The organism is Microbacterium sp. Y-01 (assembly GCF_003856715.1).
GTDB lineage: Bacteria > Actinomycetota > Actinomycetes > Actinomycetales > Microbacteriaceae > Microbacterium > Microbacterium algeriense.
In genome coordinates this window covers 227,116-282,202 of the sequence record NZ_CP024170.1, presented here as the reverse complement: position 1 = coordinate 282,202, position 55,087 = coordinate 227,116, and the positions used below count along the sequence as shown (strand labels likewise).

59 protein-coding genes (2 of these 59 running past the window's edge) are annotated in these 55,087 nt (G+C 68.6%); 33 read left to right on the top strand and 26 right to left on the bottom strand.

Translation table 11 applies throughout. The annotated features are described in order from the left end of the window. The 4 genes from CSX12_RS01335 to CSX12_RS01320 all read left to right on the top strand — a co-directional run. On the top strand, positions 1-853 hold the 3' end of the coding sequence (locus CSX12_RS01335; RefSeq protein WP_124894594.1) for a DUF2075 domain-containing protein. Its footprint begins 899 nt before the window's first position; 853 of the gene's 1,752 nt are visible here — the last part of the coding sequence; its start codon lies off the left edge, out of view; the stop codon is at positions 851-853. Between the two features lie 132 nt (positions 854-985). Further along, positions 986-1,528 carry a hypothetical protein gene (locus tag CSX12_RS01330; RefSeq protein ID WP_124894593.1) on the top strand — a complete coding sequence of 181 codons (543 nt, stop codon included), beginning with the start codon at positions 986-988 and terminating at the stop codon, positions 1,526-1,528. A gap of 392 nt (positions 1,529-1,920) precedes the next feature. Further along, positions 1,921-2,124: a hypothetical protein gene (locus CSX12_RS01325; protein ID WP_124894592.1), complete on the top strand. Its 204-nt coding sequence runs from the start codon at positions 1,921-1,923 to the stop codon at positions 2,122-2,124. A gap of 681 nt (positions 2,125-2,805) precedes the next feature. Then, a complete protein-coding gene (locus CSX12_RS01320) occupies positions 2,806-3,798 on the top strand; it encodes a hypothetical protein (RefSeq protein WP_206427117.1) in 993 nt (330 codons plus the stop codon). A gap of 227 nt (positions 3,799-4,025) precedes the next feature. On the opposite strand, the gene CSX12_RS01315 is transcribed toward CSX12_RS01320, so the two are convergent. Continuing rightward, entirely contained in the window at positions 4,026-4,640 is a 615-nt protein-coding gene (locus CSX12_RS01315) for a MerR family transcriptional regulator (protein ID WP_124894590.1), read from the bottom strand. Between the two features lie 70 nt (positions 4,641-4,710). Between CSX12_RS01315 and CSX12_RS01310 the strand changes: the two genes are divergently transcribed. Further along, entirely contained in the window at positions 4,711-5,220 is a 510-nt protein-coding gene (locus CSX12_RS01310; protein WP_124894589.1) for a DUF4188 domain-containing protein, read from the top strand. 69 nt (positions 5,221-5,289) lie between these two features. On the opposite strand, the gene CSX12_RS01305 is transcribed toward CSX12_RS01310, so the two are convergent. Both CSX12_RS01305 and CSX12_RS01300 read right to left on the bottom strand, forming a co-directional pair. After that, positions 5,290-5,685 carry a hypothetical protein gene (locus CSX12_RS01305; protein ID WP_124894588.1) on the bottom strand — a complete coding sequence of 132 codons (396 nt, stop codon included), beginning with the start codon at positions 5,683-5,685 and terminating at the stop codon, positions 5,290-5,292. A gap of 14 nt (positions 5,686-5,699) precedes the next feature. Continuing rightward, positions 5,700-6,611: a hypothetical protein gene (locus CSX12_RS01300; RefSeq protein ID WP_124894587.1), complete on the bottom strand. Its 912-nt coding sequence runs from the start codon at positions 6,609-6,611 to the stop codon at positions 5,700-5,702. A 372-nt stretch (positions 6,612-6,983) separates the two neighbouring features. On the opposite strand from CSX12_RS01300, the gene CSX12_RS01290 reads away from it, so the two are divergent. The 3 genes from CSX12_RS01290 to CSX12_RS01280 all read left to right on the top strand — a co-directional run bounded on the left by CSX12_RS01290 (position 6,984) and on the right by CSX12_RS01280 (position 9,166). Further along, the gene (locus tag CSX12_RS01290) at positions 6,984-7,325 is read left to right on the top strand and encodes a YciI family protein (protein WP_124894586.1); all 342 of its coding nucleotides are present in this window, start codon (positions 6,984-6,986) and stop codon (positions 7,323-7,325) included. Further along, positions 7,322-8,623, top strand: a complete 1,302-nt coding sequence (locus tag CSX12_RS01285) for a DUF6596 domain-containing protein (RefSeq protein ID WP_124894585.1) — start codon at positions 7,322-7,324, stop codon at positions 8,621-8,623. The genes CSX12_RS01290 and CSX12_RS01285 overlap by 4 nt, the downstream gene beginning before the upstream one ends. A gap of 96 nt (positions 8,624-8,719) precedes the next feature. After that, the gene (locus tag CSX12_RS01280; RefSeq protein ID WP_124894584.1) at positions 8,720-9,166 is read left to right on the top strand and encodes a GNAT family N-acetyltransferase; all 447 of its coding nucleotides are present in this window, start codon (positions 8,720-8,722) and stop codon (positions 9,164-9,166) included. Here CSX12_RS01280 and CSX12_RS18790 read toward each other — a convergent pair whose 3' ends face one another. From CSX12_RS18790 to CSX12_RS01265, 3 genes are all read right to left on the bottom strand, one after another. Next, entirely contained in the window at positions 9,167-9,295 is a 129-nt protein-coding gene (locus tag CSX12_RS18790; RefSeq protein WP_277425108.1) for a hypothetical protein, read from the bottom strand. A gap of 273 nt (positions 9,296-9,568) precedes the next feature. Next, positions 9,569-9,766: a hypothetical protein gene (locus CSX12_RS01270; RefSeq protein ID WP_124894583.1), complete on the bottom strand. Its 198-nt coding sequence runs from the start codon at positions 9,764-9,766 to the stop codon at positions 9,569-9,571. Positions 9,767-10,383: 617 nt separating this feature from the next. Beyond that, positions 10,384-10,953, bottom strand: a complete 570-nt coding sequence (locus CSX12_RS01265) for a TetR/AcrR family transcriptional regulator (RefSeq protein ID WP_241160529.1) — start codon at positions 10,951-10,953, stop codon at positions 10,384-10,386. 75 nt (positions 10,954-11,028) lie between these two features. Between CSX12_RS01265 and CSX12_RS01260 the strand changes: the two genes are divergently transcribed. Then, positions 11,029-12,030 (top strand): SDR family NAD(P)-dependent oxidoreductase, encoded by a 1,002-nt coding sequence (locus CSX12_RS01260; RefSeq protein ID WP_124894582.1) that lies wholly within the window; start codon positions 11,029-11,031, stop codon positions 12,028-12,030. 94 nt (positions 12,031-12,124) lie between these two features. Then, the gene (locus CSX12_RS01255) at positions 12,125-13,450 is read left to right on the top strand and encodes a HEPN domain-containing protein (protein WP_124894581.1); all 1,326 of its coding nucleotides are present in this window, start codon (positions 12,125-12,127) and stop codon (positions 13,448-13,450) included. Positions 13,451-13,471: 21 nt separating this feature from the next. Here CSX12_RS01255 and CSX12_RS01250 read toward each other — a convergent pair whose 3' ends face one another. After that, on the bottom strand, positions 13,472-14,338 hold the full coding sequence (locus CSX12_RS01250) for an NAD(P)H-binding protein (RefSeq protein ID WP_124894580.1): 867 nt from the start codon (positions 14,336-14,338) through the stop codon (positions 13,472-13,474). A 73-nt stretch (positions 14,339-14,411) separates the two neighbouring features. Here CSX12_RS01250 and CSX12_RS01245 point away from each other — a divergent pair, with 73 nt between their 5' ends. Next, positions 14,412-15,137, top strand: a complete 726-nt coding sequence (locus tag CSX12_RS01245) for a WYL domain-containing protein (protein ID WP_124894579.1) — start codon at positions 14,412-14,414, stop codon at positions 15,135-15,137. Positions 15,138-15,162: 25 nt separating this feature from the next. Here the strand turns inward: CSX12_RS01245 and CSX12_RS01240 are convergent, their stop codons facing one another. Continuing rightward, positions 15,163-15,522 (bottom strand): hypothetical protein, encoded by a 360-nt coding sequence (locus tag CSX12_RS01240; RefSeq protein ID WP_124894578.1) that lies wholly within the window; start codon positions 15,520-15,522, stop codon positions 15,163-15,165. A 158-nt stretch (positions 15,523-15,680) separates the two neighbouring features. Here CSX12_RS01240 and CSX12_RS01235 point away from each other — a divergent pair, with 158 nt between their 5' ends. Beyond that, on the top strand, positions 15,681-16,061 hold the full coding sequence (locus CSX12_RS01235; protein WP_124894577.1) for a VOC family protein: 381 nt from the start codon (positions 15,681-15,683) through the stop codon (positions 16,059-16,061). A 10-nt stretch (positions 16,062-16,071) separates the two neighbouring features. On the opposite strand, the gene CSX12_RS18420 is transcribed toward CSX12_RS01235, so the two are convergent. The 4 genes from CSX12_RS18420 to CSX12_RS01220 form a co-directional block, all read right to left on the bottom strand. Then, a complete protein-coding gene (locus CSX12_RS18420) occupies positions 16,072-16,230 on the bottom strand; it encodes a hypothetical protein (protein ID WP_164479514.1) in 159 nt (52 codons plus the stop codon). A gap of 35 nt (positions 16,231-16,265) precedes the next feature. Then, positions 16,266-17,027 (bottom strand): 3-keto-5-aminohexanoate cleavage protein, encoded by a 762-nt coding sequence (locus CSX12_RS01230; RefSeq protein ID WP_241160528.1) that lies wholly within the window; start codon positions 17,025-17,027, stop codon positions 16,266-16,268. Between the two features lie 5 nt (positions 17,028-17,032). Then, entirely contained in the window at positions 17,033-17,260 is a 228-nt protein-coding gene (locus CSX12_RS01225) for a DUF2188 domain-containing protein (RefSeq protein WP_124894576.1), read from the bottom strand. A gap of 93 nt (positions 17,261-17,353) precedes the next feature. Continuing rightward, complete coding sequence (locus CSX12_RS01220; RefSeq protein WP_124894575.1) at positions 17,354-18,535, bottom strand: aminotransferase class I/II-fold pyridoxal phosphate-dependent enzyme; 1,182 nt, start codon at positions 18,533-18,535, stop codon at positions 17,354-17,356. Between the two features lie 151 nt (positions 18,536-18,686). On the opposite strand from CSX12_RS01220, the gene CSX12_RS01215 reads away from it, so the two are divergent. From CSX12_RS01215 to CSX12_RS01175, 9 genes are all read left to right on the top strand, one after another. Further along, positions 18,687-19,709: a LacI family DNA-binding transcriptional regulator gene (locus CSX12_RS01215; protein WP_124894574.1), complete on the top strand. Its 1,023-nt coding sequence runs from the start codon at positions 18,687-18,689 to the stop codon at positions 19,707-19,709. Positions 19,710-20,032: 323 nt separating this feature from the next. Continuing rightward, entirely contained in the window at positions 20,033-21,148 is a 1,116-nt protein-coding gene (locus CSX12_RS01210; RefSeq protein ID WP_124894573.1) for an ROK family protein, read from the top strand. Beyond that, positions 21,145-22,983 (top strand): class I mannose-6-phosphate isomerase, encoded by a 1,839-nt coding sequence (locus CSX12_RS01205; RefSeq protein WP_124894572.1) that lies wholly within the window; start codon positions 21,145-21,147, stop codon positions 22,981-22,983. Before CSX12_RS01210 ends, CSX12_RS01205 begins: the two co-directional genes overlap by 4 nt. A gap of 134 nt (positions 22,984-23,117) precedes the next feature. Beyond that, positions 23,118-24,386 (top strand): ABC transporter substrate-binding protein, encoded by a 1,269-nt coding sequence (locus CSX12_RS01200; RefSeq protein ID WP_124894571.1) that lies wholly within the window; start codon positions 23,118-23,120, stop codon positions 24,384-24,386. 8 nt (positions 24,387-24,394) lie between these two features. Further along, positions 24,395-25,270 carry a sugar ABC transporter permease gene (locus CSX12_RS01195; RefSeq protein ID WP_124894570.1) on the top strand — a complete coding sequence of 292 codons (876 nt, stop codon included), beginning with the start codon at positions 24,395-24,397 and terminating at the stop codon, positions 25,268-25,270. Then, positions 25,270-26,082, top strand: a complete 813-nt coding sequence (locus tag CSX12_RS01190; RefSeq protein ID WP_124894569.1) for a carbohydrate ABC transporter permease — start codon at positions 25,270-25,272, stop codon at positions 26,080-26,082. Before CSX12_RS01195 ends, CSX12_RS01190 begins: the two co-directional genes overlap by 1 nt. A gap of 36 nt (positions 26,083-26,118) precedes the next feature. Next, positions 26,119-28,254: a hypothetical protein gene (locus CSX12_RS01185; RefSeq protein WP_206427116.1), complete on the top strand. Its 2,136-nt coding sequence runs from the start codon at positions 26,119-26,121 to the stop codon at positions 28,252-28,254. Positions 28,255-28,298: 44 nt separating this feature from the next. After that, entirely contained in the window at positions 28,299-29,474 is a 1,176-nt protein-coding gene (locus CSX12_RS01180; protein ID WP_164479513.1) for a DUF4185 domain-containing protein, read from the top strand. Then, positions 29,471-30,199 carry an SGNH/GDSL hydrolase family protein gene (locus CSX12_RS01175; protein WP_124894567.1) on the top strand — a complete coding sequence of 243 codons (729 nt, stop codon included), beginning with the start codon at positions 29,471-29,473 and terminating at the stop codon, positions 30,197-30,199. The genes CSX12_RS01180 and CSX12_RS01175 overlap by 4 nt, the downstream gene beginning before the upstream one ends. Before the next feature lie 312 nt (positions 30,200-30,511). Here CSX12_RS01175 and CSX12_RS01170 read toward each other — a convergent pair whose 3' ends face one another. Continuing rightward, positions 30,512-30,967, bottom strand: coding sequence for a VOC family protein (locus tag CSX12_RS01170; protein ID WP_124894566.1), 456 nt, complete (start codon positions 30,965-30,967; stop codon positions 30,512-30,514). 103 nt (positions 30,968-31,070) lie between these two features. Here CSX12_RS01170 and CSX12_RS01165 point away from each other — a divergent pair, with 103 nt between their 5' ends. Further along, on the top strand, positions 31,071-32,024 hold the full coding sequence (locus CSX12_RS01165; RefSeq protein ID WP_124894565.1) for a YafY family protein: 954 nt from the start codon (positions 31,071-31,073) through the stop codon (positions 32,022-32,024). Between the two features lie 20 nt (positions 32,025-32,044). Here CSX12_RS01165 and CSX12_RS01160 read toward each other — a convergent pair whose 3' ends face one another. After that, positions 32,045-32,977, bottom strand: a complete 933-nt coding sequence (locus tag CSX12_RS01160) for a hypothetical protein (RefSeq protein WP_124894564.1) — start codon at positions 32,975-32,977, stop codon at positions 32,045-32,047. Positions 32,978-33,297: 320 nt separating this feature from the next. On the opposite strand from CSX12_RS01160, the gene purL reads away from it, so the two are divergent. The 3 genes from purL to CSX12_RS01150 all read left to right on the top strand — a co-directional run bounded on the left by purL (position 33,298) and on the right by CSX12_RS01150 (position 36,997). Beyond that, positions 33,298-35,625, top strand: coding sequence for a phosphoribosylformylglycinamidine synthase subunit PurL (gene purL, locus CSX12_RS01155; RefSeq protein WP_124894563.1), 2,328 nt, complete (start codon positions 33,298-33,300; stop codon positions 35,623-35,625). Then, positions 35,625-35,768: a hypothetical protein gene (locus CSX12_RS18415; protein WP_017202962.1), complete on the top strand. Its 144-nt coding sequence runs from the start codon at positions 35,625-35,627 to the stop codon at positions 35,766-35,768. Before purL ends, CSX12_RS18415 begins: the two co-directional genes overlap by 1 nt. A gap of 503 nt (positions 35,769-36,271) precedes the next feature. After that, complete coding sequence (locus tag CSX12_RS01150) at positions 36,272-36,997, top strand: DUF2786 domain-containing protein (RefSeq protein WP_164479512.1); 726 nt, start codon at positions 36,272-36,274, stop codon at positions 36,995-36,997. 60 nt (positions 36,998-37,057) lie between these two features. On the opposite strand, the gene CSX12_RS01145 is transcribed toward CSX12_RS01150, so the two are convergent. Continuing rightward, the gene (locus CSX12_RS01145; RefSeq protein ID WP_124894561.1) at positions 37,058-37,630 is read right to left on the bottom strand and encodes a TetR/AcrR family transcriptional regulator; all 573 of its coding nucleotides are present in this window, start codon (positions 37,628-37,630) and stop codon (positions 37,058-37,060) included. A gap of 68 nt (positions 37,631-37,698) precedes the next feature. Here CSX12_RS01145 and CSX12_RS01140 point away from each other — a divergent pair, with 68 nt between their 5' ends. The 3 genes from CSX12_RS01140 (at position 37,699) to CSX12_RS01130 (ending at position 41,130) form a co-directional block, all read left to right on the top strand. Beyond that, positions 37,699-40,254 carry an MMPL family transporter gene (locus CSX12_RS01140; protein ID WP_124894560.1) on the top strand — a complete coding sequence of 852 codons (2,556 nt, stop codon included), beginning with the start codon at positions 37,699-37,701 and terminating at the stop codon, positions 40,252-40,254. Positions 40,255-40,315: 61 nt separating this feature from the next. Then, a complete protein-coding gene (locus tag CSX12_RS01135) occupies positions 40,316-40,666 on the top strand; it encodes a TraR/DksA C4-type zinc finger protein (RefSeq protein WP_124894559.1) in 351 nt (116 codons plus the stop codon). A 26-nt stretch (positions 40,667-40,692) separates the two neighbouring features. Then, positions 40,693-41,130, top strand: a complete 438-nt coding sequence (locus CSX12_RS01130; RefSeq protein ID WP_017202967.1) for a VOC family protein — start codon at positions 40,693-40,695, stop codon at positions 41,128-41,130. A gap of 16 nt (positions 41,131-41,146) precedes the next feature. On the opposite strand, the gene CSX12_RS01125 is transcribed toward CSX12_RS01130, so the two are convergent. The 6 genes from CSX12_RS01125 to CSX12_RS01100 form a co-directional block, all read right to left on the bottom strand. Next, positions 41,147-41,773, bottom strand: a complete 627-nt coding sequence (locus tag CSX12_RS01125; RefSeq protein WP_124894558.1) for a TetR/AcrR family transcriptional regulator — start codon at positions 41,771-41,773, stop codon at positions 41,147-41,149. Beyond that, positions 41,770-42,537 carry a tyrosine-protein phosphatase gene (locus CSX12_RS01120; RefSeq protein ID WP_124894557.1) on the bottom strand — a complete coding sequence of 256 codons (768 nt, stop codon included), beginning with the start codon at positions 42,535-42,537 and terminating at the stop codon, positions 41,770-41,772. The genes CSX12_RS01125 and CSX12_RS01120 overlap by 4 nt, the downstream gene beginning before the upstream one ends. Next, positions 42,534-43,376, bottom strand: a complete 843-nt coding sequence (phnE, locus tag CSX12_RS01115; RefSeq protein ID WP_124894556.1) for a phosphonate ABC transporter, permease protein PhnE — start codon at positions 43,374-43,376, stop codon at positions 42,534-42,536. The genes CSX12_RS01120 and phnE overlap by 4 nt, the downstream gene beginning before the upstream one ends. Beyond that, entirely contained in the window at positions 43,360-44,202 is an 843-nt protein-coding gene (locus CSX12_RS01110) for a phosphonate ABC transporter ATP-binding protein (protein WP_017202971.1), read from the bottom strand. Before CSX12_RS01110 ends, phnE begins: the two co-directional genes overlap by 17 nt. Continuing rightward, positions 44,199-45,101 (bottom strand): phosphate/phosphite/phosphonate ABC transporter substrate-binding protein, encoded by a 903-nt coding sequence (phnD, locus tag CSX12_RS01105; RefSeq protein ID WP_124894555.1) that lies wholly within the window; start codon positions 45,099-45,101, stop codon positions 44,199-44,201. Before phnD ends, CSX12_RS01110 begins: the two co-directional genes overlap by 4 nt. A 122-nt stretch (positions 45,102-45,223) precedes the next feature. Next, positions 45,224-46,087, bottom strand: coding sequence for a Gfo/Idh/MocA family oxidoreductase (locus CSX12_RS01100; RefSeq protein ID WP_124894554.1), 864 nt, complete (start codon positions 46,085-46,087; stop codon positions 45,224-45,226). An 81-nt stretch (positions 46,088-46,168) separates the two neighbouring features. Between CSX12_RS01100 and CSX12_RS01095 the strand changes: the two genes are divergently transcribed. After that, positions 46,169-47,008, top strand: coding sequence for a hypothetical protein (locus CSX12_RS01095; protein WP_017202974.1), 840 nt, complete (start codon positions 46,169-46,171; stop codon positions 47,006-47,008). Continuing rightward, positions 47,005-47,853 carry an SMP-30/gluconolactonase/LRE family protein gene (locus CSX12_RS01090; RefSeq protein ID WP_017202975.1) on the top strand — a complete coding sequence of 283 codons (849 nt, stop codon included), beginning with the start codon at positions 47,005-47,007 and terminating at the stop codon, positions 47,851-47,853. Before CSX12_RS01095 ends, CSX12_RS01090 begins: the two co-directional genes overlap by 4 nt. 414 nt (positions 47,854-48,267) lie before the next feature. Here CSX12_RS01090 and CSX12_RS01085 read toward each other — a convergent pair whose 3' ends face one another. Next, a complete protein-coding gene (locus CSX12_RS01085) occupies positions 48,268-49,122 on the bottom strand; it encodes a fumarylacetoacetate hydrolase family protein (protein ID WP_124894553.1) in 855 nt (284 codons plus the stop codon). Between the two features lie 14 nt (positions 49,123-49,136). Beyond that, positions 49,137-50,108 (bottom strand): C-terminal binding protein, encoded by a 972-nt coding sequence (locus tag CSX12_RS01080; protein WP_124894552.1) that lies wholly within the window; start codon positions 50,106-50,108, stop codon positions 49,137-49,139. Positions 50,109-50,185: 77 nt separating this feature from the next. Between CSX12_RS01080 and CSX12_RS01075 the strand changes: the two genes are divergently transcribed. Further along, a complete protein-coding gene (locus CSX12_RS01075) occupies positions 50,186-50,935 on the top strand; it encodes an SDR family oxidoreductase (protein ID WP_124894551.1) in 750 nt (249 codons plus the stop codon). Then, positions 50,928-51,278 (top strand): nuclear transport factor 2 family protein, encoded by a 351-nt coding sequence (locus tag CSX12_RS01070; protein WP_124894550.1) that lies wholly within the window; start codon positions 50,928-50,930, stop codon positions 51,276-51,278. The genes CSX12_RS01075 and CSX12_RS01070 overlap by 8 nt, the downstream gene beginning before the upstream one ends. 81 nt (positions 51,279-51,359) lie before the next feature. On the opposite strand, the gene dinB is transcribed toward CSX12_RS01070, so the two are convergent. Beyond that, entirely contained in the window at positions 51,360-52,556 is a 1,197-nt protein-coding gene (gene dinB, locus CSX12_RS01065) for a DNA polymerase IV (RefSeq protein WP_124894549.1), read from the bottom strand. Between the two features lie 103 nt (positions 52,557-52,659). Here dinB and CSX12_RS01060 point away from each other — a divergent pair, with 103 nt between their 5' ends. After that, a complete protein-coding gene (locus CSX12_RS01060; RefSeq protein WP_124894548.1) occupies positions 52,660-53,490 on the top strand; it encodes a hypothetical protein in 831 nt (276 codons plus the stop codon). Positions 53,491-53,496: 6 nt separating this feature from the next. Here the strand turns inward: CSX12_RS01060 and CSX12_RS01055 are convergent, their stop codons facing one another. Continuing rightward, positions 53,497-54,288, bottom strand: coding sequence for an SDR family oxidoreductase (locus CSX12_RS01055; protein ID WP_124894547.1), 792 nt, complete (start codon positions 54,286-54,288; stop codon positions 53,497-53,499). A 1-nt stretch (position 54,289) separates the two neighbouring features. After that, positions 54,290-55,087 carry the 3' portion of an enolase C-terminal domain-like protein gene (locus CSX12_RS01050; protein WP_124894546.1) on the bottom strand. The gene runs 279 nt beyond the window's last position, so the window shows 798 of its 1,077 coding nt (coding positions 280-1,077); its start codon lies beyond the right edge, outside the window; it ends in the stop codon at positions 54,290-54,292.

Here is a 55,087-nt window from a genome sequence, read left to right as displayed (position 1 = left end):
GCGAGCCAATCAGGCGTCGGGGGTGCAGAACAAGAAGTTCCGCGAGATCAACAAGGCTCTGTTCGGAAGCGATGATCCTCGCTACACCCAGCTCGACTGGATCAAGGCTCGGAGCAAGCATCAACTCCTGCTCGTCGATGGGGAGCAGAGTGTGCGACCTCATGATCTTTCTCCGGCGACACTTAATACAGAGATCGTCGGAGCGAAGGACGCTCACCGCTTTTTCCGGCTGACGACCCAGATGCGCGTGCATGCCGGCGCAAACTATGTCGAGTTCGTGCGCGCCGTCCTGCGGGATGAAGCGCCGTCGCTCCCTGACCTCGGCGAGTATGAGCTCCGCCTCTTCGACAACCTCGGAGAGATGCGCGACGCCATCCGGCGGAAGGATGCTGAGGTCGGTCTTTCGCGCCTCGTCGCAGGCTATGCGTGGGATTGGGTGTCGAAGAAGGACCCGGATGCCTTCGACATCGAACTCGATGGCGAGCGGATGCGATGGAACCGCACCGACAAGGACTGGATCAACTCGAAAGGGTCACTCGAAGAGGTTGGCTCCATCCACACCGTTCAGGGGTACGACCTGAACTATGCCGGTGTCATCATCGGGCCGGACCTCCGCCTCGACCCGGCGACGGGGCGGGTCGTCGCGGATCGCGAGAGCTATCGGGACAAGAAGGGCAAGGAGAACACCGGGCACCTGAAGGATGCGTTCGGAGACGATGACCTGCTGACGTTCATCCGGAACATCTACGGAGTGCTCTTGACGCGCGGAATGCGCGGAACGTACGTCTACGTGTGTGACGCGCCGCTTCGCGTGCGCCTGCGGGGCCTCATGTCGCGCTCAACCCACAGATGAGAGACTCGAAGCGCGAGGACGAGAAGGTCCGAGGCTAGGCCTAGGCTGGTGTCGTCGGCGGGGTGCGTCATCACCGCATCCCAGCCCAGCCATCGGGTCAGCGTCGAACAGGCCGGAGATGTGGAGGTAACCATGCCTAGCAAGTTCGAAATCGACGACGCCATTGTGCTATTGCTTGGGGCTCCGGTCCCTGGGGCGAAGCCCGGAGAAATCCGCGGCGTGACACGCCTAGAGAAACTAATCTTCTTGTTAGAAAGAGAAACGCGAGCTAAAAAGGATTGGCTCAGCGAGGACGCGAATTTCGAAGCTTACAACTTCGGACCATTTTCGCAAAAGGTATATCAATCCGTAGATATGCTGGCCGCCGCTGGAATCGTTCTCGACTCAGATTCACCAGCAGAAGATGACGCCGACACCTGGGAGAGACGTAACAACATTAGCGACGTCAGAGACCCGTACACCACTCGCGACTTTCAACTAACGGAACGCGGTTGGCGATATTATGAAGCGCTCAAATCGGAACTCGCTCCCTCTGCACTCCAAGAGATAGCTACTTTCAAGCGTCAGTTTGCGTTTATACCCCTGAGGCAGCTTATTCGCTACGTTTACACACGATATGAGTCATTCACCACCAAGTCGAAGATTAGAGATGACGTACTTGGACCGAAGTCGTGAATTATATGGCGGCCAGTCCAGCAAGCACACCGGACCCCGCATGGGGCGCACTCGGAGCCGTGGTTTTCGCACTGTCGATTCCGATGCTTTGGGCCGGACTGCACATTCGGGGAAAGACCTACTCTCGCTTAAAGGCATCGGTCGACCTCGCACATGAGGGCCTCGCTGAACGTATTCTTGAAGCACTCCGAACTCTCCGTGTAGAGATCGACTTGATACTTCCGAGCGGCAGGTTCGACCCATACTCCGTTATTGCGGACCCAAGCACAGTTGGGCCACCCGCACGTCGATCCATCAAGATTATGACGGAGCGCCACCGACTACGATCGCGGTTCCAACGTCTCCTGCGCGTGTGCAGCGTACTAAAGTATTCGTGTATCACATTTACTGTAATGACGTCAGCCTCACTGTTCGCCTACTTCTTCTTCAATCCGAATATTGGATTGTGGCAACTTCTTTCTTGGGCGACGCTCGCAGTCGCCCTCTTTGGTGTGGTTCTGATCTCGGCGTATGCCGTGCTCGATGCCAAGATACAGTCAGCGATCGAACATTCAAGTGAAGGCGTGGTGACAACAGATGATGCAGTTTCAGGCTGATCACGCAGATTTCGCTGGCCCAGGGGAAGCTCGGATGATCCCGATCGTCGTCGACTGGCTCTACGGGCGTCGATGGCTCAGACAAGACTCCAAGATCGTTCGCGAGTTCCCGCTACATGGCCGTCGCGTGGACCTCGTTACGAGTACTCGATCAGGATCAACGTCCGCGTACGAGTTTAAGATCGGCTCGTTCGGTCGGGTACTCGAGCAAGCGGTGTATAACAGAGGCCACTTCGATAGGTCCTGGATCGTTATCAATGCGCGTCCTCGGCCCGCAAATATCACCGAAGCTCGACGGTTCGGGGTCGGTGTTATCGTGCTCACGGGGGGCTCCCCTGAAATAATCGTGAAACCTGAACTAGTTGCGGCAAGCAGTCGCGTCACAGCGAGGCGCATCCAACATCGCCTCAATGAGTTCGAGTTACTCCCGGCTTAGAACGGAACGGTATGCCCGGCCCATTTCAGCACTACGTCAGTTACGGTTCTACTGATCAGGCGACAATGCGAGAGCTCGCTACGCATTTCGACGGCTTAGTGGTTCCCGGAACTATTGCGGCATTCCAAGCCGATGGGACGCGGGGTTTTGTGCTCACACTGTCCGCTCGAGCCGAGCCTTATGTGATCGATTCGCGATTTCCCTTGTTCCAGAATCTGCTGTCACAGCCGAAGAAGTCTCACTATATGCTTGCGGACCTTCTGGGATCACCATCGTTAATACGATCCGATCGAGCGCCCGCCCCCAGCGACTTCGACGATGATTTGGTTGAACGGATCGCTCAACGATGGATTGAATTCAACGTTGGTTTTGACGATGTGAAAACAAAAACCTTTGACAAATATGCGTCGCGGTTGAACGAGACTATCTTCTCGGATGATCGCCAGAAGCCGGCGTTTATCATGCCACCCTATACGATCGCGTCCGCACCAGGCGATGGTTGGTTTGACGTTTCGGAACGCTTGTGGGCTGCCTCTAAAGCACACGCAAGTTCGGTTGATACTGATGTCTCGCTTCGCCGCGTCTTGGCAACTTCAAGTGCGACATTGTGGAGGCAGCTAGCTCCGCGGATCGACGAGACTCAGATCGTTGCCTGGGTCAGCGGGCTTGACGAACTCAACCAATCCTCAGAGTCGGACCTGCTAACGTATGGCTTAGCCATTTCTGAATCTTCCGACAGAGGCCAATCAGTGTTCGCTCTCTACGGGGGGTTCTTCTCCGTCCTCCTCGGCAGTTACGGCCTGGCTGGGTCCTCGCACGGAATCGGATTTGGCGAGTCTCGCGACTGGGTTGAGCTGCCTTCCTCCGGCGCCCCGCCCGCTCGGTACTACGTTCCGCGACTGCACCGTTACGTCGCCGTTGATCTTGCTGAAATAATCTGGTCCCAGTTCCCGGATCTGATCGTATGCGACTGTCGCGAGTGCGGCGAGAACTCGCCAGCGGCACTCGATTATCACGCGTTGATGAAACACTCGGTGCTGGTTCGTGATCGCGAGATCCGCGAGTGGGGTGGGCTGAGCGCCGATGAAACCATCGCCCGGCTGACTGCAGACGCTCAGGAGTTTCGCGAGAGCCTCTCTTCCTTGGTCGCGCCCGAACGCATTGTCCGCCGCGCTTCCGAACTCTACGGACACCTCTTCATGTGGGCACGCGTGATCTCGGAGCTGCCACAGCGGTAGATTCTGAGGACGATTGACTGGTCTGGATTGTACGTAGCGTGCGCTGCGAGGCCAGAACCGGCCTCCCCACCACGAGTACTCTCAGAGCTCAAGAGCGCGACCAGCGCCGAATCCCGGCGACCATCCTGGCGTTTGGACACCAGCACGGGCGCCTTTGTCTCCACGCGAGCAAGCGTCCGGGTGCGTGGTGGCTCCATCGCCGGATGAACGTGAACAGGCTGTCGCACCTATGCGCGTTGTCGGCCAAACCGCTCCCCCGAGCTCACCTGCTGAGCCACCCGCCGCAACGCCAACAACAACGGCTCCACCAGCACCGACCCCAGCACCACGTACCGCACCGCCGCTTCCGCTGACTCCCCCGGCACCCCCGCGATCTCCGCATCTGCGATCCGCCGCGCACTCGCGAGGTACTCCACCATCGCCGTATCCGGCACGGTGAACCCGACGCGCTCCAACCCCTGCATCGCTCGTGCGACCGCATACAGCACCGCCTCGTCGCACATCCCCGGCTTCCACCCGAGCTCCGCGACAAGCGCCTCAGCGTCCGCCAAATCCAAGGACTCATCCACCGCCGGAGTGATCGCCGCATGCGCCGCCCCCAGCAGCTCGTGCGCACTCGCCGGCGGATCATCCAGCGCCCCGAGCACCCGCCGCGTCTCGGCGATGCTCACGCCCGCGTCAAGCAGCGCCCGGATCACGCGCAGCCGCTCCACGTGCTTCTCGCCGTACGCGGCCTGAGTCGCGGCCGTCCGCTCGCCCTCGGGCAGCAACCCCTCGCGCAAGTAGTACTTGATCGTCGGCACGGACACGCCGGTCTGGGCTGACAGTTCGGAAATTCTCATGGCCACCTCTTGACTTCGATAGTAGCGCTATCCAATATGGATAGTGAGACTATCCAACCGAGGAGTCACCATGTCGAAAGTCATCACGGGCCGCATGACCCACCACCATGAGGGCGAACTCGTCGTGTTCCACATCGGGATGCAGATCAACCGCTGGTGGCGCCCCGACCTGTGGATGCCGGCCTTCCTCGCCATGCCGGGGATGCTGCGCGAGCTCAGCACCGACCCCGACTCGGGCATGCTCGGCTACCACCTGCTCTTCGGCTCGGGCGGCCCGTACGTCGTGCAGTACTGGTCGTCCGTCGACAAGCTCTACGCCTACGCATCCAGCCCGAACCAGCAACACCGCCCCGCCTGGACCGCCTTCAACCGCGCAGCCCGCAAGGCTCCGGGAGCGGTGGGCGTCTGGCACGAGACCTTCCGCGTCGACACCGCCGAGAGTGTGTACGTGTCGACGAAGCCGATGGGGTTGCCGAAGGCCACGGATCTCGTCCCTGTCGGCAAGCGTCACGACCGGGCACAGGCACGGTTCACGGATGGGCGGATAGAGGCAGGGCGTAGCGGGTCGCTCGAAGCCTAGTTGCGCGGTCGCGAGACGAGCGCGCGGATTGACCGAAGCGGCGATGATCCCCCCAACCGCCCGCAAGCGCTACGCCGACCGCGAGTCCGCCCCCATTCTGATCGCCGAGTTCAGATAGAAGGCCGCAACGATGAACAACGCCACCCCGCCGACGAGCACGAGAGGTGGATTCGGTGACTGCGACGCTGCGACAGACGCGTACATCGCCTGAAAGAGGAAGAGCAGGGTGAGCGCGACGCTCGTGCTACGCGTGTTGGTCATTTTCCACCAGGGTCGGCGACTGTCCGGCTCTCCCCGGCCACGAAACGTTCTGGCCGCCACGACCACGGCAGCAACGAGCGCCACGACCGCCCAGACGAATCCGAGATCGAAGCTCGCGATACTCAGGGGAACAAGGACGAGCGTGATGACGATCACAACGACAAGCAGGTACCCCACCTGCGCTGAAGGTTCCTTGATGCGCATAATTGCCTCCCGTCCTACTTGACTGCTTTGAAGGTCGTGTAGCTGCAGTAGTTGAAGCCGCAGTTGTAGTACGTCACCTTGATCCGCAGCTTCTGCCAGTATGCTTTCTCGACTTCTGCCGACGGCGCAAGCCCAGCGCATGTGATGCTCGCTGGATAGGGGATCGGGAATAGCCCGCAAATGTTGTTGAGGTTCTTCAGACCCTTGTACATGCTGGTGACCTGGGTGCGGCTCAGGTAGATCACAGACGTCGTGTACGTCGGATCAGCGACCACGGGGTATGCGTAGTCTGCGCTCTGATGTTCGACAACCTGGACAACGCTCGAACCCTTGATCTCGTATCTTGTCGGAACCATACGACCGTCCGCATCTCGAGCCCATGGATCAGCGAACGCACCGAGAACTTCTCCAGTGGCGTTCTCCACCACATCGATTCCCTCGCCGGAAGGCAGCAACGAGGCGCCGGCCGGCAAGTCAATCGGATACTCATACGAAGTTGGCGCGGAAGAGTCGTTCAAGACGGTCGCCACCTGGAGCCGCCCGGTATCTTGGACGACGGCCACCGTGTCTGTTCCATTGTTGTTGTCGAACGTCATCGTCCCTGGTGCCTCAGAGACTCCGTCGCTCGCCGCGCTCGCGAACGGCAGCCCAATCGCGATCTCGCCGGTCCCCACCGCGACGGACACCCCGCGCGCTGGGTCGGCGGGGACCGACAACGATATGCCCCCGAGCGTCCCAGCCAGGCCTTCACGAGTCACCGGCATATCGACTGCGCTTTCAACGGAAGTTTGGTCCGCGCCCTCAAGCGCATCAAGGGGACCCTGGTCGTCACCGTAAGCGGGGTTGACCACCGCGAGCATCAACGCTCCAGCCACAAAGGCGCCCAGGGCGAGGTATGACGTGCGTGATTGTTGTGCTCGCTTCATGCGGAACTCCTCAAGATTCTCCGTGCGGACCCGCCCTTGTGTGCTTCGACCTGAACGCTCGCACAATGCGGACCCAGATTCCAGGAGTTTGGCGTCCGTCAGGCGTTGTATTCCGGAATCCGATCTTGAGACGCCCACATAGAACCGCACTTCACCGTGATCGTGTGGTCGACGATCGCCGCAGCGTGGTCGAGATGTGGCGGTCTCGCGGGCTGGCCGGCTTCCAGGTGGCCGAAGGGGACTTCTGAGGCGCACCCACCGGAGTCCAGCGACTTCGGCGTCGTCCGTCATTTTCCAAATCTGTGTCCTGTGCGCCGGTGGTCGTCCGTCGTCTGGGTAAGTAGATGTAGAAAGACCTGGAGGAGAACACACATGCGCTACGTACTTTTCATCTGCACCGACCCGACCGCTGAGCCCTACGTCGAGGCCGAGGACAACGCCGGGGAGTGGGTGGCGTCGCTGCAGGACAGCGGCTCCTACGTCTTGGGCGACCGTCTGCGGCCTGTCGAAGACGCCACGACCGTGCGCGTCCGAGCCGGCGAGCGGATCGTGGCTGACGGACCGTTCACCGAGAGCCGCGAATGGATCGCCGGGTTCGACGTGATCGACGCCGACGACCTCGACGCCGCGATCGAGATCGCCGCCGCACACCCGATGGCCCGGTTCGGCCTGGTGGAAGTGCGCCCCGTGTGGCCGCTCGGGACGACGATGTGACCACACCGGAAGAGCCGCCGGGCACGCTTCCGGATGCCATGGACGCCGTTCAGCACGTGGCATCGATCGAGTACGGCCGCGTTGTCGCGAGCGTGATCGGCACAATCCACGACTGGACTCTCGCGGAAGACGCCGTGCAGGACGCTCTGGCCCGAGCGGTCGAACGGTGGCCAGGCGACGGGGTTCCGGCGAACCCCGCCGCCTGGGTCACGACCGTCGCGCGCCGCCGCGCGATCGACCTCGTCCGGCATGCGGACGCCGAGCGGCGGGCTGTGGCTCGCCTGGAGCACGAGCCGCACGAAGGCACCGACATCGCCCCGGGATCCGACGACCACGACGACGCGTTCCCGCACGGGGACGAGAGACTGAAGCTGATCTTCACCGCCTGCCACCCCGCACTGACCTTGGAGGCCCGCGCGGCGCTGACGCTCCGCACCGTCCTGAACGTGTCGATCGAACAGCTCGCCGGGATCTTCGCGGTCGCACCCGCGACGATGGAGAAGAGACTCGTGCGGGCGCGGGCCAAGATCGCTCACGCGAGCATCCCATACCGCGTTCCGGATGCCGCGCAGCTCGACAGTCGAAGTGCGAGCGTCTGCGAGGTCCTGTCCGCCCTGTTCACCATCGGGTATTCCGATCCGACACTGCAGCCCGACCCCGGCGCCGAGGCCATCCGACTTGCTCGGCTGTGCCGGCAATTGCTCCCCCCGGACTCCCCGGCTCGACTCGAGTTCACCGGGCTTCTCGCCCTCCTTCTTCTTCAGCACTCCCGCCGCGCGGCACGCACCACGGCCGACGGCCTCTCCGTGCCGTTCGACGAACAGGATCGCGGACTGTGGGATGTCTCCGAGATCGAGGAAGGGCTACGGCTTCTCGATGACGCCGTCGAGGAGGCGGCACGGGCGGGCATCCACGGCGGACGGCACCTCATCCGCGCCACCGTCGCGGCCGAGTACGCCCGCCCCGCCTCGGGGACGGAGATCGACCACGCCCGCATCGCCGACATCTACGCGGTGCTGGAGCAGGTGGATGCATCGCCGTTCGTCCGCCTGAACCGTGCGGTCGCCGTCGCGAACGCGGGACGACCGGCCGAAGCCCTCGCACTGACGGAGGCGCTCGAGAGCTCGCTGGGAGGACATCACCTCTACTCAGCGGTTCGGGGAGACCTCCTGCAACGCCTCAAGCGCGACGAAGAAGCCAGTTCCGCGTTTCGCGATGCTGCGCGCACCGCTCCGACGGAACGCGAGCGGCGGTCATACGCCCAGCACGCTGACGACATCGCCTCGGCATCGACCTAGCCTGCACCGAGATTCCGGCCCTTTGAAGGCCACGCGAGGTGACCTCGCACGCGGCTGCCTCGGGCGATCCGCCCCGAATCGGGCTACGGTACCGAGATGGACGAGTCGCCCCTGACCATCGAATCGTTGCGCGAACTCACGGACGCGGACGCCGAAGCGATTGCATCGCTCCTGGTGCAGCTCTCCGCATCCGCAGCATTCGATCGCGCTCGAACCGAAGCGGTCATCGCACACGAGGCAACGGAGCTCCTGGTGGCACGTGACTCTGGGCGCATCGTCGGCACCGCTACTCTCGTGACCGCACCTTCCTTGACTGGGGTCCGTGGACACGTCGAAGACGTCGTGGTCGACGAGGCTGCACGCGGGCGCGGCATCGCACGGCTGCTTCTGGAGCACATGACGCAGCTCGCGCAACAGCGCGGACTCCGGACGCTCGACCTCACATCCCGCCCATCCCGAGAATCCGCGCTGCGGCTCTACGAGTCCGTCGGGTTCCGCAGGCGTGAGACCAACGTTCTCCGGTTCACCCCGCCCACGGACTAGTTACCCCGCGAGCCCCCGCAGCAACCGCACCACGGTCTCCTCCACCCGCTCCGCACTCAACGGCTGCCCGATCAGAGCGGAGTACGCGGCGATCGTGATGAACTCGTCAGCGACCGCGGCGGCATCCACATCCGCACCTCTGCGCAGCGGTTCGGGGAAATCACCTGCAGCACCTCAGGCGCGCGTCGACGAAGCGCGCTTCGCGTGTCGCGATGCCGCACGCACCGCTCCGACGGAACGCGAGCGACGGCCTCACGCCCACCACACGGACGACATCGCCTCCGCATCCACCTAGCCTGCACCGCACCAGCGCCTTGAAAGCAGCCATCATCCGTGCGCACACCCCCGCAGCACACGGCGGCGCACGGCAGAGTCCTCGGACTGGGGCACCGGACCACCAGATCACTGTCTCGATTTGCCACCGCTCGGGGGCTTGCGCCGGCGGGCGAGCCCCACCCCGATGAGAAACGCGAAGAGACCGATCAAGAGATAGACGGGAAGCGCGTCCCCGGCGGCGCGGTCAAGGGCGCCTGACCAGGCGAACCACCCGATGACCACGAACCACACCAGGATCGGCACGATGGCGAGGAGAATGCCCACCCGTCTTCCGACTCGTCCAACCAACGCTCCCCAGGCGAGAAGAGCTGCCGCTACGACGAAAGCCACAGCGTCCACTTTGGGCGGCGCTCACCGATCGCGACGTGGATGGTGCTGGATGCGCCCATCCGTCCGACGCTGGACGAATCGGGCAACGCCGCGCACGAGGAAGTATGCGCTGACGAGAATCGCGACAACCACGGCCGCGCTGACGAAGAGACCCCACCAGCTGAAGAGCGATGCATCCACAACCCTGACTCCTTAGGGCAGTCCGAAGGACCCGGAGCTCGTGTAGACGAACGACCGGCAATCCATCTGCATGTACGCGACAGCGCTGGTGACTCTCCCACTCCGCGAGAACGACCAGCTGCTCGGCCGAGGAAAGAACCGAGGGAAGCAGCAGTCAGAAGGCTGATGGCCAAACCCGGCCATGACGACGGAGCGACACGTCCGTTTCGACGATGCGATTCGCGCTGTTCTCACGCAGAGGAACTAATCACACATATGAGGGCATAGCAATATTCTTGAGTTGCTGCCGAACCCCGTGTTGGTCGCCAACTCCCCGCATACCTCGCGCGCCCAACCCGGCTGAATCAGCGCCCATCGGCGAGAGCCCACACTTACCCCGCGATCCCCCGCAGCAGCCGCACCACGGTCTCCTCCACCCGCTCCGCGCTCAACGGTTGCCCGATCAGAGCGGAGTACGACGCGATCGCGATGAACTCGTCCGCGACCGCGGCGGCATCCACGTCTGCGCGCACGTCTCCGTCCGCGCGTCCGCGAGCGATCCGCTCCGCCACCCACTCCCGGATGGGCGCCGCCAGCCGCTCATTCAACACGAGCCCCAACTCCGGATCAGCCGCCGTCACCTCGATGAGCGCCCGCGCCAGCGACACGCCCTCGGGCCGAGCCAGCCCCGCGGACACCGCCGTGAACCACGCGCGCAGGTCCGCGCCGAGGTCGTTCGTCATCGGCACGACCGCGTCCGACCCGGGGACCGAGCCTTCGAGCAGCGCTTCCCCGAGGATCGCGGCCTTCGACGGCCACCACCGGTAGATCGTCTGCTTCGACACCTCCGCCGACTCGGCGAGACCCTCGATCGTCACGGCCTCGTAGCCGTCTGCGGCGAGCGCACGACGCATCGCCTCCAGCACGGACTGGCGGGCCTTTTCACTGCGAGGACGGGGCACCATTCGAGCGTACAGAGGCGTACACTGGAACATAAGTAGACGCACCGTTGCGAAACCCGAGCAAGGAGAAAGAGCATGGCCCTCACCGCACACTCCACCATCGGCGACTGGATGAACGACCCCACCGGCGGCCCGCTCATCCGTGGCCTCTTCGAGCAGACGGGCGCCGACCCCGAGCTCCTCACCCCCGTGCTCGGACTCCCCCTGCAGCAGCTCGTCGCCATGAGCCAGGGCCAGCTCCCGCAGTCGGTCGTCGATGACCTCGTCCGTGCCGCGAACAACGGCGAGATCCCCGAAGACGACGCCTCCGAGGGCTGGGCCGAGAAGGTCACGGCCGGCCGCTTCGCCGGCAAGACCGTGATCGTCACGGGCGCCGCGTCCGGCATCGGCAAGGCCACCGCCTCGCGCATCGCCCGCGAAGGCGGACGCGTGATCGCCGGTGACATCGCCGCCGAGAAGCTCGATGCTCTCAAGGCCGAGCTCCCGGACGCCGACATCGTCACGGTCGCGGGCGACCTCACCAAGCAGGACGCGATCGACGCCGTCCTCGCCGCCGCGGGCGACCGCATCGACGGGCTCGCGAACGTCGCCGGCATCAACGACGACTTCTCCCCTGCGGGCGAGACCCCGGATGCCGTGTGGGACCGCGTGATCGCGATCAACCTCACCGCTCCGTTCAAGCTCATGCGCGCGGTCATCCCCGTCATGGAGAAGGCCGGTCGCGGCGCGATCCTCAACGTCTCGAGCGAGGCGGGCCTCCGCGGCAACGCCTCGGGCAACGCCTACACGGCCAGCAAGCACGGCATCATCGGGGTCACCAAGTCCGCCGCCTTCATGTACGGGCCGAAGGGCATCCGCGTGAACTCCGTCGCCCCCGGCGGCGTGGCCACCGGCATCCCGATGCCCCCGAACATGTCCGAGTACGGCTCTGGCCGCCTCGCCCCGTTCCAGCAGGCCATCCCCACCGTCGCGACCGCCGAGCACCTGGCCGCGTCGATCACGTTCCTGCTGTCGGACGACGCCGTCAACATCAACGGCGCCATCCTCGCCTCCGACGGCGGATGGTCGGTGCAGTAAGCACCACCCGTGCGAAGCCAACGCCCCCGCCGACCCGAACGGCGGGGGCGTTTCGCATATGGAGCCCCTGGTAGTTTGGCGCCAGGAGAGGCAGATGGCTAACGACTTGACGGAGGGAACGCGGCGAACTGGCGACCTCTTCGACGCGTACCCGGACACTCCAGAGGTCAAGGTGACTCTCGAACGAACTAAGGCGGGAATCGACCTCACTATTGCATGGTCGACTCCCGACGTCCCCTACGCAGACTGGTTCCTCCGAAATGGCGGCTATCTGGAGGGCACTGAGCCTGATGTGTCCCGGCCTGTGCCAAAACGCGTGCTCTTTCACGATTCTCACGGCTCGGTGCTACTCATCCGATGTTGGGCGCAGGGATACCACGCAAACGCGTTCGGCCCAGGCAGTGGAACCCTCCGGGCGAGGGCCGCCATTCTTGACGTTGAACGCGACATTGAGTTCGAGCGTCCGCACGGTATCCAGACGGAAATCTCTGGGCTAAGGCAGTGGCTTGGAGTAACTTCTTGGGTCGAGGAACTCGACACGCATTCGCTACCCGGCATCGCCATACGCTCGGTCAATAGGCCTGCAACTGAAATTGGCTTGTTCGATGGTGTCTCACTCAGACTGAGCCCTTACTGGCAGTATGGTCCGGATAGAGGTAGTGATCGCCGGGTCCTGCTCGATGCCGTTCACTGCGTTACGCAGGGCTCTGAGCCATTGGGCTGGGACGATCACCTCAACCTTCACAACGCCATTCGAGATTTGCTCGTTCTTTCACTATGGGAAAACGAATCATGCGTACCGGTGTCCGCGATGCGAAAGGACGATCCGCTCAAGACGCTCGACGGTAAGTCGCATGGGGACCAGTGGCGAAAAGTAGTCGTCCCTGCCGAGCCTCGCGTTTCACAACACAGTGGTTTGCCAAAACACCTAATCAGATATGACGAGATCGGCCCCGAGGGTCTTCGTCGTTGGATAGCCGTGCGAGAGAGTTTCGCGCGCGCCCTTGACCCCGTGATCAGTAGCATCGACATTGTTGAGGCGCATCCGCACACCCTCCTGGCCCATACCGGGCCAGGCCTGGAAGCGCTTGGCTACCTGCTCCTCATGCGCGACGGCAGCTCCGAAGGTGAAGCTCGAGGAGCAAGCCTTCGGAGACGCTTCGATCGCATTCTTGTCGATGTTGGCGACACCCTCCCGTTCGAGGGGACCGCGTGGGCCGCGCGGACGGTTGCGACATACAACGCCTTGAAACACGCTAACCGACGAGAACCGGACGAGCTGGACGTGCTCCAGACGTGGGCTGAGAGCGTGATGGTCACTCGCGCCTGGGTCGCGATTGAGGTTGGCGTGCCGCGAGACGTTGTGAGGGTTCGTCTCGAGCGAGACGACCAGCCTCGGCTGTTCAAACGAATCGAATAGCGAACGACAACCGGCGTTTCGTCACACCCCGAGCAGCTCCTCCCGCGCCCAGGACCGCAGCGTGGTCGGCGTCGTCGTCACGACGGAACGCTCCTGTTCCGGGGTGAAGTCGTCGCGCAGTCCGGTCGACATCCCGAGCACCGCATCCGCCATCGCCGGCGGCATCCCGGCAGACAGCAGCGCCTGCCGCATGTCGTCGTCCTCGATGCGTTCCACGACCACTTCGCGCCCGAGCTCGTGCGTGAGGATCTCGGCGACCTGCGGCCAGCTCAGATCCGCAGGACCGTGCACGGCCTGGACGCGCCGGCCGGTCCAATCCCGGTTGAGCAGGGTCAGCGCCGCCACCTCGGCGATGTCGCGCGGCGCTACCCAGGGCATCCGCGCCTCGAGAGGCAGCACGGTCTGCAGCCGTCCGGCCTCCAGCGCCTCCTGGTCGAGCAGCAGGTTGCTGAAGAAGTACCCGCAGCGCAGGTGGGTGACGTCGATGTCGAGGGCATCGAGCGCGAGCTCGGTCGCCGCGAGACCATCGATCTCTCCGGCGCCGTGACGCTTCTCCGCACCGACACTGCTCTGGAACACGACCCGCCGGATCCCGTTCGCCTCGACCGCGCGCACGAGGGCGTCGGTGGCGCGGTCGTAGTCGGCGAGCGGGTCGTCGGACATGACGGACGGATCCACCCAGTACAGGGCATCAACGCCACGGGTCGCAGCGACGACCGCGGCCGCGTCCTGCGAGTCCGCGGTCGCGATGTCGACATACGGCCGCAGCTTGTCGGCGATCCGGTCGGGATGCCGCGTGAGCAACAGCGGGCGGGCGCCGGCTCGCACCAGCATCCGCGTCAGGTGGCTGCCGACATTGCCATTCGGGGTGGTGACAGCGATTCGCATGATCGTCCTCTCGTCGATGTCCGACCACGGTAAAGCCAGATACGGCCTGATTCTGGCCGCATCCGGAGCGATGATGGATTCCGTGGAGTCACCCTCGAACCGCACCCTGCATCTGCTCTCCCTGCTCCAGACCGGCGGCGAGTGGAGCGTCGTCGAGCTCGCCGAACGCCTCGACGCGAGCGCCCGGACCGTGCGCCGCGATGCCCAGCGCCTCCGCGACCTCGGCTACGACATCCACTCCCGTCCGGGTCCCGGCGCGGGATACCGGCTCCGCCCCGGAACGAAGATCCCGCCGCTGCTGCTCGACGCCGACGAGGTCACCACGATCATCACCAGCCTGCTCGTGCTCGAAACCTGGAGCCCGGAAGACCCTTCCGCGGCGGTCGCACGAGGCAAGCTCGAACAGGTGCTTCCGCCCGCGCTTCGTCGCCGTGCGGCCGCGACCGCGCTGTCCACACAGATCCTCCGCGCCGACCCGGCGCCGGTCGACTGGGCGCTCGCCGGACTTCTCGCGGACGCGGTCGCGCAGGGCGCGCGCATCGCCTTCGATTACACCGACCAGCACGGCCGGGAGACGCAGCGGGTGATCGAACCGCACCGCCACTTCCTCCGCCGATCCCACTGGTACGTCGTGGGATTCGATGTCGACCGCGACGACTGGCGGCTGTTCCGACTCGACCGCATCCGCTCCGCACGGACGCTTCCGAGCACACATGCGGAGCGCGAGTTCCCGTTCGCGTCGATCGAGTCCTGGCTCGCGAGCGACTTCGGTCGCGCGGAGCAGGGAGCGGACGGCTGAGCCGGGGACTCCGCCTAGGGGCGGGCTAGGACGCCGGCGGACCGGCGGTGGCGCGCTTCTCCGCGAGCACCGCCGTGGCGATGGCGACGGCAACCGTGCCCAGCAAACCGCTCCCGAGCAGCGTGAGTCCCGCCGGCCAGACCGTGAGGAACGTCACGTCGACGAAGCCACCGCCCGCAGGGGTCTCTTGGGCGATCGTCCCGTTCGCGGTCAGGGCGATTCCGACGATCAGCGCCAGCACCGGCAGCACCCAAGAGATGGTCCACGAGAGACGACGGAGAAACCTCTGCCGCTGCTGCCAGTCCTCGGTTTCGAGGTCGACCACGGCAGCGTGCTCCGCGGCACGATCGTCGGCCGGGGCACCGGACTCGGACGGAATGCTCATCCCCGCACCCTACGGAATCGCCACGACATCCCGGGTCCCACGCGCCGGCCATCTCCGCAGAGTACCGATATGCGCGCGTCCGCGGTCCGCCCCTGAGCACGATCCCCGGGTCGATGCAACCCCGTGGATCCTCGCCGCGCCCGACCTAGGCTGACCGCATGTTGAAGATCGTGTCGATCGTCCTCCGCGTCCATGACCTGCCCGCCCAGGCCCGGTTCTGGAAGACCGCGCTCGACTACGTGGAACGGGACCCCGCCGAAGACGACTGGGTCATACTCAAGCCGCGCGACGCCGAGACCCCGTGCATCGCCCTCGACGCTCACCACTCCGAACGGGTGCTGCCGCCGCGCATCCACCTCGACATCTACGCCGAGGACCAGGCGGCCGAAGTCCGTCGGCTCACGGAGCTCGGCGCGCTGGAGGTGCACTGGGACGGCCGCCCCGCCGACGCGGACTACGTCATCATGGAAGACCCGGAAGGGAACCGCTTCTGCATCGTCGACCGCCCGGACTGGGCTGGGTGGGACGGCGGGCGCTGAGCAGGCCCGCTCACACCGGACCGGGCCGTCCTTCCCGCTCCATCGCCTTCCGGTGGGATGTCAGCGCGGCGCGCACAGCCGAATAGATCACCAACCAGGCGACGACGACCCCGACCAGCAGATACCCGAGGTTCATGAGGAGGATGGCGAGAAGCGAGTCGCTGAACATGGGCCCAGGATGCCGCATCCACCGAGCCGTCGGGATCAGACGCCCCGCATCCGCCCGACAGCGGCCCGGACGAGCGCGGCATTGCCCGGGGCGGTGCTCCCGTCGGGGAGCAGGAGCGTGTCCTCGAGGCCGATCCGCGAATCCCAGCCGCCCTGCACGGCGACGTCGAACGCGGGCCAGGTCGACCCCTCCTCGCCATGCAGCAGGATCGGGACCCCGGGTTCTTCCAGCTCGACGTGGGCGATCATCCCCTCGGCGTGATCACGCACGGTCTCGGCCGCCTCATCCGGAAGCTCGATCAGCACGCGCAGGCACTCCCCGCGAACGGGCGACCGCCTCCACACCTCGAAGCCCGCGGCGTCCCACAGCCCGGCCTCGACGCCGACGCCTCGCCGGAGCAAGACCGCAGCCACATCGTCGGCGCCGGCCTCGTGCCAGTTGACGGATGCGAAGTCGGGCAGTTCCTCCCAGGCCTCGATCGCCGCGAGACGCCGCGCGACGTCCGGCTCCGCCCAGGCCCCTGTGGTGACTCCGACCGGCACGTCGGGGCACGCCTCCCGCACAGCTCGCAGCCACCGCGCGACATCGTCGGGGGCGAGGCTGTCGCGGCCGGCGGCGTCCTTAGGGTGCACGTGCACCTCGGCAGCTCCGGCCGCGACGGCGCGAGCGGCATCCGCCGCGACCACCGTCGCATCCGCACTCAGCCACGGATGCTCCGCGATGTCGCGAGCGCCGTTGACGCATGCCTGCAGCAGCATGCCTCGTCTCGACAGGGTGGGACCGGAGCCGGACGCCATGCCGCTCAGCCGATCAGGTCGCGGGGGTGACGGTCGTAGACGCTGTCATCCGTCGACGGACCCTCCTCGGTGCGTACGCTGTGTGCGACCTGACGTGCGACGGCCGCACCGCGTCCGACCTTCACGGCTTCCTCCTGGGTCTCGAAGCTGCTGCCCAAGGTGTGCGATTCGCCCTGGATCCGGTTGAACCAGATCCCGTTGCGCTGAAAAGTCTCGATGTCGCCTGCGGCCATGCGGGGATCCCTTCTCTCAGATCCCTTTCTACGTCAGGCGACGGACATACGAGAGGCCCTTGACACCCTCGGCCCGCACGTCCGATATGCCGGTCAGGGCCTCGCTGCGCGCACGGCCTCGCCCATCGCGGCGAGCGCCTCCCGCAGGATCGGTCGCGGCGTCGCGAACACCACCCGCACGAACTCCTCGTACCCGCGTCCGAGCAGCCGGCCCTCCGTGAGCACGACTCCCGCCTGCTCCCGGAAGAACTCCGCCGGCGGACCGTCGATCCCCAGCGCGCTCGTGTCGATCCATCCGATGTACGTCGCCTCGGGCGCCCGGTACACCGCTCCGGGAAGGTGCTCCGCCACGAGCGTCGCCAGCTCCCGCCCCGACCCGTCGAGGTAGGCCGTCACGTCTGACAGCCAGGGCTTGCCCGCGCGGTACGCGGCCGTCGACGCCACGACGCCGAGAGTGGCCGCGCCGTGCTGCACCGCGAAACCGAAGCGCCGGTACAACTCCTGATCCGCATCGTTCGAGGTGATCAACTGCGCGGTCTTCAACCCCGGGATGTTCCAGGCCTTCGACGCACTCGTCCCTGTGACGGTGTGCGCGGCCGTCGCGTCCGACACGGACGCGTAGGGCACGAACGGCGCACCGTCGTACCGCAGCGGAGCGTGGATCTCGTCGGCGAAGACGCGTCCGCCATGCCGCTCCACCACCTCCGCGATCGCCTCGAGCTCCTCCCGCCCGGCGATCGTGCCGGTCGGGTTGTGCGGATTGCAGAGCACGAGAGTCCGCGCCCCCGCAGCGAACGCCTCGTCGATCCGCTGGAGGTCATGCTGCCAGCGACCGTCCACCTCGACGCCGGGCACCTCGATCACCGGATGCCCGATCGCAGGCAGGTATGTCAGGAACGGCATATATGCGGGAGTGGGCACGATCACGGGCGAGCCCGCGGGCGCGTACTCCTGCACCGCCACCCCGAGCGCTGCCATGACGTCGGACACCGGATGCACGCGCTCCGGGTCGACGGTCCAGCCGTACTCCTCGCGCATCCACCCGGCCGTCGCCTCCCCGAGCTCCGCGGCCTGCGGCGGCGACAGATAGCCGAGGTTCTCGTCGTCGATCGCCCGGTGCAGCGCCTCGGCGACCACGGGCGCCACACCGAAGTCCATCTCCGCCACCCAGGCGCCGATCCGTCCCGGATGCAGGCTCCACTTGCGGCTCTGCGGCCGGTCGAGCGAGATCCGCGTACGCGCATCGAACGGGTGGGACGGACAGTCGTCGGGCATGGCTCCTCCACGGCAGGGTCCGACCAATCTACGGACGGGCGCTCCGCCGTGCACGTCGCGTTTCCATCCATGACGTCGACTCCGCTCCCACGCGCGAGGGGCCGCTGGTAACGTTCCCTTGGATCGTCGGCACCACACCCCGGAGGGCAGTATGAGCGAACGCGCGCGCCGCCCCACCGTGAAGGAGGTGGCGGTCCGGGCCGGCGTGAGCCCGATGACCGTGTCTCGCACGCTCTCCGGCGGACTCAACGTCAAGCCCGACGTGCAGCAGCGCGTCATGGAAGCGGTCGCCGAACTCGGCTACCACCGCAACGAGAACGCCCGCAGCATCCGCCCCGGTCACTCCAGCGGACTGATCGGCGTCGCGATCACGAACATCGCCAACCCGTACTACAGCACCTTCGCGCTCGGCGTCGAAGAGGAGGCGGCCCTGACCGGACGCCGCATCCTGCTCGGCAACACCTCCGAGGATGCCGCCCGCGAAGCCGACCTCGTCGGCGACTTCCTCGGCCGCCGCGTGGACGGCCTGATCGTGGTGCCCGCCGGCACGACCTCCGCCCACCTCGCGCACTCCCAGAACCAGGGCGTCCCCGTGGTGCTCGCCTCCCGGCGCATCGACGGACTCGCCGCCGACAGCGTGGTCCTCGCCGACGACGACGGTGCCTATCGGGGAACGAAATCACTTCTCGATCGGGGCCACACCCGCATCGGCTACCTCGGCAACGCCCTGTCGATCTTCACCGGAGGACGCCGCTACGCCGGATTCGTGCGGGCCCTGGAGGAGCGCGGCGTCACCGTGGATCCGCAGCTCGTCGCGACGAACCAGCAGACCGTGGACCAGGCCCGCGAGGCCACGCGCACCCTGCTCGACGCGGAGCATCCACCCACCGCCATCTTCTGCGCCAACAACCGCAACGCCATCGGTGCACTCAAGGAGATCAGCGCCCAGCTCGGCGACGGGACCAGAACGCCCGCGGACTTCCCGGAGATCGTGAGCTTCGACGACTTCGAACTCGCCGAGCTCTCGCCCGTGCCGATCAGTGTGATCGACCACGACCCTCGCGAGCTCGGACGCACCGCCGCACGGCTCCTCCTCGACCGACTCGACGGCGGCGAACGCGAGACCCCAGCCCGCGCCATCGAGCTCCCCGTGTCCCTCCGCGGCGTCCGCTGACTCCGGCCGTTCGGCATCGGGGGACGATTCCCCGAGGCCCGGACGAATCCCGGACGAAGTCGTAAAGGAAGGACGGGGGATCGTCCACCCCTCGGTCGATCGTCACCGGGAACAGGGGGGCGGCACGGGACTCTCCGGGGGCCGGTGTCTCCTCTTTCCGGGACCTCGGCCGGACAATGCCCCGAGGCCCGGACGAATCCCGGACAGAGTCGTGAAGGAAGGACGGGGGATCGTCCATCCCTCGGCGGATCGTCGGGTGAACGAAGGTGTTGACACCCGTCAACCTCGTTGATAACGTTACCAATCATCGACGAGGAGGCCGGATGGAGCTGTGCATCGATTTCGGGGGCACCGAGATCAAGCTCGCCGTGATCGACGGCCACCGTGTGCTCGCCTCGGGAGGCATCGCGGTGCAGGGTGGTCCGTCCGACCTCGCCGCCGCGGCCGTCGAAGCGCGCCGTCTCCTCGAGCAGACCGGCGCGCCGGAGGCCGTCGGCATCGCCGTGCCCGGGGTGGTCGAACCCGGCACCGGGCGGATGCTGCACGCCAACGCGAAGTACGACTTCCTCCGCGACCTCGACCTCAGCGCGTGGTCCCTCGCCGAGTTCGGAGTCCCGGCGGCGGTGGAGAACGACGCGCGCGCAGCCCTCATCGGCGAGACCTCGACCGGCAGCGCCGCGGGCACACGCGACGCGGTGCTCGTCACTCTCGGAACCGGGATCGGCACGGCTGTCCTGATGGGCGGGATGCCGCTCCGCGGACGGACCGGGCATGCCGGGATCCTCGGGGGACATCTCACGGTCGACCTCGACGGACCCGTCTGCCCCTGCGGCAACATCGGCTGCGGGGAGGCCCTCGCGAGCACGTGGGCGCTGGGCGCTTCGACGGGGGACGACTCTTCGGCCACCCAACCGGAGGACGAAGCGGCGCACGTGGGGGGCGCTTCGACAAGCTCAGCGACCCAGGTCCAAGACTCCGCGACCCAGGACCAAGACTCCGCGACCCAGGACCAAGAATCACCGACCCAGGACCGAGACTCCGCGACCCAGCACCAAGAATCACCGACCCAGGACCGAGGCTCGGCGACCCGGGACCAAGGCTCGGCGACGCAGGCGGGGCGGGTCACGATGGCGGAGGTGTTCGCGGGGGAGGCGCACCGGGAGATCCGGGAGCGGTACCTGCGGGTGTGGGGCGCGGTCGTCACGTCGCTCGTGCACTCGTACGATCCGGCGGTCGTGATCCTCTCGGGCGGCATCCTCCGAGCGGGGGACGCCGTGAGTGCACCCATCGAGGCGTACGTGCGCGCGCACCTGTGGCCGTCGCTGACTCCGCCCCGTTTCGTCGTCCCGCCGGAACCCGAGCTCTCCGTCGCGCGTGGACTCAGCGTCCTCGCCCGCGCCGGGCACCTTCACACCGCAACACCGCAGGAGGAACAGTGACCACCCCGATCAGCGACATGCACGAAGGGCACACGACCCGAGGTCGCTACGACACCCAGCCGACCGTGGCGCTGCCGGAGGGGGAGCGCATCCTCCGCGGTGCGGACGCATGGACCGCCGCCGCCGAACTCGCCGAGGCCTGCGCCCGCGTGACGGGCACCGCCCCGGTGCTGCTGGTCGACACGTACCCGGGCGTCGATGTCGAAGCCCTCACCGTGCAGGTGCGCGGGGCCCTGCCGGACTGGACGCTCGTCGACGTCGAGGTCGCCGCACGCCCGGTGGCGGAGGTCGAGCAGCTCATCGCGCCGAACCTCACGGACGACCGGGTCTTCGGCGTCATGAGCCACTTCACGCTCGACGACTTCTACGACGCCGGACAGCTCGACACCCTCGCCTCCTCCCTCGCCGACACGCCGACCGTCGTGATCGGGTGGGGTGCGGCACTGCTCGCCCCGCGCCTGGCCGGTCCGGCCGCGACGGTGCTGGTGGACATGGCCCGGTGGGAGATCCAGCTGCGTCAGCGGAAGGGCGCGACCAACTGGCGGGCTGCGAACCCCGACGAGGACAACCTCCGCAAGTACAAGCGCGGCTTCTTCGTCGAGTGGCGGGTGGCCGACCGCCACAAGCGCGGCCTGTTCGACACGGTCGACTTCGTCCTCGACGGCAACGCGATCGCCCCGGCCGAGCAGCACCCCGACTCCCCCGAGGCGGGCATGATCACCGGCGCCGCGTTCCGCCAGGCGCTCAAGGATGCCGCGCACCGGCCGTTCCGCGTCGTGCCGTTCTTCGACCCCGGCGTGTGGGGCGGGCAGTGGATGAAGAACCTCATCGGCCTCGACCCCTCGAAGGACAACTACGCCTGGTGCTTCGACTGCGTCCCCGAGGAGAACTCCCTCCTGCTCGAAGGGGAGGGCGGCGTGGTCGAGATCCCCGCGCTGGATCTGGTGTTCAGCCGCCCGGTCGACCTGCTCGGACCGAAGACCTTCTCCCGCTTCGGGACCGAGTTCCCGATCCGGTTCGACTTCCTCGACACCATGGACGGCGGCAACCTCAGCCTGCAGGTGCATCCGCTGACCGACTACATCCAGAACACGTTCGGCATGCACTACACGCAGGACGAGAGCTACTACATGCTCGACGCGGGAGACGACGCGGTGGTCTACCTCGGCACCAAGGAGGGCATCGACCGCTCCGAGATGCTGCAGGACCTCGCGACAGCCCAGGACGGCGAGCATCCGTTCCCCGCCGACAAGTACATCAACTCGTTCCCGGCCCGCAAGCACGACCACTTCGCGATCCCGGCCGGCACCGTGCACTGCTCCGGAGCGGACTCCATGGTGCTGGAGATCTCGGCGACGCCGTTCATCTTCACCTTCAAGCTCTGGGACTGGGGCCGCGTCGGCCTCGACGGCATCCCGCGCCCCGTGCACCTCGATCACGGGGCCCGCAACATCCAGTGGGACCGCGACACCAGCTGGGTCGGCGACAATCTCCTCGACCGGGTCGAGACCATCCGCACGGACGGAGACGTGATCGAGGAGAGCACGGGCCTGCACGAACTCGAGTTCATCGAGGTGCGCCGGCACTGGTTCTCCCAGGGCGCCGACCACGACACCGAGGGCACCGTCAACGTGCTCAATCTGGTCGAGGGGGATGAGGTCAGGGTCGTCAGTCCCACCGGCGCCTTCGAGCCCTTCACGATCCACTACGCCGAGACGTTCATCGTCCCGGCGGCCGTGGGGGCGTACCGGATCGAGCGCACCGAGAACGCGCGCAGCACCCGCTTCGCGACCGTCAAGGCGTACGTGCGCGGTTCGCGCACGAGCGACAACTGAACACAGCACCTGCAATGCCGCACCACCCGAACGCAGGGGCCTCCTTCCCAGGAATCCCTTGCACCGCACTCATCACCTTGGTAGCGTGAATCCAGATTTCTGGTAACGATACCAAACGAACAAGGGAGTTCTGAATGATTTCGCGACGCAAGATCGCCGCCGCCGCGGCCGGTCTCCTCCTCGGCAGCCTGGCGCTGGCCGGCTGCTCCGGCGACTCCGGATCCGGAGACGGCGGAGAGGTGACCGGCACGCTGAACTTCTACACCGACAAAGCGGCGTGGAAGCCCGACTTCGAGTCGCTCAACGAGGTCAGCGGCGACGCCGTCGACATCACCCTCAAGACCACCGGCTACTCGGACGCCAACCAGTACGACGCGTTCATCAAGCAGTCGTTCCGCACCGACAAGTCGCCCGGCCTGTTCACCTGGCACACCGGCGATTCGCTGAAGCAGCTGGTCGACGAGGGGCTCGTCGCCGAGACCACCGACATCTGGAGCAAGGCGGTCGACGAGGGCTGGGTGAGCGAGGACCTGCGCGACAGCTACACGTTCGACGGCAAGCAGTACTGCGTGCCGATGAACATCGCCTACTGGATCATGTTCTACAACAAGGCCGCCTTCGCCGACAACGGCATCGAGGTGCCGACGACGTGGGACGAGCTGAACACGGCGGCGGAGACGCTCAAGGACGCCGGGGTCACCCCGTACTACCAGACCAGCGTGCTGTTCACCTTCCAGTGGTTCCAGCACCTGGTCGCCTCGACCGACCCCGATCTGTACGAGGGACTCACCACGGGCGAGGTCAAGTACACCGACCCGGAGATCGTCGACATCATGAACGTCTGGCTCGAGGAGCAGCAGAACGGCTGGTTCAGCGACGCGGGCAGCACGACCGATCCCGCCGTCGGCCTGAAGCAGGGCGACTACGCCATGATCAACTTCGGCACGTTCTTCGCGGGCAACCTCGAGGGCGCGGGCATGACCTCCGACGACTACGGGATGTTCGCCATCCCCGCCGTGAGCGACGACCTCGATGCCACCCCGGTCGCCGTCGAGTCGGGTCCGATCTGCACGGCCGAGAACTCGAAGCAGCGCGTCCTCGGACTCGCCTACGCCGAATGGTGGATGTCGCCTGACGCGCAGACCGCGTGGAACGACGCCCACGGCGACGTGGCGTTCAACCCGAAGGCGAAGGTCTCCGACCCCGCGCTGGCCGAGATCGGCGAGCAGATCGCCGGTGACGACTACATGCTCTACGACCGGTTCTTCGAGGCCATGCCCACCGAAATCGTGACCACCGCGATCGAGCAGTTCGGCGCGTTCAACGCCAACCCGGGCGACCCGATGCCGTTCCTGGAGAAGATCCAGGCCACCGCCGACAAGTACTGGGCAGAGCAGGAGTAAGCGGGCGGATGGCGCACCAGAAGACGCCGTACCAGTGGTCCGCCCGGGGCTTCGTCGCCCCGGGCGTGATCCTGGTCGCGATCCTGCTCTACCTTCCGCTGCTGTGGACGGTGTTCCTCAGCTTCACGGAGTACAACGGCCTCGGCAGCCCCGACTGGATCGGGCTCGACAACTACGTCGAGATGTTCACCGACGGCGACTTCGTGGGCTCCGCGATGAACACCGTGCTCTGGGTGATCGGCACCCTGATCATCCCGGTCGGCATCGGCCTGGCGATCGCGCTGCTCACCTGGAACCTCGGCGGCGGCATCTGGCTGCGCCTGCCCTTCCTGATCCCCTACGCCCTGTCCGGCATCGGCGTCGGCGTGGTGTGGTCGTTCATCCTCTCCTCCGGCGGGGCGCTCGACCAGGCGCTCGCCGCGTTCGGCGTCACCGATCCGCCACGGTGGCTGCTGGATGCTCCGCTGAACACGATCGTGATGATCATCGCCTCGTCGTGGCAGGGCGTCGGCGTGAACGCGCTGCTGTTCACGATCGGCCTCCAGGCCATCCCGAAGGAGCCGCTGGAGGCCGCGCGCATCGACGGGGCCGGCGGGATCCGCCTGTTCACCAGCATCCTGTGGCCCATGCTGCGTCCGCTGACCGCCGTGGTCGTCGGACTCTCGATCGTCGCGAGCCTGAAGACGTTCGACATCGTGTGGGGCATGACCAAGGGCGGACCGGGCACCGTCTCGGAGACCCTCGCGCTGACGATGTACAAGGAGACGTTCGTGAACAGCGACTACGGACTCGGCTCCGCGATCGCGGTGTTCCTCACCGTCATCACGCTCCTCGCCTCCGTGCTCTACCTGCGCCAGCAGCTCTCCCCGAAGAAGGAGATGTGATGTCGAAGTTCATCCGCACCGCCGTGCTCGTCATCCTCGGGATCGTGTGGCTGCTGCCGGCGTACCTCCTCGTCGTTAACGCGATGAAGGACCCGCTCACCTTCACCTCGAAGGAGTCCTGGATCCCGACCGACTTCCACCTCTTCGAGAACTTCGCGCAGGCGTTCGAGCTCTCCGGGCTCGGCAACAGCATCCTGAGCACCCTCATCTACTCGATCGTCTCGCCGACCATCGCCGTGCTCGTCGGCGCGGCGGCCGGCTTCGCGATCGTGGCACTGCGTCTCAAGCGCGGGTTCCTGTGGTTCGTGGTGATCTTCGGCGGCACCGTGTTCCCGCTGCAGATGGTGCTGCTGCCGCTGTTCGACGCGTACTCGCGCATCGGGCTGTTCGACACCCGTGTGGGCATGGTCATCATCTACACGGTGATCTCGATCCCGTTCTCGGCGTTCGTGATGCGCAACTTCTTCACCGGCGTCGCGCACAACGTGTTCGAGGCCGCGGTGCTCGACGGAGCGACCACCTGGCGCATCTTCGCGCGGCTCTACCTGCCGATGGCGTCGAGCGCACTGGTCGCGATCTTCATCCTGCAGGCGACGTTCGTGTGGAACGACCTGCTGCTCGGTCTGACGCTCAGCCAGTCCGACGACATCCGTCCCATCATCACCACCCTGTCGGGCATGCAGAGCACCTACGGCGGCGCGCAGATGTCGGTCGTGCTCGCCGCGGCCGTGCTCGTCTCGCTCCCCACGGTGGTGCTGTTCCTGTGCACGCAGCGGTTCTTCGCCAAGGGCCTCGCGCTCGGGCAGTACTGACCCCCACCCCGCCGCCCCTCCGCCGCGAAAGGCATCATGCATCCGCTCATCCCCACCGTCGAGGATCTGGCCGCCGATGCGGTCACGCACCACTATGACGACATGATCGCGCCCTCGGGCCTGACGAACATGCTCGGCACCGTCCGCGTCGACCATGACCTCACCGCCCTCAACGCCGTGCAGTTCCCGCCCGTGTCGCAGGGGCTCACCCAGACCGCTGTGCTGTTCGTCGACGGGCGGCTGTTCGCGTCGTACGGCGTCCCGGTGACGCACGAGTGGCGCCCGGACCGGGTGGTGCGACGCGCGACCGTGGGGGAGCTGGAGATCGAGACGACGACGGTGTGCGTGCCGGGGCGGACGGCGGTGGCGATCGACATCGCGGTGCGGAACACGGGCGAGCGAACGCGGGAGGTGCGGATCGGGCTGTCGGCCGCGGCGCGGGTGACCCGGTCGGCGGCGGCCTGGCTCGATGCGGAGTCTCCGTCGGAGCGCGACAGCGTGCTCGTCGACGGCGACCGGCTCGTGTTCGCCGCGGCGGACGATGCAGCCTGGAGCGTGCAGGGACTGGTCGGCGGATCGGCGGCGCTGAGCGGAGTGGCCGACGCCTCGGCAGGGTCGGCGCCCCCGGAGTTCGACGTCGGCATCGGCGGGAACGGGCGCGGCGGCGACCTCGACGTGACACTGTCGGTCCCGGCCGGAGGCGCCGAGCGCACCGGATATGTGCAGGCGGTCGGACTCTCGGAAGCCGAGGCGGCGGAGACGTGGATGGCGGTCGCCGCGGACGTCCCGGGTGCGGTCCGGGCGGCGGAGGAGTTCTGGAACCGGCAGCTGCGCGCCGCCTTCGACCCGGACGACGACGAGTTCTCCGGTGCACTGCCCGTACTGGAGACCGCCTCCGCTCCCCTGCGTCGCCTGTACTGGTGGGCGGTGCTGGGCGTGATCTGGTTCCGCCGCGACTTCGCGGGCAACGTGCTCGGCCGGTCCTACGACACCCTCATGCCGAACTACTGGGGCACCACCACGTTCATCTGGGACTACAGCCTCAGCTCGGTCAGCCATGCCCTGCTCGACCCCGCCGAGATGCGCACCCAGGTGCGGCACTGGATCTCGCTCGACATCCACTCGCACTTCGGCACCTCCTCGCTCACCGGCGGCCCGGTCGGGCGCTGGTACTCGGTGAACGACTACGCCATGACGCGCCTCGTGCACGACTACGTGCGCTTCACGGGCGATGCGGCTTTCCTCGACGAGGTGGTCGCCGACGAGACGATCGCCGCGTCGGTGCGGCACTGGGCGACCGCATGGAAGGACCTGCGGCAGGACAGCGCGCTCGCGGACTACGGCGAGATCGACAACCTCCTCGAGTGCGTCAGCTCGTACACGCACGAAGTCGCCGGGCTCAACGCCGCGAACGTGTGGAGCATGCGCACCGCCGCCGACCTCGCCGACCTGCAGGGCGATGAGACGGCATCCGCTCGCTTGCGCGCCGAGGCCGACGCACTGCTGCCGGCCGTGATCGACCGCTACCTTCCCGGCACGGGAGTCTTCACCGCGGGTCAGCCCGACGGCACCCGGCTGCCCGTGCGGCACTGCTACGACTTCAGCGTGGTCGGCACCACCATCGCCGACGACCTGGCGCCGAGCGTGCGCGATGAGATGGTCGCGTTCTTCCAGCGCGAGCTGCAGACCGAGAACTGGATGCGCGCGCTCTCGCCGTGGGATCCGGATGCGAGCTACAGCGTGCGCCCCGACCATCAGTGGAACGGCGCCTACCCCGCATGGCCGGCCGACGCCGGACGCGCGCTCGCGGCCCTCGGCGCCCCCGGCGTGCTCACCGACTGGATCGAAGGGCTGTCGCGCACCGCGAACCAGGGCCCGATGGGGCAGGCGCACTTCGTCGAGGAGGCCGTGCCGGGGATCCACGGCGGCGCCCGCAAGGCTCCCCCGCAGCTGCCGTACATCATCGACTGGGCGTGCTCCTCGTCCGGTGCCTGGATCGAGCTCGTGATCGAAGCGCTGTTCGGGATCTCGGTCGCCGCGGACGGGACGGTGCGCGCGGCGGGCTGCGTCGCGGCGCTCGACCCGCACGCCCTGCTGCGCGGCCTGCGGGTCGGCACGCGCACCTACGACATCGACGCCTCCGGAGGCATCACCGAAGCTCCCGGACGGTGACCGGCACCACCGAAGCAGTACCCGAACACGAAGGAGTGATCGACATGAGAAGACGCACGATCGCGGCGACCCTCGCCGCGGCATCCCTCTGCGCCGGCGCGCTGTTCGCCGCCCCGGCGACCGCAGCCGTACCGACGGGAGGCGGACACGGCGGAGGCCACGGCCCCGGTCAGTGCTCCCTCGTCGACAAGACGCTCACGGCGACGGCGAGCGTGGATCAGAGCCTGACCGACGCCTTCACGACCTACGGCGACACCGGCGGCGCATGGACCGGCGGCGACAGCACGTACTCCCTGCCGCTGGGCAAGGGGAAGACGGGCTGGTTCTTCTCGGACACCTTCCTCGGCACGGTGAACCCCGACGGCTCGCGCCCCACCGACTCCCCCTTCGTGAACAACTCGGTCGTGGTGCAGGACCGTCGCGGCACCCTGACCACCATCACCGGCGGCACCCCCGACGACCCGGCCGGCATCATCCCGCCCGAGCCCGATGGCAAGTGGTACTGGATCGGCGACCCGACACCCGGCCGTGACGGGACCGTGCAGGTTCCGCTGCTGCAGTTCGCCCGCACCGGCACCGGCCAGTGGGACTTCGCCTGGACGGCGAACCGGCTCGCCACGCTCGACGGCGACACCCTGCAGCTGGAGTCCATCGTCGACCTGCCGTCCGCGACGGGCATCAACTGGGGGTCCTGGACGCTCGAGGAACGCGGCACCACGTACATCTACGGCATCGCGGATCCCGGCGGCGTGCGGTCGGCCTACGTCGCGCGCGCGCAGGACCGGAACGGCCTCAAGGGCACGTGGACGTACTGGAACGGCACGGGATGGTCGGCGGCCGAGACGGATGCGGTGCCCGTGGTGCCCTACGTCGCCAACGAGTTCAGTGTCGCTCCGTTCCGCGACGGCTACCTGCTGGTGACGCAGGACACGTCCGAGCTGTTCAGCACCCGCATCGTCGCGCGCACCTCGTGCTCGCCGACCGGACCGTTCACCGACCCGGTCGAGCTGTACCGCACGCCCGAGACCGGTGCCCTCGGCAGCTACGGCGACCCCGACGTGTTCACGTACAACGCGCACGAGCACCCCAACCTGCGTCAGGGCAACCGCATCCTGGTGTCCTACAACGTCAACACGTTCGACAACGTGGGCGACGTGTACGACGACGCGTCGATCTACCGTCCGCGGTTCATCGACGTGCAGCTCAGGGTCACCGGATGACGGACGACCGTGCGGCGCTCCGGGGGCTGCTCGCTTCCGGGGCGCCGCTCACCTGGGTGCTCACGGGCGACTCGATCACGCACGGCCTCATCCACACCCGCGGTGCGCGGAATTACGTCGACCACCTGCATGAGCTCATCCGCGGCGACCTGGGGCGCGTGCAGGATGCCGTGATCAACACCGCGATCACCGGATGGCGGGCGGATCTGATCCTGGACGACTTCGACCGCCGCGTCGCACACTGGCGGCCGGACGTGGTGACCCTGATGATCGGCACGAACGACTGCACCACGCAGTGGCTGGATCCGGTCATCGAGACCGCGGAATTCGCCTCGTCGGTCACGGATTTCGTGCGCCGGGTGCGCGCTCTGGGGGCCGTACCGGTGCTGCAGACGCCGCCCACCGCAGACCTCCGGCATGCCCCGGACCGCGCCAGGATCGGCGAGTTCGCGCAGGCGATCCGGGACGTGTCCACGCGGGAGGGTGTGATCCTCGTGGATCAGTTCGCCGCGTTCGCGGAGTTCTCCGCCGGGACCGGCCCCGGCAACGACGACATCGCCTGGGGACTGCTCGACGACGCGTTCCACCCCAGCGCCGCCGGCCACGCCCTCCTCGCGCTCGGCCTCGCGGAGGAGCTCGGGCTCGGCCTCCCGGACTCCCGCGTGCGCACGGACCTCGCCGCGCGCGTGGCCCTGGCCCGGCACCCCGCCTGGCCCCCCGCCTGACGCCCGCCGCCCCCTGCCCCGCCGGGACGGATGTCGGACCGTGGCCTGCCCCGCCGGGACGGATGTCGGACCGCCCCCTGCCCCGCCGGGACGGATGTCGGACCGGTCACCGGAGCCTGCGGACACCTGTCGGGCCGCGGGACGGATGTCGGACCGGATGGGCCCGAACCCTCCGGCATCCGTCCATCCGCCCGACATTCGTCCCGCCCGACATCCGTCCGACCCGACATCCGTCCGGTCCGACATCCGTCCCGCCCGACATCCGTCCGGTCCGACATCCGTCCCGTCCGACACCCGTCCACGGAGGAGGCGTCAGGGCTGCACGTCGAGGACCCAGGTCACGCCGAAGCGATCCGTGAGCATGCCGAAGCCGGGCGACCAGGCCGAGGCGGCGAGCGGCTCGATCACGGTCGCACCTTCGGCGAGGGCGTCCCAGGACGACCGGAGCTCGTCGAGCGAGTCCGAGCGCAGGGACTGGAAGAACGTGCGGTCGGTGATCGTCGCCCCGTTCTCGCGCGTGGTCGTCCCGGCCGTCGCCGCGGGGTCGGCGTCGTCCATTCCCGGGATGTCGTAGGCCATCAGGCGGATGCCGCCCGGAGCGTCCAGCTGCCCGAAGACGAGCTTGTCGAAACCGGGCGCGCCCTCCGGCAGGCCGAACTGTCCGTAGGTGGCGGCGGTGACCGTGCCGCCGAACACCGACCGGTAGAAGTCGAGGGCATCCCGAGCGGTGCCGCGGAAGTTGAGGTGGGTGGTCGTGGTGATGGTCATGACTGTCTCCTTGTGTCGCGGCCCGCCGTTCGGACCGCTCTGAGACAACGATCTCGACAGTAGAGGTCTGTTTCTGTCCTCTACCTGCGACAGACTGAAGAACATGACCGGAAGCTCGTCACGGATGCTCGCGCTGCTGTCGCTGCTGCAGACGCCGCGGGACTGGCCCGGCCGTGTGCTCGCCGACCGGCTGGATGTGAGCTCTCGCACCGTGCGCCGCGACGTCGATCGGCTGCGCGAGCTGGGCTATCGGATCCGCGCGATCAAGGGCCCCGACGGCGGCTACCGTCTGGACGCCGGCTCGGAACTGCCCCCGCTCCTCTTCGACGACGCGCAGGCGGTGGCGATCGCGGTCGCCCTCCAGACCGTGCCGTCGAGCGGCATCGACATCGACGAAGGCGCGGCACGCGCTCTGGCCACGGTGCGGCAGGTGATGCCCTCGCGACTGCGGCACCGCGTCGACGGCATCCGCTTCACGGGATCGGAGAACACGACCAGAGTCGATCCGGCCGTGCTCGAGGCGGCGAGCGCTGCCGTCCGGGAGCGGCAGGTGCTGCGATTCGACTACGGCGCTGACGATCGTCCCGCCCGCCGCACGGAGCCGCACGCCGTGGGCGCCCGCGAAGGACGGTGGTATCTGCTGGCGTGGGACCGGGACGCGGACGACTGGCGCACCTTCCGTCTCGACCGGATGCGGCCGCGCGTGCCGACCGGCCCGTCATTCGCTCCCCGGCCGTTGCCTGCCGCCGACGCGCAGACCTACCTCGCGGCGAGGGCCAAGGGCTCGAGCACCGAGGATCGCTGGCCGTGCACGGGCGAGGTCGTGATCGAGCTCCCGGCGCGCGAGGTGAAGCCGTGGGTCGAGGACGGGGAGCTGGAGGAGCTCGCTGATGGCTCCTGCCGCGTGCGGCTGGGCTCGTGGTCGTGGACGGGGATCCTCGCCGCCGTCGCACGGTTCGATGCGCCGTTCACGATCGTCGGACCGGAACAGCTCAAGGAGGCGGCAGGCGCTCTGGCGGAGCGCTTCACCGCGGCGGCGGGCTCCTCCTCCTCTTGATCCGCCACCCGAGCCGGGACCTACTGCGGAGAAGGACGCCCCCGGGTCAGGTGCTCGACGGCCATCGTCGCGATCGGGATCATGTCGGCGGCGGCCCGCCCGTCGTAGAACGTGAAGCGCAGCCAGTCCGGGCCGACGCGGACGTCGAGCGCGGAGCGACCGTAGAAGTCGACGCTCGAGAGCGCGGCATCCGCGCCCGCGACGGTCTCAGGGCTCGCGCCGTCCAATTCCTCGAAGGCCCACGCACCGGCTGGAAGCGTGGTCAACGAGACCAGGGTGGCGTCTTCGTAGATGTTCAGCCCCTCCGCATACAGGCAGAGCTGGCCGCCGTCCTTCACGTAGTAGACCTCCGCGGGGATGCCCCATCCACCCAGCATGGTGAAGTCGGTGATCTCGACGTGCGTGCCGAGCTCCGCGGCGACCTCCTCGGCCGTGAGCAGGCTCTCGCAGCGCGCAGCGGCGATCTCGCTCGGACCGACCTCGACCTCTCGGAGCGTGCTGGCGGCGGACGCCAGGATGCCCTCGATCGCGGCGCGGACGCGGCCTTCGTCCGCCTCGGTGATCCCTGGGGCCCTCAGCGAACCGGACATCAGGACCTCGCCGTCGCGGAGGTCGATGATGCAGGAGCTCGGATAGCAGCGGACCCCCGTTGCGCCGTTCTCACCCGCGCCGCGTTCGGCGGTGCCGTCGATGATCCGCTGCGCATCCGGGACGATGGCGATCCCCCAGTAGGCGTCCGGCGACGACTCGGGGTCGAACAGTTCGGGATCGCCCGCCGAGCAGGCGATGCCGCCCGCGCGCTGCATCATGTGCTGGGCAGGACCGGGGTACCAGTTCGGAGCGGAGGTCAGGCCCATGGCGTCCTTCTCTCCGCCGACGGAGCCACCCAGCAGGTTCGCGATCACGTCGTTCACGTCGGCGCACGTGACATCGAACGCCGCTTCGGGGGCCACGACGGGCTCCTCGGTGGGAGTAGGCGTCGGAGAAGGCGAACCCGACGCCGCCGACGGGCTCGGAGACGCCTCCGGAGCCGGCGCGCACCCGGTCAGGATCAGGACGGTCACGAGACTGAAGAGAACAAGAGGACGCACACGCACGCTGCCACCCTAGGGGCACGCGGACAGACGGCTGCGGAGCGGTACACAACGATCTGATGACGACCGCAACGCGGTGCCCGCACGCCGTCCGCCGCACCCGCACCGGCCCGAGATCTGGCCCCCACCCGCGCCGGTAGACTGAATCTGCCCCGCCGGCCCCTTCCTTTGGAGTGCGCGTGACCACCGCCCCTGCACCTTCCCCCCAGCACGTCCCCGACTCCGTCGAGAACGCGATCGCGACCCCCGAGAAGGAGCAGCCGTACGGCGCCCTCGGACTCAAGGACGACGAGTACGCGCGCATCAAGGAGATCCTCGGCCGCCGACCCACCTCGGGCGAGCTGGCGATGTACTCGGTGATGTGGTCGGAGCACTGCTCCTACAAGTCGAGCAAGAACTACCTGCGCCGCTTCGGCCAGAAGGTCTCCGACGAGATGAAGGAACGGCTCATGGTGGGCATGGGCCAGAACGCGGGCGTCGTCGACGTCGGCGAGGGCTGGGCCGTCACCTTCAAGGCCGAGTCGCACAACCACCCCTCCTTCATCGAGCCCTTCCAGGGCGCGGCCACCGGCGTCGGCGGCATCGTCCGCGACATCATCTCGATGGGCGCCCGCCCGGTCGCGGTCATGGACGCCCTGCGCTTCGGTGCGATCGACCACCCCGACACCGCCCGCGTCGTGCACGGCGTGACCAGCGGCATCAGCTTCTACGGCAACTGCCTGGGCCTTCCGAACATCGGCGGCGAGACGGTCTTCGACTCCGTCTACCAGGCCAACCCCCTCGTGAACGCGCTCGCCGTGGGCGTTCTGCGCCACGAAGACCTCAAGCTCGCCAACGCGACCGGCGTCGGCAACAAGGTCGTCCTCTTCGGCGCCCGCACGGGTGGCGACGGCATCGGCGGTGCCAGCATCCTGGCCTCCGACACGTTCGCCGACGGCGGCCCCACCAAGCGCCCCGCGGTGCAGGTGGGCGACCCCTTCGCCGAGAAGGTGCTCATCGAGTGCTGCCTCGAGCTGTACCGCGGCGAGCTCGTCGAGGCGATCCAGGACCTGGGCGCCGCCGGCATCTCGTGCGCGACCAGCGAGCTCGCGGCCAACGGCAACAGCGGCATGAAGGTCTCCCTCGACAACGTGCTGCTGCGCGACCCCACGCTCACGGCGGAGGAGATCCTCATGTCGGAGTCGCAGGAGCGCATGATGGCGATCGTCGCCCCCGAGAAGCTCGACGCCTTCATGGCGGTCGTGAACAAGTGGGAGGTCGAGACCTCCGTGCTCGGCGAGGTCACCGGCGACGGACGCCTCATCATCGACTGGCAGGGCGAGCGCATCGTCGACGTCGACCCCTCGACGGTCGCGGTCGACGGCCCCGTCTACGACCGCCCGGTCGCGTACCCGACGTGGATCGACGCCCTGCAGGCCGACGCCGCCGAGAAGCTGCCGCGCTCTTCCGAGCCGGCCGTGCTGCGCGAGCAGTTCCTCAACCTCGTCGCCTCCCCGAACCTCGCCGACACGAGCTGGATCACGAACCAGTACGACTACTACGTGCTCGGCAACACGGCCCTGAGCTTCCCCGACGACGCCGGCATGATCCGCGTGGACGAGGAGTCCGGCCTGGGCTTCTCCATCGCGACCGACGCCAACGGCCGCTACTGCCAGCTCGACCCGTACGCGGGTGCCCAGCTGGCCCTCGCCGAGGCGTACCGCAACGTCGCCGTGACGGGCGCCGTGCCGACGGCCATCACCGACTGCCTGAACTTCGGCTCCCCCGAGAACCCCGAGGTCATGTGGCAGTTCGGCCAGACCGTCGACGGCCTCGCGGACGGCTGCTACGAGCTGGGCACCCCGGTCACCGGCGGCAACGTCTCGTTCTACAACCAGACCGGCGACGTGCCGATCCACCCGACCCCGCTCGTCGGCGTGCTCGGCATCATCGACGACGTCTCCCGCCGCATCCCGTCCGGATGGCAGGACGAGGGGCAGAACATCTACCTGCTCGGCACCACGTCGACCGAGCTCTCGGGTTCCGCGTGGGCCGAGGTCGTGCACCAGCACCTCGGCGGCCTGCCTCCGAAGGTCGACCTCGCGGGCGAGAAGCGTCTCGCCGGGCTGCTCGCCGCGGCCCGTGACGAGTGGCTCATCTCCTCGGCGCACGACCTCTCCGAGGGCGGCCTCGCGCAGGCTCTGGCCGAGGGGGTCATGCGCTTCGGCGTCGGTGCCCGCGTCTGGCTGAACGAGATCATCGAGCGCGACGGCGTGGATGCCGCGACCGCCCTGTTCTCCGAGTCGACCGGTCGCGTGCTCGTGACCGTGCCGCGCGAGGACGACGTGAAGTTCCGCGGACTCTGCGAGGGACGCGGCTACCCCGTCGCCCGCATCGGGGTCACGGACAGCGAGCCGCAGCTCGAGGTGCAGGACGTCTTCACCGTCTCGGCCGCCGAGCTCCGCGAGCGCTCGCAGGCCACGCTGCCGTCGTACTTCGGTCCGACCGTCACGGAGCCGGTGGCCTGATGAGCGGCGACGGCCTCAGCGAGGACTACGGCGACCTCGGCGAGAAGCGCAACCGGCGCATCCGCATCATCGCGTGGACCGTCATCGTCGCGCTGATCCTCGGCGGCGGCGGCGCGACCGTGCTCACCCTGCTCCTCGGCTGACCCGGGCCCGCGTCGCAGATTCGCACCCGCGTCGCACATTCGCACCCGCGTCGCACATTCGCATCCGCGTCGCAGTTTCGCACCCCCGTCGCACATTCGCATCCGCGTCGCACAGATCCCGCACATCGCTGCGACCTCGGTGCGAAACTGCGACCCCGCGACGGGTCCGTGATGGCGCCCGCCTGCTGCTGAGGCCGCGACTCCCGCACTCGAGGCCGCCTCGACCACCCGCGCCGCGTCGCAGATTCGCATCCGCGTCGCACAGCTCCCGCACATGCATGCGACCTCGGCGCGAAACTGCGACCCCGCCCCCGCCGCAGCACACCCCGGCCCGCAGCCCCGGCGCCACGCCCCCGCCCCGCAGAGCCGCGGAGCCAACACCGGTTCTGCACCGCGGCGGGTTCTCTGCAACTCTCCCCGCTCTCCGGCGCGCACTCGTCGCGGCACCCGCCCCTGGGGGAACCCCCGTGAAGGATGCGAGGCACACGAACGAAGGGGATGGCATGGGCGACGGGAAGCTCGAACTGATCGAGAAGCTGCTGGCGAAGGCCGAGAGCACCACGCCGGAGGAGGCGGAGGCGCTGACGGAGCACGCCGAGCGGCTGATGCTGAAGTACGGCATCGATCAGGCGCAGGTCGATGAGCGGCGGCGACGACAGGGGCAGGCGCCCGAGGAGATCGTGCAGGAGCAGATCCTCTTCACCGGCACATACGCGCGCGACTTCCGAGAGCTCGGAACGGGCGTCGCGCTGGCCCTGGGCGCGGTCCACCCGCTTCATGCGGAACGCGGGGCGGGCTCGATCCTCTATCTCGTTGGTCATGTCTCGGATGTGGCTCAGGTGCGGAGGCTGACCGCATCCCTCGAGGTGCAGGCGAAGGTGGCGATGCGGACGTGGTGGGCGGAGCATCGCGAGAGGTATCACGCGTGTACCGAGAGCGAACGACGTCGCGCGAGGAGCGGGTTCCTCCGCGGATTCGCGGCCGGCGCGGTCGGCCGTCTCGTGGAGGCGCGGCGGGCGGTCTGGGAACACGCCGGTGACGGCACCGCTCTCGTGCTCGCCTCGCGCCGAGACCGGGTGGATGCTGCGGTCGATCGCATCCGGACGCGGAGAGGGCGGGCCCGAGGCAGCGCCGATGGCAGCGCATTCGTTCACGGGCACCACTCCGGCCGACAGGCCCACACCGGCGAAGGCGCTGTCACCCAGAGAAGAGGGGCTGACGATGAGTGACCCCGGACGTCCGTGCGACGATCACCGATTCCGGGCATCGCCCGCCTTCCCGGAGGACGCTCAGCGATCGAAGAGGTACCGCGCCAACGCGACGACCGAGTCGGGGTCGTGCGTCTCGCGTCCGAGCGACTCGACGATGATGGCCCCGAGGATCGCACGGCCGAGCTGCTCCACGGGGGCCTCCTCCGGCAGCTGTCCGTCCCGGATGCCGCCACGCAGACGCTCCGACAGGTACTTCTCCACTCCCAGGCTCTCGCCGAGGTGGGCGCCGACCGCCGCGTCTTCGGTGGCGGCGGCGACGAGCGAACGGAGCAGGGCACCGCCCTCGGGGGCTTCGAGGATGCCGAGCACGCTGCGCAGCCAGGTCTCCACGTCGGTGGCGAGGTCTCCGGTGTCGGGCACGACGAAGTCGACGGGGATGAGGCGGCCTTCGGCGAGACAGTCGGCGATGAGCGCCCCGCGCGAAGGCCACCAGCGGTAGATGGTCTGCTTGCCGACCCCGGCCTCCTTGGCGATGCCCTCGATCGTGAGGCGGTCGTACCCCTGGTTGTGGAACAGTCGTGCGGTGGCGTCGAGGATGGCCTCTCGGGCGACGGTGCTGCGCACGGGCCCGCTGCGATGCTCGTTCACCATGCGTTCAGGATAGCCACAGATCCCTAGACGAGACGTGCCGTATGCTCTTCAGGTCTGAAGGAGATCACGTGGCTGCACTGCTGTTCCGTCTGGGTTCGTTCGCTGCACGCAGGGCGTGGACGGTGATCGTCTCCTGGGTCGTGATCCTCGGCATCGGAGTCGGCGCGTTCCTCACGCTCGGCGGCACCTTGAGCAACAGCTTCGACATCCCGGGCACGGCCTCGGGCGAAGTGACCGACCAGCTCGCCGAGAAGCTTCCGGACACGGCGGGAGGCACCGGCACGGTCGTGTACCGCACCGATGACGGCGAACCCTTCACGGACGAGCAGAAGCGGGAGATCTCCGACCTCGCGGCGAGTGCCGAGGACCTCGACGGGGTCGCCTCCGTGGTCGATCCATTCGACGCACAGCAGCAGCAGGACGAGCAGGCACAGAAGCTCGCGGACGGCACGAAGCAGATCGACGACGGACGCACGCAGCTCGACGCGGGTCAGGCCCAGCTCGACGCCGGCCGCGCCCAGCTGGAGGCCGGCAAGCAGCAGCTCTCGGGCGCCCGTGCCCAGGCCGAGGCAGCCGGAGCCCCCGCAGCGCAGCTCGCCGCCCTCGATGCGCAGCTCACCGCGCTCGACGGCCAGCTCTCCGAACTCGAGGCCCAGCAGGAGACGCTCGACGCGAACCGCTCCGAGCTCGACGACAACGAGAAGCAGGTCGAGCTCGGCTCCACGCTCCTCGACCTCGCCGACGGCATCGGCGTGGTCTCCGAAGACGGCTCGACCGCGATCGTGAACATCTCGTTCGTCGACCCGCGCCTCGAACTCTCCGAAGAGGTGAAGCAGTCCGCGATCGCGCACTTCCAGGACGAGCCGATCGACGGCGTCGAGGTCGAGTTCGGCACCGACATCGCGCAGGGCGTCCCGGAGATCTTCGGCATCGGCGAGGCGGTCGGACTCGCCTTCGCCTCTGTCGTGCTGATCGTCATGCTCGGCTCCCTCGTGGCCGCCGCCCTCCCGATCGTCACCGCCATCGTCGGCGTGGGTGTCGGCGTGACGGCATCCCTGGCGTTCTCGGGTGTCGTCGACATGGCGTCGGTGACCCCGGTCCTCGGTGTCATGCTCGGGCTCGCGGTCGGCATCGACTACTCGCTCTTCATCGTGAACCGGCACCGCAAGCAGGTGCTCGCCGGCGTGCCCGTCCGCGAGTCGATCGGACTCGCCACCGGCACGTCCGGCACGGCCGTGGTCTTCGCCGGCACGACCGTGATCGTCGCGCTGCTCGCGCTCAACGTGACAGGTGTGCCGTTCCTCGGGCTCATGGGAACCGTGGGCGCCGTCTGCGTCGCGGTGGCCGTGCTCGTCGCCATCACGCTCGCCCCCGCGATCCTCGGCCTGGTCGGTCCGCGTCTGCTCAGCCGTCGGGCGCGCGCCACGATCGGCCAGGAGCACGCCGCGGGCAAGCCCGTGAAGCGCATGTCGACGCTGCGTGCCGTCGTCACCGCGGTCGTGAGCGTCGTCGCCCTGCTCATCATCGCCATCCCCGCCATATCGATGCGTCTCGGCCTGCCCGACGGTTCCAGCGAGCCGAGCGACTCGACCAGCTACCGCGCGTTCCAGACCGTCGACGAGCAGTTCGGCGAAGGTGCGAACGGTCCGCTGCTGGTGACCGCGACCCTCGACGACGCCGTGAGCGACGACGACCTCCTCGCGACGCAGGTCACGATCGCCGAGAAGATCGCCGACCAGGACGACGTGGTGGCCGTAGCACCCATCGCCGCCTCCGACGACAACACCCTGCTCGCGTTCCAGGTGCTTCCCGAGGAGGGACCGAACAGCGCGTCGACCGAGAAGCTGGTGCAGGATCTGCGCTCACTGCCCGAGATCGACGGCGGCATCACCCTCGGCGTCGCCGGCCAGGCGGCCATCAACATCGACATCTCCGAGGCCCTGGCGAACGTGCTGCCGCTGTACCTCGTGGTGGTGGTCGGACTGTCGCTGCTGATCATGATCGTGGTGTTCCGTTCGCTGCTGGTTCCCCTCATCGCGACCGGTGGCTTCGTGCTCTCGCTGTTCGCGACGTACGGCCTCATCGTGGCGGTGTTCCAGTTCGGCTGGGGCGCCGAGATCATCGGCCTGCACAGCACGGGACCGATCCTCAGCTTCCTGCCCGTGATCCTGGTCGGCATCCTGTTCGGGCTCGCGATGGACTATCAGCTGTTCCTCGCCTCCGGCATGCGGGAGGCGTTCGTGCACGGGGCCTCCGCACGCGATGCCGTGGCACAGGGCTTCCGCGCCGGACGCTCGGTCGTGATCGCCGCCGCCCTCATCATGGTGTCGGTGTTCGGCGGGTTCATCTTCTCGGAGTCGACGATCATCCGCTCGATCGGCTTCGGCCTCGCGTTCGGCGTGCTGCTCGACGCGTTCGTCGTGCGGATGCTGCTGATGCCCGCGCTCATGCACCTCCTCGGCCGTTCGGCCTGGTGGCTGCCGCGCTGGCTCGACCGGATCCTGCCGAACGTCGACATGGAGGGTGCAGCGCTCGAGCGCGACCACCCCGGCATGAAGGCCGTCGCCGTGCCGACGACGACCGACAGCATCCCGACCACCCGCGGCTCCGGCCGTTCCGCCTAGCCGCTGACCGGCGCGTCCGCGGAACGGCCCCGGCGTCGGCGGTCGCGCCTAGAGTGGGCGCATGACCGCCGACGCCCGCGAACGCCTGCACGAGCTGCGGGTCCGCGCCGAGGAGCGGATGCGGGCGACGGCCGCGACCCTCGACGAGCTCACCCACGACCGGGAGGGCTCCAACGACGACGACGAGCACGACCCCGAGGGCGTCACCCTGTCTTCGGAATGGTCGCGCCTGACGGGCCTGGCCGAAGCCGCGGCCGCCGAGCTCCGCCAGGTGGACGACGCGCTCGCCCGCGTCGATGCCGGCACCTACGGGATCTGCGCGAACTGCGGCAGGACGATCCCCGCCGCACGCCTCGAAGCCCGACCGTTCGCCGAGTACTGCGTCGCCTGCGCCGAGAAGCTCGGACACTGAGGCCGGCGCGGAGTAGCATCGCCGCCATGCCCATCGCACTCGAGAACGTCGGGATCGCCGTCCGCGACCTGGAAGCCGCCATCTCCTTCTTCACCGATCTCGGCCTCTCCGTGCTGGGGAGGGACGAGGTCAGCGGCGAGTGGGCGTCGACCGCGGTCGGACTCGACGGCAACCACGCGAAGATCGCCGTCCTGCAGACACCCGACGGTCGCGGCCAGATCGAGCTGTTCGAGTACATCCACCCCGACGCGATCGAGACGGAGCCCACCCGGCCGAACGAGATCGGCATGCACCGCATCGCCTTCTCCGTGGACGACATCGACGAGTCCCTGGCCGTGGCCGCCCGTCACGGATACCACCCGCTCCGCGGCGTCGCGAACTACCAGGACGTCTACAAGCTCACCTATCTCCGCGGTCCGAGCGGGATCGTGCTCATGCTCGCGCAAGACCTCACCCGATCCTGACCGCGGACCGGGCGGGTCAGGAGACCGTGCCGCGCCAGATCACCTCGATCGCGGCACGGAGTCGGGACACGACCGCAGGATCGCTGATCCGATCGCCCCGCACGACGAGCTGGTAGTACGCCACCCCGGCGATCGCATCGAAGCACGCCTCGACGTCGAGGTCACTCCGCAGCTCACCGCGGGCGATCCCGACCCGGAGCGCGTTCTGCAGCGGCACCCGCCGACGCGAGACGTGCGAATCCCAGTACGTCTTCTGCAGGGCGCGGTCCGACATCACGAGCCGGATCCGCTGCCGGAACCGCTCCTCGGAGTACCCCGGGGCGGACGGAGCGACGCCGTCGGCACCGAGACCCAGCCCCGTGAGGAGAACCTCCCGCAGATCCGCATCCTCGGGGTAGGCCGGGGGCACCTCGCGCCCGACGTCGAGAGCCGCAGCGATCAGGAGCGTGAGCGAGGGCCAGCGTCGATACAGCGCGGCCCTGCTCACCCCGCTGCGCGCGACCACGCGGGAGACCGTGACCTCCTCGCCCGCGTCGATGATGGCCAGCGTCGCGGCGACGATCAGCCCGTCGATGTCCTCATCCCGCGGACGGCCGGGGCGGCGGCGGACCGCAGTCCCGGCATCCGTCGTCGGCGTCGTCACGCGGCGAGCGCCCGCCCGCGCAGCCGCGCGATCGTGGCATCCGAGAGTCCGGCGGCGCGCAGCGGCGTCAGCGGGTCGCCGTGCTGGGCACGCAGCGTGTCGAGCAGGCTGCGCATCGACACGTCCATCGATCCCTCCAGCAGGGACGACGTCTTGTCGATGGCATCGGCGTCGAACCCCAGAGCCTTCCACATCGCGCCCATCACGGGGGCGGTGCGCGCCATGATCGCGACCATGTTGTCGCCGGTACGGGCGTAGTCGGTGACGATGTCCTCGTCTGCGGCACCGAGGGCCAGCAGCAGCATCGCGGCGAGCACACCCGTGCGATCGCGACCGGCGGCGCAGTGGAAGGCCGCGGTGCCCGGCGTATGCGCGATCACGTTCAGGGCGATGACCAGCTGCGGTGCCGCGCCTTCGACCATGCGCTGGTACATCAGCCCCATCGCCTCATGCGTGAGGGCAGGACGCTCCCGGTCCATCGACTCCCCCACGTCGGCGATGAGCGGAAGGTGGTGGTACGCGACGGGGTGCTGTCCGAGCGGACCGCGACCGGTGACCGAGACCTCCAGCGGCGAGCGGAGGTCGATGATGGCGGTGAGCCCGCCGGTGACGAGGCCGTCCGCGACGTCCGCCGTCACGTACGCGAGGTCGTCCGTGCGGATCGCGAGCCCCTCGCGGAGCACACCGCCGTCGATCGCGATGCCGCCGAGGTCGCGCAGGTTGACCGGTGCGCTGAGGACGAGCTCGGTGTCGATGATGGTCATGTGATTCTCCTTCGGATGAGGGCGCTGCCCTGGTCGATCAGCGTGACGAGCACGATGATGCAGATGATGATGGCGCTGAGGTGGCCGTAGTCGTACATGCGCATGGCCGTGGTCAGCTCCAGGCCGATGCCGCCGGCGCCGACGAGGCCGAGGATCGTCGCGCCGCGCACGTTCCCCTCGAACAGCAGCAGCGTGTAGGAGGTGAGCAGCGGTGCGGCCTGCGGCAGGATGCCGTACTGGATGACCTGCCGCTTCGACGCGCCGACCGCCTCCATGGCGACGACGGGGCCGCGGTCGACCTGTTCCATGGCCTCGGCGAAGATCTTGCCGATCGAGCCGATGGATCCGAGCGTCATGGCCAGGATGCCCGCGAACGGACCGAGCCCGACCGCCGAGACGAACATCAGCGCGAAGACCAGGTCGGGCACCGAGCGGATGATGTTCATGATCCACCGCGTGGGGTAGTACAGCCACCTCGGTGCGAGCGTGGAGGTGGCGCCGAACGCGACGATCAGGGACAGCACGGCGCCGAGGACCGTGCCGACGACGGCCATCTGGAACGTCTCGAGCAGCAGCGCCAGGATCGTGCCGATCTTGGAGAAGTCCGGCGGGAACAGGCGGGAGAGGAACTCGCCCATGTTGACCGCGCCCTCGCCGAGCTTCACGAAGTTGAACTGGGCGCCGTTGAACGACCAGAGCAGCAGGAGGAACGCGACGGGGAGGCCGATCAGGAAGCGGGCGCGCGGCACCCGGAAGGCGCTCTCGAGGCGGGCCCGCTCCGCCGGGTCGAGCCGCGGACGAGCCGTGCGGTCGGCGCGCGGCTCAGTGGTGGTCGTCATCGCGGTGCTCCTCGTCGTCGTACAGCGGTTCCAGGGCGGCGGCTTCGAGCTGGGACGTGACGCCCGAGACGAGCATCTCGCCGTGCCGCAGCCCCACGATGCGGTCGCTGTGCGCGAGCGCGAGCGGCAGCACGTGCAGGCTCACCAGCACCGGGATGCCGTCCTGCGTGGCGATCTCCCGCAGCAGTCCCAGCACCGAGTCGGCGAGTTTCGGGTCGAGCGAGGCGACCGGCTCGTCGGCGAGGATCACGGCGGGCCGCTGCATGAGCGCCCGGGCGATCGCCACGCGCTGCTGCTGTCCGCCGGAGAGCGACCGGGCGGGGGCGGACGCCTTGTGCGCTATGCCGACCCGATCGAGCAGCTCCAGTGCCCGGCGCCGGTGCGCGCTCGAGAACCCGCCGGCGAGGTTGATCGGCCCGGCCCCGTGCAGCGCACCGGTGAGGACGTTGGTCAGGACGCTCAGCCGCGGGATCAGGTTGAACTGCTGGAACACCTGCCCGACCTCGGAGCGCAGGGTGCGCAGTTCGCCGCGGGCGAGGTTCGTGACGTCGTGGCCGGCGACGCGGACGGAGCCTGCGGACACCGGGGCGAACCCGGTCAGACTGCGCATCAGCGTCGACTTGCCGGAGCCCGAGGCGCCGAGCAGAGCGACCATCTCGCCGGGGAAGAGGTCGAGGTCGACCCCGTCCAGCACGGTCGTGGCGTCGTACGCGACCTTCAGCCCGCGGACGGTGACAAGGGGAAGGGCCTGTCGCACCTCGGCCGTCGGCGTGCGCATCTCGTCTCGCTCCGCCGGAGCTGCCACCCGGGTGGGAGCGACGGTCACTGGAGGTCCTTGAGCTCGACGCCGGCGACGGCCGCGATCTCCGCGAACGACTCGAAGTCCGTGCTCTCCGGGTCGACGCTCTGCGGCGCGGCCGCGAAGGAGCCGTACGCCCCGAGCCGCTCGGCGTTCTCGGGCGAGAACACCTCGGCGATGCCGTCCTGGATCACCTTGCGGGTCTCGGCATCGAGCGACTGGCGTCCGAGCACCGCGCCCTGGATGTCCATCGCCGGGCTCTCGCCCACCGCGCGCCACTCGCCGTCGGCGAAGGGGAACATCGGGGCGCCGAGCTGGGTCAGCATGACGGCGGTGCACGCGGCATCCACCTGTCCCTGCTCCAGCGCCGCGAAGCTGCCCTCGTGGCCGCCCGCGAAGATCGCCTCGTAGTCCTCGCCCTGTTCGAGACCCGCCTCGTGCAGCATGTAGACGGGCATGAAGTACCCCGAGCTGGAGGCCTGATCGGCGAAGGCCACGGTCTTGCCCTCGAGGTCCTCGACCGTCTGGATCGGCGAGTCGTCGAGCACGACGCAGGTCGACACCGGCTTGCCGTCGCCCTGGAACGCGACCAGCGCATCCACCTCTCCGGTGTTGACGGCGAGCGCGGAAGGGAAGCCGCTCATGATGCCGATGTCGACGTGGTCGGCGCGGATGGCCTCGACGACGCTGAGGTAGTCGGGGACGTCGGTGATCTCGACGTCCCGGCCGGTCGCCTTCTCGAGCAGCTCGGCGAACACCTCGATCGGGTTCTCGGCGGTGGGGTCCTCGCCGACCGGGATGGTGGCGATCGTGATCGGGGCGTCGGGGTCGGCCGGGGCCGCCTCGGCGGTCGGGCTCTGGCACCCGGTGAGAGCGAGGGCGGCCACGCCCAGGAGGCCGACGACGGGCAGGGTGAAGCGGCGCATGATGACCTTTCGGGAGGAAGATGTCTCGGCATTCCGAGAACATCGGTATTCCAACTCCCGAAGGTGACGCGCAATTACGAGACCGCCGTACTCCGAATGGAACGCTCGGTGAACGAACGGTGTCAGTGCGCCCGGGGGAGCTCCGCCGCGATCCTCTCGAGGACGACGATCGGAGCCAGCATCTCCGCCGCGGACAACGGTTGACGGCCGGAGACGAGCATGTCGACGAAGGCATCCGCCGCCGGCTTCATGTACCCGGGCCCGACGGCGATGTCGCGGCTCACGATGCCCTCCCGTCCGACGGCGGCGACGTGGAAGGGCACCTGGGTCGTCGCGGTCGGGCGGATCAGCTCCAGCGACACCGGCACTCCCCGCAGCCGGTAGGTGGCGACGACGCCGTCGGGGAGCGCGTCGACGGCGACGTGCTCCGGCTCGCCCGGGAGCAGCCGCTGAGCGAGATCCGCGACATGGATGCCGTAGAAGAAGAGCCCTCCGTGCGGATGCCCGGCGTCGGCGGGTCCGGTCACCCGCACCGACTGCAGCGCGCCGATCCGCGACACCCCGTCGGCCGCCGCAGCCATCTCCGCCGACCAGCGCAGCGTGGACGACGAGGTGAGCGCGGCGCCACCCCGCTCCGCCGCCGCGACGATCTCCCCCGCATCGACGGCCGAGGTGGCGAGAGGCTTGTCCACCCAGACCGGCGTGCCCGCTTCGAGGAACGGCACCGCCTGCGCCCGGTGCTGGGCGCCGTCCCTGGACGTCACCACGACGCCGTCGACCTCGCCCCGCAGTTCGGCCGGGTCGTCGACGATCCGATCGATACCGCCGAGGGCAGCGAGGAACCGCGTACGCTCCGCGTCCGGATGCGCCACCAGGGCCTGCACCCGGACGGACGCATCCGCGGCCGCATCGACGTTCAGATGGCGGATGATCTCCTCGGCATGGCTGCTCTCCAGCCCGACGATCGCGACGTTCCTCGGTGGCATGCTTCCATCCTCGTGCACGCGTGCGCGGCCACGGCCCCGCACCCCTCGGCGTGAGACACCGCGCAGTAGGCTGAACGCATCATGGACGAGTTCATCCAGGGCTTCTGGACCTTCGCGGGACACTACTGGTGGCTCGTCTTCCCGATCATGGGCATGGCCGGCGGGGCCGCGAAGGCGTGGGAGCGCAACTCCAAGCGCCGGCACGAACGCCGCCTGGAGACGCTGCGCATCAAAGCCCAGCTGAAGACCGCCGAGATCGAGGCGCGCGCACTGACCCAGCAGGCCAAGCGGCGCGGACCCACCGTGGTCGACACGACCGCATCCGTCGCCCCTGCCGACCTCGTCGCGCGCCTCTTCGCCGAGCACGACGAGATCACGGCGCGCTGGCTCGACTACGAGCTCGACGTCGCGAAGCTCATCGCCTATCCCGCCATGAGCGACGGCCGCCAGCCGTTGACCGCTGCCTTCCTCCGCGCGAAGAAGACCGCCGACGCCCTGCGCCCCGCCTCCGCCGACGCCAAGGTCTCGGAGCAGCAGGTGACCGAGTATCTGCAGGCCGTGGGCGACTACGCCGTCGCGTTCGAGATCGCCGAGAAGGACGCCAGGCGGCTGCGCGACTCGACCTTCACCGAGCCCGAGCGCAAGCGGCTGGAGCGGGCGCAGCAGCTGCTCAAGGTGGCCGTCGACGAGTCGGCAACGCAGGCGGAGCGCAACGTCGCCTACAAGCGGGTGCGCGAAGAGCTCGACGGCCTCATCCTGCTCTCGGACGAGGCCGTCACCGTGCTCGAGAAGCAGGTGGCCAGGGAGCTTCCCGCGTCGTCCGCGCCGACGCCGGATGCCCCGCCCGAGGCCGACCCCCTGCCCGTCACCGACCCGTTGCGGCCGCCCACGCCGCGCGGACAGCACCGCGAGGACGCATGACCCCCGAGAACGTCACCGGACCGATCGCCCACCACGCCGAAGCCCCCATCTGGTGGCCGGGATGGGGCGGACTGCGCTGGGTGGACGGCGACGCCGGAGACCTGCTGACGCTGCGCTCCGACGGCGTGACCCGCCAGCACATCGATGACGAGTACCTCGCCTTCGCACGCCCCCGGACCCAGGGCGGACTGGTCGCCGTCGGAGCCCGCACCCTCTATCTCGCGGATGACGTCGACGGAGACGCGCGCGCCGCCGCCTCCCTGTTCGACGACACCTCGGTGCGCATGAACGACGGATGCTGCGACCCGCGCGGACGTCTGCTCGCCGGCTCGATGGGCTACGACTCCACGCCGGGCGCCGCGAGCCTGCTGCGGGTGGATGCCGAGCTCGGCATCACCACGGTCCTGCCCCACGTGACGGTGTCGAACGGCGTCGGCTTCGCCCCGGACGGACGGCGCGCGTATTACATCGACACCGAGACCGGACGCATCGACGTGTTCGACGTGGCGGACGGCGACCTGCGCGGCCGCCGATCCTTCGCGACCATCGCCGAGGACGACGGCTCTCCCGACGGCCTCACGATCGCCGCCGACGGCAGCGTGTGGGTGGCGCTGTGGGGCGGAAGCGCGGTGCGCGGCTACGACGCATCCGGACAACTGATCGCGACGATCGACCTCCCCGTCCCCCAGGTCAGCGCGTGCACGTTCGGCGACGACGACCTCGGCACGCTCTACATCACCACCTCCGCACAGGGCCTCCCCGCCGACCACGGCACCGAGGCCGGCTCGGTGTTCGCCGTGCGCCCCGGCGTGCACGGCATCCCCGTCCTCCCCTTCGCCGGCTGACCCCGCGCGCGGGGTCACACCGGGCGCGCGGGGTCACACCGGGCGCGCGGGGTCAGGCCGGGCGCGCGGGGTCAGGCGATCCCGCGCGGGGTCAGGCGATCCCGCCAGAACAGGCCGAAACCCTGGCCACTTGCCTGATCTCGCGCGATTGCCTGAATCGGCTCAGGAGAGTGGCCAATATGTTGGCATGCTGCCCCCGGACCCTGCTCCCCGGACCCTGCGCCTCGAGCCCCGCGTCTCGCACCGCACCCAGCGCGCAGGGTCAGGCGATCCCGCCAGAACAGGCCGAAACCCTGGCCACTTGCCTGATCTCGCGCGATTGCCTGAATCTGGGGGAACACCCGACGGCCTCTGCCCGGGACACGGTGCACTCAGCCATGGGAACCGTGCCCCGGACACAGGCCGCCGGGCGGATCAGCCGAGCCGGACGCGCTCCGTGCGCTGCTGCTGGCGTCCGAGTCCGTCGATCTCGATCGTCATCTCGTCGCCGTCCTGCAGGTAGGGGAACCTCCCCGACAGGGCGACACCCTGCGGGGTCCCGGTGTTGATGACGTCACCGGGCTCGAGCACCAGGTACTGACTCAGCTCGTGCACGATCTGCAGCACCGGGAAGATCATGTCCGCGGTCGAGGAGTCCTGGCGCGGCTCGCCGTTCACGAAGGACCGAAGCCTCAGCGCCTGGGGGTCGACCTCGTCCGCCGGCACGAGCGCGGGGCCGAGAGGGTTGAACGTCTCGGAGCACTTCCCTTTCGACCACTGCCCGCCCGAGACCTCGAGCTGGTACGCCCGCTCCGACACGTCGTTCGAGATGGTGTACCCGGCGATGACGTCGCGTGCCGCCTCGACCGACGGCAAGTATCGTGCCGTCTTGCCGATCACGACCGCGAGCTCCACCTCCCAGTCGACCTTCTCCGCGCCGGGCGGCAGCAGCACGACGTCGTTCGGTCCGACCACGGTGTTCGGGTGCTTGAAGAAGATCACGGGGTGCGCGGGCGGCTCCGCCCCGGATTCGGCCGCGTGCGCCGCGTAATTCTGGCCGATGCACACGACGGCGGTCGGGCGGGCGATGGGAGCGCCGATGCGAAGCCCCTCGACGTCGGCCGCGGGGAGCTCGCCCCGGTCGAGGGCGGCACGCGCACGGGCGATGCCGTCGGCGCCGAGGAACGGGCCGTCGATGTCGGGCGTGAGGGAGGCGAGGTCGTACACGGTGTCCCCGTCGCGGACGAAGGGGCGTTCCTGACCGGGGGATCCGAGTCGCAGCAGTTCCATGGGTGCTCCTGGGGTCAGCGCGCGGCGTACGCGGGGTTCACGATCGGGACGGACTCCCCGGCGAGGAATCGGATGATGTTGTCCGCGGCGTGCACGGGGAGATCCGCCAGCGCCTCCGGCGAGTACCAGGCGGCGTGCGGGGTCAGCAGCACCTGCTCGAGGTCGCGCAGGGGCGAGTCGTCGGCGAGCGGCTCACCGGCGAAGACGTCGAGGGCCGCCGCGCCGAGGTGCCCGGCGCGCAGCGAGGCCGCGAGCGCTTCCTCGTCGATGAGGGGTCCGCGGCAGGTGTTCACGATCACGGCGCCCTGCTTCATGGTCGCGAGAGCCGGTCCGTCGATGAGGTGGCGCGTGGCGTCCGTCAGCGGCACGTGCAGGGTCAGGATGTCGGCCTGTGCCACGGCATCCGGGATCTCGACGAGCTCGCATCCGGCTTCGCGCACGGCGTCGGGTGCGGCGTACGGGTCGGCGACGACGACGCGGAACCCCAGGGCACGGCATCCGCGGGCGACGATGGAGCCGATGCGCCCGAACCCGAGCACGGCCACGGTCGTCGTCGACGGGCGCACCGCGAGCGGCCGCGCGTCGACCGCCTTCCAGGTCCCGGCGCGCACGGCACGGTCGTATGCGGGCAGGCCGCGGGCCTGCGTCATGATCATTGCGATCGTGTGGGCGGCCACCTCTTCGATGCAGTAGCTCGGCGTGTTGGCGACGGCGATGCCCCGAGCTGTGGCGGCCGGCACGTCGACCATGTCGTATCCGATGCCGACGCGGCTGATGATGCGCAGGTTCGGCATCCGGTCCATGACGTCGGCGGTGATCTGCGCCCACTGCACGACCAGGCCTTCGGCGTCCGCGCCGAGAACGGCGAGGTCGTCGATGCTCCCGGATGCGGCACGCTCGGCTCGGAGCCCGGCCTGCCGGAGGGTGTCTTCGATGACGGTTCCCGGCAGGTCGCAGTCGCTGACGAGGATGAGAGGCGCGGTCATGAGAGCGATGCTATAGCATCTAGCAGATTGCTGCACGACGGCTGACTTTGCGCTCGGGTTGCTATAGCGTTTATGACATGACTGCTCGCCGCGCACTGATCACGGGGGCCAGTTCCGGTATCGGAACCGCCGCCGCCCTCGAACTCGCCCGCGAGGGCGTCGCCCTCTGGATCACCTACGCCGGGCGCGAGGCCGAGGCCCATCGCGTCGCCGGGGACTGCCGTACTGCCGGCGCCCCCGAGGTCCGGGTGTCCCGCCTCGACCTGCAGGACCGCGCGTCGATCGATGCCCTGGTCGCGGAGGTCACCGCCACGTGGGGATCGCTGCACGTGCTCGTCAACAACGGCGGCGTCTGCCCCTACACGCCCTACGACGAGATCGATTTCGACGAATGGGACCTGGTCCTCGAGACCAACGCCCGCGGCACGTTCTTCCTGACCCGCGGCGCCCTTCCGCTCCTCCGAGCCGCGGACGGCGACCGGTCCGTGATCAACATCGCCTCGATCGCCGGACAGGTCGGCGCGCTGCAGACCGGCATCCACTACGCCGCCAGCAAGGGGGCGATCCTCGCGATCACACGCAGCTTCGCCCGGCACCTGGCGTCGGAGGGCATCCGCGTCAACGCGGTCACCCCCGGCCCGGTGGCCAGCGCCATCACCGACCAGCTGCAGGGCGAGGGGCGCGCGAAGCTCGAAGCCGGCATCCCGCTCGGAGCGTTCGGACAGCCGGAGGACGTCGCCTGGATCATCGCATCCCTCGCCTCGGAGCGCTCCCGCTTCATCACCGGAGCCACCTATGACGTCAACGGAGGAGTTCGCATTGACTGACCGCACCGCCCTCGACCGCTCCGCCCTGGACACCGTGCAGGCGCAGCTCGACGCCTTCAACGCGCACGACCTCGACGCGTTCGTGGCGACCTACGCCGACGACGCGGTGATCACCGGTGTGGCGCCGGAGCTCATCGTGGGGTCGGCCGCGATCCGGGCTTTCTACGAGCCCCGGCTGCAGAACCCCGAGCTCTCGTGCGTCATCGACACCAGCGTGCTCTTCGGTTCCCGGTGGGTCGTCGCGCAGGAGCAGGTCATCAACGCCGGCGTCGCGACCGAGACCATCGCGACCTTCGACGTGGTGGACGGACGCATCGCGCGGGCGTCGATGCTCAAGGCCTGACCCGGCGCGGTCGGGCACCGCATCCGCGAGCTTCGGCTCGAACCGTTGCAGGCTCGCACGGCGGGGCCGGGCCAGAAGTGCTCACTCGTGTTCCGGCAGGACGGGCGACGACCACCCCGGGTCGCGGCCGAGCTGCGCCGCCCGCGAGACCAACGTCGCACCGTAGCGATCGCGGAGATCGTCGAGCACGGTGTCCAGGCGCGCCTCATCGCCCCAGTCGATCGGCAGTTCAGGGTGCACCCGGTCGACGCGGTCGAGCTGCGACAGCGAGATGCCGATCAATGTGATGCCGCGCTCCGCGATCTCGGTGTGCGCCACGGCGAGCAGGGCGCGCGCGACCGTGAGCAGGATGGCGGTGCGGTCGGTCGGAGCCCGGAGGGAGCGCGAGCGCGTCGCCTTCGTGAAGTCGCCGAAGCGCAGACGCAGCACCACCGTGCGACAGACCCGGTCGCCGTCGCGCAGACGCCGCGCGAGCCGATCGACGATCTGCGTGAGGATGAGATCCAGTTCCTCGGGCGATCGAGGTCGACTGCCGAGCGCGCGCTGCGAACCGATCGATCCGCGGCGGCGGGTGGTGTCGACCGGCCGCGGATCCCTCAGCCGGGCGAGGGCGTGCACGTGCGCGCCCGTCGCCTTCCCCAGCATCCTCTCCGCCGTCGCGGCCTCGAGCTCGGCCAGCTCGCCGACCGTGCGGATGCCGTACCGGTGCAGCTTCTCGGCCGTCACCGCCCCCACGCCCCACAGCCGCTCCACCGGGAGGGGCAGCAGGAACTCCTGTTCACGCTCGGGCTCCACGATCAGCAGACCGTCCGGCTTGCTCACCGCACTGGCGACCTTGGCGAGGAACTTGGTGCGCGCGACTCCGACCGAGATGGCCAGTCCGGCCTCCGTCCGCACGCGCTCGCGCAGTCGCACCGCGATCTGCTCGGGCGTTCCGGCGATGCGCCGCAGGCCGCCGACCTCGAGGAAGGCCTCGTCGATCGAGAGCCCCTCGACCAGCGGCGTGGTGTCGCGGAAGATCGAGAAGACCGCCTTGCTCGCCGCGGAGTAGGCCTCCATACGCGGCGGCACGACGACGGCATCCGGGCAGAGGTCGCGGGCCTGGCGTCCGCCCATGGCCGTGCGGACACCGCGCGCCTTCGCCTCGTAGCTGGCCGCCAGCACCACGCCCCCGCCCACGATGACGGGCCGCCCGCGCAGCTCCGGCGCGTCACGCTGCTCGACGGAGGCGTAGAACGCGTCGAGGTCGGCGTGCAGCACCGTCGCTTCCCCGCGCATCCCGTTCTCCCGTCGACGTGCGGATCGTCGCACGGACCGCGGACATCGGCGACGCGTCCGACCCGACGGATGCCGTGTCGGTGCCGACGGGTAGGGTCGGCGCGTGCCGGAACCGGTGATGCAGTGGTGGGCGCGACGGCAGTTCTCCCGCGGTCGCGCTGTTCCGTATGAGGTGGGCACGTATCGCACGGGATGGGCGGCATACCCCGAGCTCGTGCGGCAGTACCACCCCGAGCTGAACCACGGCATCGTCCTGTCGCAGATCCCGCTCGCCGCCGATGTGCTGCTGTGCTGGGAGTGTCCGCTCGGGCATCGCTTCGCGGCCACCCCGACCGAGCAGCGCGAGCGTCCGGGACCGGTGCGACGCCGCTCGGCCTGGTGTCCCGAGTGCTCGGCGCTCGCCCGCCCCCAGCCCGTCGTCCTGGGCGAAGCACGCGCCCTTCCCCGCAGACCGCGCCGCCCGGCGCCCGCACTCTGCACGAAGACGCCTGACCTGCCGACCGGGACCGCGTTCGTGAGCGTCTGTGCGCCGCGACCCGCGTCCGCCGCCGAGGGGCGTCTGCGCGCGGAGCTCGCGGCGACGATCGCGTTCGATCCGACCGTGAACGCCGTGAAGGTGGCCCGCCCGTTCTTCCGCCACACCGAGGTCTGGCCCGACATCGTGCTGCCGGAGCTGCGCATCGCCGTCGAGTACGACACGGTGGGCCGTCACGGGTTGGAGCACGTCGGCAAGCGGCAGGACGCGGATCTGCGGAAGGACAGGGCCCTCCGCGCCGCGGGGTGGGAGGTCATCCGCCTGCGCACCGGGAAGCTCGAACCGCTCGGACCGCACGACCTCGCCGTGTCCTCGGTGAACGCGAAGAGCATCGCGCGCCTCGTCGAACAGCTGCGGGCGATCCGCGGCGCGCTGATGGTGGACGCGTACCTCCGGTGAGCCGGATCAGCCGCCGAAGCGAGCCCGCAGCTCGGGGCTGACGGCGACGTCGCCGAACGACGCCGTCCAAGCTCCGTCGACCGCGATCGACTGTCCCGAGAGGTACGGAGCCTCGTCGGAGAGGAGGAACGCGGTGACCGCGGCCACCTCTTCGGCGCGCGCGATGCGCCCCATCGGCGGCCCCTCCGCGAGCGCACGCTCCTCGGCGGCGGGATCGGCGGCCCTGGCGATCTGGGACTCCAGGTGGGGCGTACGGACGCCGCCCGGAGCCACCGTGTTCGCGCGTATTCCCAAACCGCCATACGTCACGGCGACGCTGCGGGTCAGGGCGTCGATGCCGCCCTTCGTGAACTCGTACGCCGCGTGGTCGACGAAGCTGGACCGGCCGTGGATCGACCCGACGTTCACGATCGCCCCCGGGAGGCCCTGATCGACGAACGCGGACACCGCCGCCGAGCACCCCCAGATGTAGCCGAACCCGTTGATGTCGATGACCTCCCGCACCACGGTCTCATCCAGGTCGTGCAATGGGGTGCGCTTCGTGATCCCGGCGTTGTTCACCCAGCCGGCGAGCGGAGCCCTGGCGCGGGCGGCGGCGGCGGCGCGCTCGTGAGCCGAGCGATCCGACGCATCGCCGAGCACGACCTCCGCCACGATGCCCTCCTCCACGGTTCCCGAGCCGGGTGAGCGCTCGAGACCGACGACCGTCCAGCCGTCGGCGGTGAGGCGCTCGGCGATAGCCCGGCCGATGCCCTTGCCGCTGCCGGTGACCACGACGCTGCGTGCGGAGTCTGCCATGTCAGTCCTTTCCGAATCGGAAGACGGCGGGGTCGAGGCCGAAGCCGAGTCCCGGAGTCGTGAGAGGGGTGATGGTCCCGTCGAATCGCGGACCCTCCGTGATGAACGACGGCGCCGGATCGTAGGGGTTCACCCCGCGGGCGAACGTCTCGACCTGGATGCCCAGGTGGGCGGTCACCTCGGGATACACGTGGCCCGATACGGGGACTCCGCGCTCGGCCGCCCAGGCGATCAGCTCGCGCGCGGGAGTGATGCCGCCGATGGCCACGACGTCCAGCCGCAGCGCCTCCACTCCGCCGACCTCGACCAGCGCCTGCAGCACCGCCGGGTCGGTGACCTCGTCACCCACCGCCACCGGAAGGCCGGAGCCCTGACGGATGCGGGCGACGCCGGCGGCGTCCTCGGGGAGCAGCGGGTCCTCGAGCCAGGCGAGGCGCGGGCCTCCCCACTGCGTGATCTCCGCCAGCGCGGTGTCGGCGTCGGGCCAGCCGAACCCGACATCGACCACGAGTCCGGTGGTCGAGGGCAGCTCGGCGTTGAGGATCGCCAGCAGCTCGCGCATGTATGCCGGATCCGGAATGCGGGAGATCTTCACCTGCGACCAGCCGGCTGCCTGGCGGAGAACCTCGTCGGCGACCGCTCGCGGAGTGCGGTCGGGCGAGGGATACGCGGCGACGAGCATGGCCTCGCGCGGGGCGTCGCCGGTGCCGAGCAGCTTCCACAGCGGCGCACCCTGCTGCCGGGCGGCGATGTCCCACAGGGCGATGTCGACCAGGCCGATGGCCCGCCTGACGAGTCC

Excerpts from the sequence above, each read along its gene's own strand:
- CSX12_RS01200 (WP_124894571.1), top strand. The coding sequence starts at position 23,118 with ATGATTTCGCGACGCAAGATCGCCGCCGCCGCGGCCGGTCTCCTCCTC.
- CSX12_RS01235 (WP_124894577.1), top strand. The coding sequence starts at position 15,681 with ATGTTGAAGATCGTGTCGATCGTCCTCCGCGTCCATGACCTGCCCGCC.
- dinB (WP_124894549.1), bottom strand. The coding sequence starts at position 52,556 with ATGCGCGGGGAAGCGACGGTGCTGCACGCCGACCTCGACGCGTTCTAC.
- CSX12_RS01220 (WP_124894575.1), bottom strand. The coding sequence starts at position 18,535 with ATGCCCGACGACTGTCCGTCCCACCCGTTCGATGCGCGTACGCGGATC.
- CSX12_RS01260 (WP_124894582.1), top strand. The coding sequence starts at position 11,029 with ATGGCCCTCACCGCACACTCCACCATCGGCGACTGGATGAACGACCCC.
- CSX12_RS01080 (WP_124894552.1), bottom strand. The coding sequence starts at position 50,108 with ATGACCGCGCCTCTCATCCTCGTCAGCGACTGCGACCTGCCGGGAACC.
- CSX12_RS18415 (WP_017202962.1), top strand. The coding sequence starts at position 35,625 with ATGAGCGGCGACGGCCTCAGCGAGGACTACGGCGACCTCGGCGAGAAG.
- CSX12_RS01075 (WP_124894551.1), top strand. The coding sequence starts at position 50,186 with ATGACTGCTCGCCGCGCACTGATCACGGGGGCCAGTTCCGGTATCGGA.
- CSX12_RS01135 (WP_124894559.1), top strand. The coding sequence starts at position 40,316 with ATGACCGCCGACGCCCGCGAACGCCTGCACGAGCTGCGGGTCCGCGCC.
- CSX12_RS01170 (WP_124894566.1), bottom strand. The coding sequence starts at position 30,967 with ATGACCATCACCACGACCACCCACCTCAACTTCCGCGGCACCGCTCGG.
- CSX12_RS01190 (WP_124894569.1), top strand. The coding sequence starts at position 25,270 with ATGTCGAAGTTCATCCGCACCGCCGTGCTCGTCATCCTCGGGATCGTG.
- CSX12_RS01085 (WP_124894553.1), bottom strand. The coding sequence starts at position 49,122 with ATGGAACTGCTGCGACTCGGATCCCCCGGTCAGGAACGCCCCTTCGTC.
- CSX12_RS01195 (WP_124894570.1), top strand. The coding sequence starts at position 24,395 with ATGGCGCACCAGAAGACGCCGTACCAGTGGTCCGCCCGGGGCTTCGTC.
- phnD (WP_124894555.1), bottom strand. The coding sequence starts at position 45,101 with ATGCGCCGCTTCACCCTGCCCGTCGTCGGCCTCCTGGGCGTGGCCGCC.
- CSX12_RS01130 (WP_017202967.1), top strand. The coding sequence starts at position 40,693 with ATGCCCATCGCACTCGAGAACGTCGGGATCGCCGTCCGCGACCTGGAA.
- CSX12_RS01210 (WP_124894573.1), top strand. The coding sequence starts at position 20,033 with ATGGAGCTGTGCATCGATTTCGGGGGCACCGAGATCAAGCTCGCCGTG.
- CSX12_RS01145 (WP_124894561.1), bottom strand. The coding sequence starts at position 37,630 with ATGGTGAACGAGCATCGCAGCGGGCCCGTGCGCAGCACCGTCGCCCGA.
- CSX12_RS01290 (WP_124894586.1), top strand. The coding sequence starts at position 6,984 with ATGCGCTACGTACTTTTCATCTGCACCGACCCGACCGCTGAGCCCTAC.
- CSX12_RS01245 (WP_124894579.1), top strand. The coding sequence starts at position 14,412 with ATGGATTCCGTGGAGTCACCCTCGAACCGCACCCTGCATCTGCTCTCC.
- CSX12_RS01320 (WP_206427117.1), top strand. The coding sequence starts at position 2,806 with ATGCTTGCGGACCTTCTGGGATCACCATCGTTAATACGATCCGATCGA.
- CSX12_RS01230 (WP_241160528.1), bottom strand. The coding sequence starts at position 17,027 with ATGGCGTCCGGCTCCGGTCCCACCCTGTCGAGACGAGGCATGCTGCTG.
- CSX12_RS01180 (WP_164479513.1), top strand. The coding sequence starts at position 28,299 with ATGAGAAGACGCACGATCGCGGCGACCCTCGCCGCGGCATCCCTCTGC.
- CSX12_RS01330 (WP_124894593.1), top strand. The coding sequence starts at position 986 with ATGCCTAGCAAGTTCGAAATCGACGACGCCATTGTGCTATTGCTTGGG.
- CSX12_RS18420 (WP_164479514.1), bottom strand. The coding sequence starts at position 16,230 with ATGTTCAGCGACTCGCTTCTCGCCATCCTCCTCATGAACCTCGGGTAT.
- CSX12_RS01225 (WP_124894576.1), bottom strand. The coding sequence starts at position 17,260 with ATGGCCGCAGGCGACATCGAGACTTTTCAGCGCAACGGGATCTGGTTC.
- CSX12_RS01120 (WP_124894557.1), bottom strand. The coding sequence starts at position 42,537 with ATGACCATCATCGACACCGAGCTCGTCCTCAGCGCACCGGTCAACCTG.
- CSX12_RS01300 (WP_124894587.1), bottom strand. The coding sequence starts at position 6,611 with ATGAAGCGAGCACAACAATCACGCACGTCATACCTCGCCCTGGGCGCC.
- CSX12_RS01315 (WP_124894590.1), bottom strand. The coding sequence starts at position 4,640 with ATGAGAATTTCCGAACTGTCAGCCCAGACCGGCGTGTCCGTGCCGACG.
- CSX12_RS01255 (WP_124894581.1), top strand. The coding sequence starts at position 12,125 with ATGGCTAACGACTTGACGGAGGGAACGCGGCGAACTGGCGACCTCTTC.
- CSX12_RS01185 (WP_206427116.1), top strand. The coding sequence starts at position 26,119 with ATGCATCCGCTCATCCCCACCGTCGAGGATCTGGCCGCCGATGCGGTC.
- phnE (WP_124894556.1), bottom strand. The coding sequence starts at position 43,376 with ATGACGACCACCACTGAGCCGCGCGCCGACCGCACGGCTCGTCCGCGG.
- CSX12_RS01165 (WP_124894565.1), top strand. The coding sequence starts at position 31,071 with ATGACCGGAAGCTCGTCACGGATGCTCGCGCTGCTGTCGCTGCTGCAG.
- CSX12_RS01175 (WP_124894567.1), top strand. The coding sequence starts at position 29,471 with ATGACGGACGACCGTGCGGCGCTCCGGGGGCTGCTCGCTTCCGGGGCG.
- CSX12_RS01150 (WP_164479512.1), top strand. The coding sequence starts at position 36,272 with ATGGGCGACGGGAAGCTCGAACTGATCGAGAAGCTGCTGGCGAAGGCC.
- CSX12_RS01310 (WP_124894589.1), top strand. The coding sequence starts at position 4,711 with ATGTCGAAAGTCATCACGGGCCGCATGACCCACCACCATGAGGGCGAA.
- CSX12_RS01250 (WP_124894580.1), bottom strand. The coding sequence starts at position 14,338 with ATGCGAATCGCTGTCACCACCCCGAATGGCAATGTCGGCAGCCACCTG.
- CSX12_RS01095 (WP_017202974.1), top strand. The coding sequence starts at position 46,169 with ATGGACGAGTTCATCCAGGGCTTCTGGACCTTCGCGGGACACTACTGG.
- CSX12_RS01090 (WP_017202975.1), top strand. The coding sequence starts at position 47,005 with ATGACCCCCGAGAACGTCACCGGACCGATCGCCCACCACGCCGAAGCC.
- CSX12_RS01325 (WP_124894592.1), top strand. The coding sequence starts at position 1,921 with ATGACGTCAGCCTCACTGTTCGCCTACTTCTTCTTCAATCCGAATATT.
- CSX12_RS01100 (WP_124894554.1), bottom strand. The coding sequence starts at position 46,087 with ATGCCACCGAGGAACGTCGCGATCGTCGGGCTGGAGAGCAGCCATGCC.
- CSX12_RS01055 (WP_124894547.1), bottom strand. The coding sequence starts at position 54,288 with ATGGCAGACTCCGCACGCAGCGTCGTGGTCACCGGCAGCGGCAAGGGC.
- CSX12_RS01215 (WP_124894574.1), top strand. The coding sequence starts at position 18,687 with ATGAGCGAACGCGCGCGCCGCCCCACCGTGAAGGAGGTGGCGGTCCGG.
- CSX12_RS01305 (WP_124894588.1), bottom strand. The coding sequence starts at position 5,685 with ATGCGCATCAAGGAACCTTCAGCGCAGGTGGGGTACCTGCTTGTCGTT.
- CSX12_RS01280 (WP_124894584.1), top strand. The coding sequence starts at position 8,720 with ATGGACGAGTCGCCCCTGACCATCGAATCGTTGCGCGAACTCACGGAC.
- CSX12_RS01240 (WP_124894578.1), bottom strand. The coding sequence starts at position 15,522 with ATGAGCATTCCGTCCGAGTCCGGTGCCCCGGCCGACGATCGTGCCGCG.